The sequence below is a fragment of the Rhodococcus sp. 05-2254-6 genome (assembly GCF_002258565.1).
Lineage (GTDB): Bacteria > Actinomycetota > Actinomycetes > Mycobacteriales > Mycobacteriaceae > Rhodococcoides.
In genome coordinates, this window is record NZ_NOZF01000195.1 from 4,630 (window position 1) to 46,746 (window position 42,117).

The 42,117-nt window shown below is 65.6% G+C and carries 46 protein-coding genes and 2 riboswitches; of the genes, 17 read left to right on the plus strand and 29 right to left on the minus strand.

The window, feature by feature from the left end:
• The coding region (locus CH256_RS27305; RefSeq protein ID WP_179272256.1) for a hypothetical protein at window positions 1-202 on the plus strand (202 nt) is incomplete at its 5' end.
• 14 nt (window positions 203-216) lie between these two features.
• Here CH256_RS27305 and CH256_RS27310 read toward each other — a convergent pair.
• The gene (locus tag CH256_RS27310) at window positions 217-516 is read right to left on the minus strand and encodes an ANTAR domain-containing protein (protein WP_143536687.1); all 300 of its coding nucleotides are present in this window, start codon (window positions 514-516) and stop codon (window positions 217-219) included.
• Window positions 517-606: 90 nt separating this feature from the next.
• Window positions 607-1,191, minus strand: coding sequence for a helix-turn-helix domain-containing protein (locus CH256_RS27315; RefSeq protein WP_094671535.1), 585 nt, complete (start codon window positions 1,189-1,191; stop codon window positions 607-609).
• Between the two features lie 111 nt (window positions 1,192-1,302).
• On the opposite strand from CH256_RS27315, the gene CH256_RS27320 reads away from it, so the two are divergent.
• Window positions 1,303-2,430 (plus strand): hypothetical protein, encoded by a 1,128-nt coding sequence (locus CH256_RS27320; RefSeq protein ID WP_231893858.1) that lies wholly within the window; start codon window positions 1,303-1,305, stop codon window positions 2,428-2,430.
• On the opposite strand, the gene CH256_RS27325 is transcribed toward CH256_RS27320, so the two are convergent.
• From CH256_RS27325 to metE, 6 genes are all read right to left on the minus strand, one after another.
• Entirely contained in the window at window positions 2,357-3,274 is a 918-nt protein-coding gene (locus tag CH256_RS27325) for a pseudouridine synthase (RefSeq protein WP_094671537.1), read from the minus strand. The two genes, CH256_RS27320 and CH256_RS27325, sit on opposite strands and share 74 nt — an antisense overlap.
• Before the next feature lie 89 nt (window positions 3,275-3,363).
• On the minus strand, window positions 3,364-4,359 hold the full coding sequence (locus CH256_RS27330; RefSeq protein WP_068047916.1) for an NADP-dependent oxidoreductase: 996 nt from the start codon (window positions 4,357-4,359) through the stop codon (window positions 3,364-3,366).
• A 9-nt stretch (window positions 4,360-4,368) separates the two neighbouring features.
• On the minus strand, window positions 4,369-4,794 hold the full coding sequence (locus CH256_RS27335) for an organic hydroperoxide resistance protein (protein WP_027495882.1): 426 nt from the start codon (window positions 4,792-4,794) through the stop codon (window positions 4,369-4,371).
• Window positions 4,791-5,249, minus strand: coding sequence for a MarR family winged helix-turn-helix transcriptional regulator (locus tag CH256_RS27340; protein ID WP_068047913.1), 459 nt, complete (start codon window positions 5,247-5,249; stop codon window positions 4,791-4,793). Before CH256_RS27340 ends, CH256_RS27335 begins: the two co-directional genes overlap by 4 nt.
• Before the next feature lie 97 nt (window positions 5,250-5,346).
• The gene (locus CH256_RS27345) at window positions 5,347-6,390 is read right to left on the minus strand and encodes an ABC transporter substrate-binding protein (RefSeq protein ID WP_094639780.1); all 1,044 of its coding nucleotides are present in this window, start codon (window positions 6,388-6,390) and stop codon (window positions 5,347-5,349) included.
• Between the two features lie 106 nt (window positions 6,391-6,496).
• Window positions 6,497-8,752 (minus strand): 5-methyltetrahydropteroyltriglutamate--homocysteine S-methyltransferase, encoded by a 2,256-nt coding sequence (gene metE / locus CH256_RS27350; protein WP_094671539.1) that lies wholly within the window; start codon window positions 8,750-8,752, stop codon window positions 6,497-6,499.
• 130 nt (window positions 8,753-8,882) lie between these two features.
• A riboswitch (cobalamin riboswitch) is annotated at window positions 8,883-9,096 on the minus strand.
• A gap of 239 nt (window positions 9,097-9,335) precedes the next feature.
• On the opposite strand from metE, the gene CH256_RS27355 reads away from it, so the two are divergent.
• On the plus strand, window positions 9,336-10,418 hold the full coding sequence (locus tag CH256_RS27355; protein WP_094671560.1) for a 3-deoxy-7-phosphoheptulonate synthase: 1,083 nt from the start codon (window positions 9,336-9,338) through the stop codon (window positions 10,416-10,418).
• On the opposite strand, the gene CH256_RS27360 is transcribed toward CH256_RS27355, so the two are convergent.
• Window positions 10,415-11,035 carry an alpha-ketoglutarate-dependent dioxygenase AlkB gene (locus CH256_RS27360; protein WP_068047907.1) on the minus strand — a complete coding sequence of 207 codons (621 nt, stop codon included), beginning with the start codon at window positions 11,033-11,035 and terminating at the stop codon, window positions 10,415-10,417. The two genes, CH256_RS27355 and CH256_RS27360, sit on opposite strands and share 4 nt — an antisense overlap.
• Window positions 11,036-11,094: 59 nt before the next feature.
• Between CH256_RS27360 and CH256_RS27365 the strand changes: the two genes are divergently transcribed.
• Window positions 11,095-11,520, plus strand: coding sequence for a VOC family protein (locus tag CH256_RS27365; RefSeq protein ID WP_094671541.1), 426 nt, complete (start codon window positions 11,095-11,097; stop codon window positions 11,518-11,520).
• Here the strand turns inward: CH256_RS27365 and CH256_RS27370 are convergent.
• Both CH256_RS27370 and CH256_RS27375 read right to left on the minus strand, forming a co-directional pair.
• Window positions 11,513-12,538 carry an AraC family transcriptional regulator gene (locus tag CH256_RS27370; RefSeq protein ID WP_094639371.1) on the minus strand — a complete coding sequence of 342 codons (1,026 nt, stop codon included), beginning with the start codon at window positions 12,536-12,538 and terminating at the stop codon, window positions 11,513-11,515. The two genes, CH256_RS27365 and CH256_RS27370, sit on opposite strands and share 8 nt — an antisense overlap.
• Window positions 12,535-13,707 carry a pyridoxal phosphate-dependent aminotransferase gene (locus tag CH256_RS27375; RefSeq protein WP_094639781.1) on the minus strand — a complete coding sequence of 391 codons (1,173 nt, stop codon included), beginning with the start codon at window positions 13,705-13,707 and terminating at the stop codon, window positions 12,535-12,537. The genes CH256_RS27370 and CH256_RS27375 overlap by 4 nt, the downstream gene beginning before the upstream one ends.
• Window positions 13,708-13,769: 62 nt before the next feature.
• On the opposite strand from CH256_RS27375, the gene CH256_RS27380 reads away from it, so the two are divergent.
• Entirely contained in the window at window positions 13,770-14,756 is a 987-nt protein-coding gene (locus CH256_RS27380; protein ID WP_068047895.1) for an LLM class F420-dependent oxidoreductase, read from the plus strand.
• Window positions 14,757-14,772: 16 nt separating this feature from the next.
• Here the strand turns inward: CH256_RS27380 and CH256_RS27385 are convergent, their stop codons facing one another.
• The 3 genes from CH256_RS27385 to CH256_RS27395 all read right to left on the minus strand — a co-directional run bounded on the left by CH256_RS27385 (window position 14,773) and on the right by CH256_RS27395 (window position 19,516).
• Window positions 14,773-15,441 (minus strand): DUF3239 domain-containing protein, encoded by a 669-nt coding sequence (locus tag CH256_RS27385; protein ID WP_068047891.1) that lies wholly within the window; start codon window positions 15,439-15,441, stop codon window positions 14,773-14,775.
• Window positions 15,442-15,480: 39 nt separating this feature from the next.
• Entirely contained in the window at window positions 15,481-17,136 is a 1,656-nt protein-coding gene (locus tag CH256_RS27390) for a DNA repair helicase XPB (protein WP_094639782.1), read from the minus strand.
• Between the two features lie 88 nt (window positions 17,137-17,224).
• On the minus strand, window positions 17,225-19,516 hold the full coding sequence (locus CH256_RS27395; protein ID WP_094671543.1) for a helicase-associated domain-containing protein: 2,292 nt from the start codon (window positions 19,514-19,516) through the stop codon (window positions 17,225-17,227).
• 61 nt (window positions 19,517-19,577) lie between these two features.
• Here CH256_RS27395 and CH256_RS27400 point away from each other — a divergent pair, with 61 nt between their 5' ends.
• Window positions 19,578-19,766, plus strand: a complete 189-nt coding sequence (locus tag CH256_RS27400) for a hypothetical protein (RefSeq protein ID WP_008719333.1) — start codon at window positions 19,578-19,580, stop codon at window positions 19,764-19,766.
• An 80-nt stretch (window positions 19,767-19,846) separates the two neighbouring features.
• Here the strand turns inward: CH256_RS27400 and CH256_RS27405 are convergent, their stop codons facing one another.
• The 3 genes from CH256_RS27405 to CH256_RS27415 form a co-directional block, all read right to left on the minus strand.
• Window positions 19,847-20,458 carry a resuscitation-promoting factor Rpf1 domain-containing protein gene (locus CH256_RS27405; RefSeq protein WP_068047889.1) on the minus strand — a complete coding sequence of 204 codons (612 nt, stop codon included), beginning with the start codon at window positions 20,456-20,458 and terminating at the stop codon, window positions 19,847-19,849.
• Between the two features lie 8 nt (window positions 20,459-20,466).
• Window positions 20,467-20,668: riboswitch (cyclic di-AMP (ydaO/yuaA leader) on the minus strand.
• 276 nt (window positions 20,669-20,944) lie between these two features.
• On the minus strand, window positions 20,945-21,319 hold the full coding sequence (locus tag CH256_RS27410) for a YccF domain-containing protein (protein ID WP_037187421.1): 375 nt from the start codon (window positions 21,317-21,319) through the stop codon (window positions 20,945-20,947).
• A gap of 2 nt (window positions 21,320-21,321) precedes the next feature.
• The gene (locus CH256_RS27415) at window positions 21,322-21,540 is read right to left on the minus strand and encodes a hypothetical protein (protein ID WP_082898830.1); all 219 of its coding nucleotides are present in this window, start codon (window positions 21,538-21,540) and stop codon (window positions 21,322-21,324) included.
• A 197-nt stretch (window positions 21,541-21,737) separates the two neighbouring features.
• Between CH256_RS27415 and CH256_RS27420 the strand changes: the two genes are divergently transcribed.
• Window positions 21,738-22,154, plus strand: a complete 417-nt coding sequence (locus CH256_RS27420) for a cold-shock protein (protein WP_008719325.1) — start codon at window positions 21,738-21,740, stop codon at window positions 22,152-22,154.
• 13 nt (window positions 22,155-22,167) lie between these two features.
• Here CH256_RS27420 and CH256_RS27425 read toward each other — a convergent pair whose 3' ends face one another.
• The 3 genes from CH256_RS27425 to CH256_RS27435 all read right to left on the minus strand — a co-directional run bounded on the left by CH256_RS27425 (window position 22,168) and on the right by CH256_RS27435 (window position 25,311).
• Complete coding sequence (locus CH256_RS27425; RefSeq protein WP_068047880.1) at window positions 22,168-22,680, minus strand: DUF2771 domain-containing protein; 513 nt, start codon at window positions 22,678-22,680, stop codon at window positions 22,168-22,170.
• Window positions 22,677-24,278, minus strand: coding sequence for an MFS transporter (locus CH256_RS27430; protein WP_373454888.1), 1,602 nt, complete (start codon window positions 24,276-24,278; stop codon window positions 22,677-22,679). The genes CH256_RS27425 and CH256_RS27430 overlap by 4 nt, the downstream gene beginning before the upstream one ends.
• Before the next feature lie 202 nt (window positions 24,279-24,480).
• Window positions 24,481-25,311, minus strand: a complete 831-nt coding sequence (locus CH256_RS27435; protein WP_373454886.1) for a glutaminyl-peptide cyclotransferase — start codon at window positions 25,309-25,311, stop codon at window positions 24,481-24,483.
• A 41-nt stretch (window positions 25,312-25,352) separates the two neighbouring features.
• Between CH256_RS27435 and CH256_RS27440 the strand changes: the two genes are divergently transcribed.
• The 3 genes from CH256_RS27440 to CH256_RS27450 are packed head-to-tail and all read left to right on the plus strand — an operon-like array spanning window position 25,353 to window position 29,612.
• A complete protein-coding gene (locus tag CH256_RS27440) occupies window positions 25,353-26,345 on the plus strand; it encodes a DUF3027 domain-containing protein (RefSeq protein ID WP_094671547.1) in 993 nt (330 codons plus the stop codon).
• Window positions 26,342-29,071 (plus strand): sacsin N-terminal ATP-binding-like domain-containing protein, encoded by a 2,730-nt coding sequence (locus tag CH256_RS27445; protein WP_094671549.1) that lies wholly within the window; start codon window positions 26,342-26,344, stop codon window positions 29,069-29,071. The genes CH256_RS27440 and CH256_RS27445 overlap by 4 nt, the downstream gene beginning before the upstream one ends.
• A complete protein-coding gene (locus tag CH256_RS27450) occupies window positions 29,061-29,612 on the plus strand; it encodes a phosphatase PAP2 family protein (RefSeq protein ID WP_179272258.1) in 552 nt (183 codons plus the stop codon). The genes CH256_RS27445 and CH256_RS27450 overlap by 11 nt, the downstream gene beginning before the upstream one ends.
• On the opposite strand, the gene CH256_RS27875 is transcribed toward CH256_RS27450, so the two are convergent.
• Both CH256_RS27875 and CH256_RS27455 read right to left on the minus strand, forming a co-directional pair.
• Window positions 29,581-29,766: a hypothetical protein gene (locus tag CH256_RS27875; RefSeq protein ID WP_141215306.1), complete on the minus strand. Its 186-nt coding sequence runs from the start codon at window positions 29,764-29,766 to the stop codon at window positions 29,581-29,583. The two genes, CH256_RS27450 and CH256_RS27875, sit on opposite strands and share 32 nt — an antisense overlap.
• A 99-nt stretch (window positions 29,767-29,865) precedes the next feature.
• Window positions 29,866-30,105: a DUF2530 domain-containing protein gene (locus CH256_RS27455; protein WP_094639379.1), complete on the minus strand. Its 240-nt coding sequence runs from the start codon at window positions 30,103-30,105 to the stop codon at window positions 29,866-29,868.
• A gap of 84 nt (window positions 30,106-30,189) precedes the next feature.
• Between CH256_RS27455 and CH256_RS27460 the strand changes: the two genes are divergently transcribed.
• From CH256_RS27460 to CH256_RS27470, 3 genes are read left to right on the plus strand one after another with little or no spacing between them, the layout of a single operon-like run.
• On the plus strand, window positions 30,190-31,641 hold the full coding sequence (locus CH256_RS27460) for an NCS2 family permease (RefSeq protein WP_068047858.1): 1,452 nt from the start codon (window positions 30,190-30,192) through the stop codon (window positions 31,639-31,641).
• A gap of 52 nt (window positions 31,642-31,693) precedes the next feature.
• Window positions 31,694-32,122 (plus strand): MarR family winged helix-turn-helix transcriptional regulator, encoded by a 429-nt coding sequence (locus CH256_RS27465; protein ID WP_037188786.1) that lies wholly within the window; start codon window positions 31,694-31,696, stop codon window positions 32,120-32,122.
• 57 nt (window positions 32,123-32,179) lie between these two features.
• A complete protein-coding gene (locus CH256_RS27470; protein WP_068047854.1) occupies window positions 32,180-33,451 on the plus strand; it encodes an MFS transporter in 1,272 nt (423 codons plus the stop codon).
• A 7-nt stretch (window positions 33,452-33,458) separates the two neighbouring features.
• Here the strand turns inward: CH256_RS27470 and CH256_RS27475 are convergent, their stop codons facing one another.
• The 5 genes from CH256_RS27475 to CH256_RS27495 are packed head-to-tail and all read right to left on the minus strand — an operon-like array spanning window position 33,459 to window position 37,165.
• A complete protein-coding gene (locus CH256_RS27475) occupies window positions 33,459-34,064 on the minus strand; it encodes a response regulator transcription factor (RefSeq protein WP_068047851.1) in 606 nt (201 codons plus the stop codon).
• On the minus strand, window positions 34,061-35,197 hold the full coding sequence (locus CH256_RS27480; protein WP_094671551.1) for a sensor histidine kinase: 1,137 nt from the start codon (window positions 35,195-35,197) through the stop codon (window positions 34,061-34,063). The genes CH256_RS27475 and CH256_RS27480 overlap by 4 nt, the downstream gene beginning before the upstream one ends.
• 38 nt (window positions 35,198-35,235) lie before the next feature.
• Complete coding sequence (locus CH256_RS27485) at window positions 35,236-36,009, minus strand: ABC transporter permease (protein ID WP_094671553.1); 774 nt, start codon at window positions 36,007-36,009, stop codon at window positions 35,236-35,238.
• Window positions 36,006-36,941, minus strand: a complete 936-nt coding sequence (locus CH256_RS27490; protein WP_094671556.1) for an ABC transporter ATP-binding protein — start codon at window positions 36,939-36,941, stop codon at window positions 36,006-36,008. Before CH256_RS27490 ends, CH256_RS27485 begins: the two co-directional genes overlap by 4 nt.
• Entirely contained in the window at window positions 36,938-37,165 is a 228-nt protein-coding gene (locus CH256_RS27495) for a hypothetical protein (protein ID WP_179272259.1), read from the minus strand. The genes CH256_RS27490 and CH256_RS27495 overlap by 4 nt, the downstream gene beginning before the upstream one ends.
• Before the next feature lie 143 nt (window positions 37,166-37,308).
• On the opposite strand from CH256_RS27495, the gene CH256_RS27500 reads away from it, so the two are divergent.
• Complete coding sequence (locus tag CH256_RS27500; RefSeq protein ID WP_179272260.1) at window positions 37,309-38,616, plus strand: MFS transporter; 1,308 nt, start codon at window positions 37,309-37,311, stop codon at window positions 38,614-38,616.
• Between the two features lie 2 nt (window positions 38,617-38,618).
• On the opposite strand, the gene CH256_RS27505 is transcribed toward CH256_RS27500, so the two are convergent.
• Window positions 38,619-39,818 carry a GNAT family N-acetyltransferase gene (locus tag CH256_RS27505; protein ID WP_094639385.1) on the minus strand — a complete coding sequence of 400 codons (1,200 nt, stop codon included), beginning with the start codon at window positions 39,816-39,818 and terminating at the stop codon, window positions 38,619-38,621.
• Window positions 39,819-39,934: 116 nt separating this feature from the next.
• Here CH256_RS27505 and CH256_RS27510 point away from each other — a divergent pair, with 116 nt between their 5' ends.
• Together CH256_RS27510 and CH256_RS27515 are read left to right on the plus strand one after the other, a co-directional pair.
• Window positions 39,935-40,738, plus strand: coding sequence for a TrmH family RNA methyltransferase (locus CH256_RS27510; protein ID WP_094639386.1), 804 nt, complete (start codon window positions 39,935-39,937; stop codon window positions 40,736-40,738).
• Window positions 40,735-41,004: a DUF2537 domain-containing protein gene (locus tag CH256_RS27515; protein ID WP_068047820.1), complete on the plus strand. Its 270-nt coding sequence runs from the start codon at window positions 40,735-40,737 to the stop codon at window positions 41,002-41,004. The genes CH256_RS27510 and CH256_RS27515 overlap by 4 nt, the downstream gene beginning before the upstream one ends.
• Window positions 41,005-41,118: 114 nt before the next feature.
• Here the strand turns inward: CH256_RS27515 and CH256_RS27520 are convergent, their stop codons facing one another.
• Entirely contained in the window at window positions 41,119-41,916 is a 798-nt protein-coding gene (locus CH256_RS27520; RefSeq protein WP_373454887.1) for a DUF6928 family protein, read from the minus strand.
• On the opposite strand from CH256_RS27520, the gene CH256_RS27525 reads away from it, so the two are divergent.
• A partial coding sequence (locus tag CH256_RS27525) for a DUF6928 family protein (protein ID WP_441344183.1) occupies window positions 41,885-42,117 on the plus strand: 233 nt, incomplete at its 3' end. The two genes, CH256_RS27520 and CH256_RS27525, sit on opposite strands and share 32 nt — an antisense overlap.

The following is a 42,117-nucleotide window of genomic DNA, read 5'->3' on the forward strand; positions in this document are numbered from 1 at the left end:
CGTCTCGATGTGTTCGGCCTCCATCGAACTGGCGCAGTCCAAGGCATTTCGAGCTCGCGCGGATCGCGCCGAATCCCGTGCCCGAGCATTCGAGTCCGAGGCGTCGGCGCTCCGGACCGAGCTGTACGAAATGTACCGACACATCGATGCGATGACGGCGCGCTTTCCCGAGCTACGCAGCGATCCATCCGTTCGCGGCTGACGCCCCAGGGTCGATCAGACAGCTGCGGAATCGGTGACCATACCGAAGGTCGTCTCCGCGCCTCGACGGCCGAGTGCCGAGCCCCACACCTCGTACACCGCATCGGTTGCGGAGGATCGCTCGATGTCGCGGCCCTCCGCGACGGTGATGAGTGTGCGAGAGAGCTCGAACAGACTGACCCGGTGATTCCTCGCGGTCGTGAACAGCTCGTCGATGGCGTCGGCGACGGAGCCGCCGTGGATCCCGATGAGCACGCCGGTTGCGATGTCCACGTGAGTGCGAGATGCAGGCGATTCGGGCAGTCTGTCGGTCATCATTTTCCTCGAGATGGTGTGGTCGGTGCGGATGACCGAAGCGGTTCCTTGGGTCGAGCGGGCTTCACTGTCTCACACGGACATGACATTTCATACCGTCGGTTTCGCCCGCACGTGCATCCGCTCGCCCTGGGGTCCGAACAGGCTCAGAAGCTCGACCGGCCGGTTTCCGACGGCGCCGAACCAGTGCGGCACACGAGTGTCGAATTCTGCTGCCTCACCGGCCTTCATCGTCAGATCGTGCTCGCCGAGAATGAGGCGAAGGGTGCCGTCGAGGACGTAGAACCACTCGTACCCCTCGTGGGTTCGGGGGCGTGGCTCCGAGCTCTCCGGGCGGATCAGGAGCTTGTACGCCTGTAGGCCGCCGGGACGCAGCGTCAGGTGAAGGATCGTCACATGTTCGCGAACGGTGGCCGTGGTGCGCACCCGAGGGTCCGCCACGGGAGGCGCAGTCACCAGATCGTCGAGTTTCATCTGATGGGCGCGAGCGATGGGCCACAGCAATTCGAGGCTGGGCTTGCGGTCACCGGACTCGAGCCGTGACAGTGTGCTGATCGAAATTCCCGTGGTGTCCGACAGTGATGCCAGGGTGGTGTTCTTCTCCATCCTGATGCGCTTGAGGCGGGGACCGAGGCCTGCGATGACCTCGTCCAGACCCTTGTTCGTGTCGTCCATGACTCCATTGCAGTTTCGGCAACGAGGTTTGTCAACCCAGGAAACATCGAGGGGCGAAAACGGCCCGCGAAAACGGCCCGCGGGCGACGGCAGGCGGCACATAATCGATCGATGACGGGTCGTTCGGGGACCACATACCGCAGTGGCATGATTCGCGATGCCTACGGCAGCCCCGCATCCGAGGCATTCATGGTCGTGGCCATCGCGACCATTCTGATCACCAGGGCATACCTGGAGCTGACCCACTATCCCCAGGTAGGGGGAAAGTCGCTGCACATCGCTCATGCCCTGTACGGCGGAGCGGCGATGATGCTCGCGCTGCTGATCGGGTGGATGTTCATCGGGTTCGGCGTTCGGGTGTTCACGGTGCTGCTCGGTGGGATCGGATTCGGGTTGTTCCTCGACGAAGTCGGCAAATTCGTCACCAAGGACAACGACTATTTCTACGGACCCTCGTCGGAGATCATGTACGTCCTGGTGGTCCTGCTGTTGGTGTTCAGCAGGATCGTCCGGGAGTTCCGCCGGCCCTCGGTCGACGAATCTCTGGCCAATGCGGCTGCGATCGCCGCCGACGGCGTCGCGCACGGACTGCCCGAGCATCGGCGCGACTGGGCGTTACGGATGCTCGCGCGCGCCGAGGCAGAGGGGGCCGACGCGGACACCGTGGCCGGGATCAGACTGTTGCTCGGTCGCTGTCGTTCGTCGACGTCGCGGACTCACTCGCTGTGGAACTTCGTTCCCCGGCTGATCCCCGCCTTCTTCACCAGCCCTCGGTGGATTCCCGTCGTCGGCTGGGGACTGGTTCTGCTCTCCGGGGCCGGAGTGGTGTTCGGAATCGTCGAACTCGTGATCGGGGACCTGGACATCGATCGGCGCGATCTGTCGATCGACATCGACGGCATGGGAATTGCCAGCGGGATCCTGTTCGTCAGTGCCTGCCTCACCTTCGCCACGGCGCTGCCGGCGATGCTGCGGTTGCGCCCGGAAGGCCCGCTCTGGCCTTTGCGCATCCTCCGAGTGTCCGCGTTGATATTCACTTTGCTCAACGCTCTCGTGGACTTCGCTCAGGAAGGATTTGCCGCGCTGGTCAACGTTGCGATCGGATTGTTCGCGCTCGCAGTCATCTCGCATCGCATCACGGTGCGTACCGCCGAGATCGCCGACGTCACGGCCGAATCTGCTGCATCGCAGGTGGTTCGAGACTCCGATCGCTCTCGAACCGTCGAACCAGGCCGCTGAGCGGATCGACGAACTCGATCGAACGGGCCAACAGGCGGAGGGGGTCGGAGTAATCGTCGTCGGCGACATCGCGGAACGCCGGGTAGAAATTGTCGCCGACGATCGGAATTCCCAACGAGCACATGTGAACTCGAAGTTGGTGGGTCTTTCCGGTTCGAGGATGCAATCGGTACAGGCCGTGGGTTCCGAGCGTGTCGACGAGTTCTACGAAAGTGTCCGCGTTGGGCTCGCCGGGTACCTCACGAGCCTGAAGGACGCCGCGTTCCTTGATGATTCGGCTGCGTACGGTCAGCGGAAAGTCCATGTCCTGGGCGAGTGGGGCGATGGCGTCGTACTGCTTGGTGATCGCGCGTTGAGTGAACAACTCCTGGTACGGCCGCCGAGCCTGCTGCCTGACGGTGAACACCAGAACGCCGGCGGTGAGGCGGTCCAGGCGATGCGCCGGACTCAGCTCGGGCAGGTCGAACCGGCGTCGGAGCAGGACGAGGGCAGATCGCGCGACGTAGGCACCGCGTGGGGTGGTGGCCAGAAAGTGCGGCTTGTCGACGACGAGCAGGTTTTCGTCCTGGTGAAGGACGTCGAGGGAGAACGGCACCGTCGGCTCCACCGGCGGATCGCGGTAGAGATAGATGTCCGATCGCGGTTTCGCGACCGTCGTCGAATCGATGGGTACGCCTGCCGCGTCGACGATCTCGCCGCCGGCGACCTTCTCGGTCAGCCTGGCTGCGTCCTGGGGGAACCGGGCGCGTAGATGCTCGAGCACGGTCACCCCGGTTGCCTTGTCCGGCATTCGCACCCGGGTGGGGTCGAGACCGTCGCGCAACGGCAGGGGAGCGGCGGGCATGCATCGACTCTAACCGCTCGAGCATGGAAACACCCCGGTCGGAAATTCCGACCGGGGTGTGGACTGCGGTAGAACCTTTCGGGTCCGACTCAGATGGTGACGACCATCTTGCCGGTGTTCTCACCCTTCATCAGTCCGATGAACGCCGACGGAGCGTTCTCCAGACCGTCGACGACTGTCTCGTCGAATTCGATTGCGCCACTGTCCAACCACTGGGTCATCTTCGTGCGGAATTCCTCGGTGAGGTGCGCGTAGGAGCCGACGATGAAACCCTTGAGCGTCAGTTCCTTGCCGATGGCCAGCGCGAGATTGCGCGGCGCGGGCGTCGGCTCGGTGGAGTTGTACTGAGCGATGGCTCCGCACATGGCAATTCGGCCGTACTTGTTCATCGAACCGATGGCAGCTTCGAGATGCTCGCCGCCGACGTTGTCGAAGTACACATCGATGCCGTCGGGTGCCGCCTTGCGGAGCTGCTCGGCAACCGGGCCGTCGTGGTAATCGAATGCCGCGTCGAAACCGAGCTCGAGCAAGCGAGCCACCTTGGCGGGTGAGCCCGCACTGCCGATGACCCGAGATGCGCCGAGTGCCTTGGCGATCTGGCCGACGAGCGATCCGACGGCACCGGCTGCACCGGACACGAACACGACGTCGCCTTCCCTGAACGACGCGACGTCGGTCAGGCCTGCGTACGCCGTCGTGCCGGTCATTCCGAGTGCGCTGAGGTATGCCGAGGCCTTCGCGGCGTCGAGGTCGACCTTGCTTGCGCCCTTCGCCGGGACGACGGCGAGATCGCGCCACCCCTTGCCGTGCAGAACGGCGTCGCCGACAGCGAAGCCCTCGGCCTTGGACTCGACGACCTCGCCGACTGCGCCGCCGTCGAGCGGAGCGTCGAGCTGGAACGGTGGGACGTACGACTTGACGTCGTTCATCCGGCCGCGCATGTACGGATCGACCGACATCACGATGTTGCGGACGAGGATCTGCCCGTCGGCGAGCTCCGGGAGATCGACGACCTCCGCGCGAAAGTTGTCCTCCGTCGGCCAGCCTTGTGGGCGGGACGCGAGGTGAATTTCGTGTGCCTTCATGGTGTCTCCCTACTCGTCTTCGGTGACCGTGACGGTGACGTCGATGTTGCCGCGGGTGGCGTTGGAGTACGGGCACACCTGGTGGGCCTTGTCGGCCAATGCCTGTGCGTTCTCGCGGCTCAGGTTCGGCAGCGTCACCTCGAGGGTGACGGCGAGCTGGAAGCCGCCTGCGTCGTTGGGGCCGATGTCGACACGAGCGCCGACGGCCGAATCGGTGACGTCGGCCTTGTCCTGACGTGCCACCATCTGCAGTGCGGAGTGGAAGCATGCGGCGTAGCCGGCGGCGAAGAGCTGCTCGGGGTTGGTGCCGTTGCCGCTGCCGCCCATGGCCTCTGGGATGGCGAGATCGAGATCGAGGCGTCCGTCGGACGTGCGGGCGTGGCCGTTGCGGCCTTCACCGGTGGCCAGTGCCTCGGCGGTGTAGATGGTCTTCATGATGCTCCTTCTGTCTTGCCGGAATCGGTGTGATGCAGAGCGCTCGTCAATGCGTCGAGCGACTCCTTGAGCTTGACGAGATCGTCGACGTTCATGCCGGTCTTCTCGGCGAGCTTGCGTGGAATGTCGAGTGCCTTGGTGCGCATGGCACTTCCGGCCTCGGTGAGGTGGATCTCGACGCGGCGTTCGTCGGTGCTCAGGCGTCGGCGCTCGATGAATCCGAGACCTTCGAGCCGCTTGAGCATCGGGGACAGAGTGCCGGTGTCGAGATCGAGTTCGGCGCAGATGTCCTTGACGCCGCGGCCGTCCTTCTCCCACAGCACCAGCAGTACGAGGTACTGCGGGTACGTGACTCCGAGTTCGTCGAGCATCGGGCGGTACACCGCGGTGGTAGCCCGCGAAGCGGAATACAACGCGAAACACACCTGACGGTCGAGTGCGAGTTCGTTGGTCACTTCATGAACGGTAGTGCACGGTTGAGTTGTGCGCAACCTACCTGTCCGATGTGAGCGGAACCTCGTAGCCTGCTACGAGGTTCCGCGCACGTCGGGGTCAGTTCTGCAGCGCGTTCTTCAGGCCGTCGAGCACGATGGTTGCCGCCGTCGGGCCTGCGTTGAGGTACCACGGGTCGTCGTCGACTCGGACGATGTGGTTCTCGGTGGCCGCGCTCATTCCGGTCCACAGCGGGTTGGTGGTGTACGACGCGGCGCTCGAGTCGGCTTCGGCGTCCTGGCTGGAGACGAACACCCAGTCCGCGTTCGCCAGTTGGATTTCTTCCTCGCTGAAGTCCTGCGAGGTCTTGTCGAATTGCTGGCTTTCCGGTCGGGCCAGTCCGGCGTCCCAGGCGATGTAGCCCGCGAACGACGGGATGCCGAACACGCGTGCCCGGTCGGCGGTGAAGCGGACGAACGAGACCGTGGGTGCGCCACCGCTCGCGAACGAATCACCCAGTGCCGCAGCATCGGAGGCGAAGGTGTCGACGAAGCTCTGTGCTTGCTCGGTGCGGCCCAACGCGTCGGCGAGAAGCAGGAAGTCCTGTTTCCAGTTCACTCCGGTGCCCTCGGTGAGTACGGTCGGCGCGATGGTCGACAGCGTCGAGTAGATGTCCTCGGAGCCGGCCTCGTTCGCCAGGATGAGATCCGGTTCGATGGCGGCGATGGCCTCGATGTCGACCTCTTGCCGGTTGCCGACGTCGACGAACCGGTCCATCCGGTCCGCGTACTGCGGAAACGAGAAGCTGATGTAGTCCGGGACCAGAGCGGCACCGTCTCCGTAGGCGACTCCGGTGGGTACGACGCCCAGAGTGAGGGCTGCGTCGAGCTGACCGGTGGCGATGACGACGATCTTCTTCGGTTCGGCGGGAATCTCGGTGGAGCCGCCGAAGTGGCCGACCGTGCGGGGGAACACTCCGTCCGCGGCACCCGAACCCATGCCGTCGGGGATGCCGGTGGGGCCGGGAGCGTCCGAGGTGGCGTTGTCGGTTCCGGACGCAGCGCTGGTGGAGGGAGTGGCCGTCTGCTCGGCGGTGCCGCCGCAGGCAACGGTGGTCAGTGCGGTGACCGCGACGATCGTGGTGGCCAGGAGTAGACGTTTCACTTCGTTCTCTTTCACAGTCGGACGTAGGCAGGTAAGCCTAGCCTGTATCCGGCGACGCAGGTGAGCGGAACTTCGTAGCAGGGGTCGAGGTTCCGCTCACCCGGTGTCAGCGCAGCGCGGCCGCCGCCCGCACCATGTTCGTCAGTGACCGTTCCACCTCGGCCGGCCCGCGGGTCTTGAGCCCGCAGTCGGGATTGACCCAGAGTCGTTCGGCGGGAACCGCTTTCAGTGCCGCCTGCAGTGACTCGGTGATCTCTTCGCAACTGGGCACCCGCGGTGAGTGGATGTCGTACACGCCGGGGCCGACGCCGAGGTCGAAGCCGACGGAGTTCAGATCGTCGAGTACCTCCATGTGTGAGCGGGCCGCCTCGATCGACGTCACGTCCGCGTCCAGGGCGACGATCGCGTCGATGATCTCACCGAATTCCGAGTAGCACAGATGCGTGTGAATCTGCGTGTCGTCGGCGACACCGGAGGTCGAGATCTTGAACGACCGCACTGCCCATTCCAGGTACGCCGCTGTATCTTTCGCACGCAGCGGTAGCAGTTCGCGAAGGGCAGGTTCGTCCACCTGGACGATGCGTATGCCCGCTGCCTCCAGATCGATCGTCTCGTCCCGAATCGCCAGTGCGATCTGGGCTGCGGACTCTTCCAACGGTCGGTCGTCTCGGACGAACGACCACGCCAGAATCGTCACCGGGCCGGTCAGCATGCCTTTGACCGGCTTGTCGGTGAGGGACTGGGCATACTCCGACCACTGCACGGTCATGGGCTCGGGACGCGAGACGTCGCCGTACAGAATCGGCGGCCGAACGCATCGAGTTCCGTACGACTGGACCCAGCCGTTCGACGTCGCTGCGAAGCCGCTGAGTCGTTCGGCGAAATACTGCACCATGTCGTTTCGCTCGGGCTCGCCGTGCACCAGCACGTCGAGTCCGATCTTGTCCTGCAGTGCAACGACATCGGCGATCTCGGACCGCATCCGGGATGCGTACTCGGCATCGTCGATCGCGCCGGTTCGCAGCGCTGCCCGAGCACGTCGTATCTGCGTCGTCTGTGGATACGAGCCGATGGTGGTCGTCGGCAACGACGGCAGGTCCAGCCGCACGGCCTGTGCTCGACGACGTTCCTCGGCCGGGGTGCGGTCGACGGAGACACCCGCCTCCATGCGTGCTCGGATTTCCGAGTCGTGCAGGCGCGGGTCGGTACGACGGGTCTCGAGCGCATTGCGGGCCTGCTCGAGCTCGGACGACACCGATTCGGTCCCGTCTCGCAGCGCTCGGGCGAGGAGTGTCACCTCGGCGACTTTCTCGGCACCGAACGCCAACCAGGATCGGAGCGGATCGACGATGTCGGTCTCTGCGTCGAGGGTGTACGGAACATGCAGCAGCGAGCACGAACTCGACACCGCAAGCGAGCCTGCACTACCCAACAGGCTCGCCAACGTTGCCAGTGCCTTGTCGAGATCCGTCCGCCAGATGTTGCGCCCGTCCACGATGCCCGCGACTATGTGCTTGCCCGCCAGCGCAGGTACCACGGCAATCTGCTCGACGGTGCCCGGCACCGTCAGATCGATCGAGAATCCCTCGACTCCGGTCGATGCGAGCACGGGCAGCGCAGCGCCGAGGTCACCGAAGTACGACGCCAGCACTATGGCAGGCCTGGTCGACACTGCGCTCAGAAAGTCGTAGGCCTTCTTCGCGGACTCGATCTCGCTCTGGGTGCGATCGGCCACGAGCGCAGGTTCGTCGATCTGGACCCACTCGGCTCCGGCATCGGCGAGTGTCGTCAGCAGCTCCGCATACAGCGGCAGGATCTCGTCGAGGCGGTCCAGCAGAGGGGCGCTGCCGCCGACTGCCTTGGACAGGAGCAGGAACGTGATCGGTCCGATGATCACCGGTCGGGCCGAAATGCCGAGTGCTACAGCCTCCTTCACATCGTCCACTACCTTCTCCGAGTGCAGGGAGAAGGTGGTGTCGGGGGAGATCTCCGGGACGAGATAGTGGTAGTTGGTGTCGAACCACTTGGTCATCTCGAGCGGTGCGACGGTGTCGGTGCCGCGGGCTGCCGCGAAGTACCGGTCCAGCTCGGTGCCCAGTCCCGTCACTCGCGGTGGCAGCGCTCCGAGAAGCACAGCTGTGTCGAGCATGTGGTCGTAGTACGAAAAGGTGTTCACCGGAACGGAATCGACTCCGGCGGCAGCGAGTTCTCGCCAGGTGTTCTCGCGCAATGTCCGCGCGACGGCTTCGAGTCCGACGGCGTCGAGCCCTCCGGCCCAGTAGTTTTCGACGGCTTTCTTCAGTTCTCGGTTCGGTCCGATACGGGCCGAGCCGAGCACGGTGGCAGTGAATTCGATACTCACGGTTGGTCTCCAGGTGACTGCTGCATCGACGGTGCACCGCCTTCTCGGACGCGCACATCCCGGAGAGCCCCACGAGCAGCCGAACCAGGGTTACGCGCCCATTCCACGAGGCGGTGAACCGCTGCGCACGGCGTGCGCAGCACAGACGGCAGGTATTCGGACTCGCGGGCGCGTGGACGAGAAGCCCACTCCTACTGGCCGTCGCTTCCCGAAGAGGCTTCTTCAGTGCTTGTGGTGACGGCGGTCGTTCCTGCATACCGCTGCGGGACAGTCCCGGATTCTCACCGGGTTCCCTCTCACGATGCGCCGGAACTGCCGCGCATCGCTTCGACGCCGTGGTGAACTTCGGGGCTCCTCATGGACACCTGGCGAACCGACTGCAGGGACGAGCATAGATGCATCGACGGCGAATCTGCTACGGTGCTTTTCATGCAGCGCACGTATTTCTGGTTTAGCAGGCCGGCCCCGGGTGGGTCAGCCAGCGACGCCATGCGCTGACCCTCCACCCCACGAGCCGGATACAGACCGGCTCGAAGTGCGTGTGGAGCATGAGGAGCCGGCCTGGGAACAGGAACGACCCGTCATGACACTCTCTCTCGACACCCCACCTCTCGATGATCAGCGGACCATCAGCATCAGTCCGCTGGTTGCTCCGTCGGTGCTTCGCCGCGACCATGCAGTGGACGACGCCATCTCTGCCACCGTCAGAAGCGGCCGCGCCGGCGTGGTCGACGTGCTGGACGGCCGTGACGATCGACTGATCGTCGTCGTCGGCCCGTGCTCGGTGCACGACACCGATGCTGCCCTCGACTACGCCCGACGCCTCGCGGCCAAGGCGTCCGAACTGGGCGATCGACTGCACATCGTCATGCGGGTCTACGTCGAGAAGCCGAGGACGACGCTCGGGTGGAAGGGATTGATCAACGATCCGCACCTCGACGGCAGCTTCGACATCAATGCCGGCCTGCGCGTGGGACGTCAACTGCTGCTCGATATTTCCGCGCTCGGTCTGCCGGTCGGGTGCGAGTTCCTCGACCCGATCACCCCGCAGTACATCGCAGACCTGGTCAGCTACGGCGCCATCGGTGCGCGGACTGCGGCCAGTCAGGTGCATCGCCAGCTGTGCAGTGCGTTGTCGATGCCGGTGGGGATCAAGAACTCCACCGAGGGCGACATCCAGGTCGCGGTCGACGGCACCCGTGCTGCCGCCGCGAGCCACGTCTTCCCCGGCACCGACCTCGACGGCCAGGCGGCTCTGATCCGCACCGTAGGAAACCCGGACTGTCACGTCATTCTGCGCGGCGGCGTCGACGGGCCGAACTACGATGCCGAATCGGTCGCCGATACCGTTGCACGCCTGCGTAAGTCGGGTCTGCCGGAGCGAGTCGTCATCGACGCCAGCCACGGCAACAGCCGCAAGGACCACAACAAGCAGGTCGACGTGGTCACCGACGTGGCAGCACGGGTCGCGGCAGGCGAACACGGCATCGTCGGTCTGATGCTCGAGAGCTTCCTGGTCGCGGGGCGTCAGGATCTCGAGCTGGGCCACCGTGACGATCTGCTGTACGGGCAGTCGATCACCGACGCGTGCCTCGACTGGGCCACCACGGCAACGCAATTGGACACACTTGCGGCCGCGGTGGAGAAGCGCCGGGCCTCGCGCTAGCGGACCCCGCGCGGTCGGAACTGCACGCTGATGCGTGGGCCGGTCGCGCGGGTGGACTTGGGGACGGCATGTTCCCAGGTTCGTTGACACGAGCCACCCATCACCACCAGGTCGCCGTGACCGAGCGTGAACTTCAACGACGTTCCACCGCCGCGCGGTCGGAGCATGAGTTGCCGTGAGGCACCGAGGGATACGATCGCAACCATGGTGTCCTCGGTAGCGCTGCGACCGATGTTGTCCCCGTGCCAGGCGACGCTGTCGGATCCGTCGCGGTAGTAGCACAGTCCGGCGGTGGTGAACGATTCTCCGAGTTCGGCGCGGTAGTGCTCGTCGAGGGCATCGCGTGCGTCGTAGAGTGCGGCGTCGGGCCACCGCTCGCGCTCGGCGTAGAACCGAACCAGGCGCGGGACATCGACCACGCGGTCGTACATCTGCCTGCGCTCGGCCCGCCAATCGACGGAGTCCACCAGTGAATCGAACAGGTGGGTATCGGACAACCAGCCCGGCCGAACGTCCACCCACGCCCCGAGTGTGAGTTCGCGACGGGTGACGGACTCGAGCGACCCGACGCCACCGTCGGCGTCACCGAACAACGAGCCCTGCATGGCGAGCGACATGACCGTCACTGTATCGAACGTGTGTTCCCATTTCCAGCGAACGGCGGTAGCGTGCCGTCATGGGATATCGATTTCAGGTAGTCGTCGACAGTGCGAACCCGCATGCGCTGGCGAAGTGGTGGGCGCAGACGCTGGGTTGGCAGTCCGAACCCAGCAACGAGGACTTCATTCGGGAGATGGTCGCCGCGGGGCATGCGCGCGAGGAGGACACAACCACGTTCGAGGGTGTTCTCGTGTGGCAGGCGGGCGCGGGAATCACCGATCCCGAGTCGCCCGGCAGCCCGCGGGTGCTGTTCCAGTCGGTGGCCGAGCCGAAATCGGTGAAGAATCGGCTGCACCTCGACATTCGCGTCGGCGACGAGCGTGAATCGGTGGTCACACAACTGGAAGCACGGGGCGCGTCGGTACTGCATCGAGGACATCAGGGCCCCAGTGCCTGGATCACCATGATCGATCCCGAGGGCAACGAGTTCTGCGTCAGCTGAGACGGTACGAGCCGGGGGTCTGGCCGGTCCATCGCTTGAAGGCTCGGCGGAAGGCGCTGGGCTCGGAGAACCCCAACCTGGTCGAGATGTCGTCGACGCTGTCTCCGCGGCTCAGTCCGGAGATGGCTGCATCGCGCAGCACTTCTTCGCGCAGTTGGTTGATGGAGGTGCCCTCCTGCCGAAGAATTCGGCGCAGGTGTGGCGGGCTGATGTTCAGCATCGCCGCGATTTCGTCGGTTCCCGGTGCGCCACCTTTGAATCCGGTTTCCAGGGCGCGGCGAACCTGGCTCGACGCAGTGCTGTCGTAATCTCGGGACGAGAACAGCAGATTGGGCGACTCCGCGAGATACTCCGCCAGAGTCGCCTCGGTCTGCACGATCGGTGCCCGCATCACCGCGCTGTCGAATTCCAGTGTGGCGAGCTCGGTTCCGAACTCCACGTGGGTTCCGAAGATGGCGTCGTACATCTTTCCCGCCTCGGGGCCCGGCAGCGCGTAGGGCAGTTGCACCGACAGAAGCTTGACCCGGTTGCCGATGAGCCACGCCGCGAATCGGTGCAGCAGGATCAGCAGGAAGTCGGTCAGCAGTCGCTCGGCGAGTTCGTTGCCTTCCGGGCTCAGGTGGGTGGTGGGTGTGACGTGCACCGTCAGGACCGTGGATTCTTCGGTTCGATCGATCGTCATGGGGCGTACCGGTATCAGTACCCGCATGGTCTCGGACATTCGAATCAGTGCGGCCTGCAGGTTCTCGGTGTGTATGAGGGTCTGGCACACCACGCGAAAGCTGCCGCGCCGCACCGGTACTGCAGCGAGACCGAACAGTTCGTCGCCGGTCATCGTCCAGACCGCCTGGGTGAATGCGGTGACCTGCCGGGTGGTCAGACGCTCGGCCGGATTGTCGAGGATGGTGGATCCGATGCCGGCCATCGACAGCGGGTAGGTCAGGTCGACCCCGCTCCTCGTCGCGAGGTCGACGGCCTGCCTGACGAAGTAGGCCGGGATCGTCGGTTGCGCAGTCACAACTTCCGTAGCCTCTCGGCCGCGTCGGCGAGAACCTTGTCCTGCTTGCAGAAAGCGAAGCGCACCAACGACTTCCATGGAGTCGGCTCGTCGACGAACGCCGTGACCGGAACCGCCGCGACGCCCACCAGATCCGGCAGGGAGCGGCAGAACTCGTAGGCGTCACCGCGTCCGATCGGTGCGATGTCGGCACAGACGAAATACGTTCCTGCGCTGTACTTCACATCGGCACCTGTCGCTGCCAGAGCGGCCGAGAGTGTGTCTCGCTTGCGTTGCAGGCCGTCGCGCATCTGCGCTATCCACGCCTGCTCGTGCTCGAGCGCGTAGGCGACGGCCGGTTGGAAGGGAGTGCCGCCGACGAAGGTCATGAACTGTTTGGCCGCGCGGACGGCGTCGATCAATTCGGCAGGCCCCAGCGCCCAGCCCGTCTTCCATCCGGTGGCGTTGAAGGTTTTGGCGGCACTCGACACCGTGACGGTGCGCTCGAACATCCCGGGCAGTGTCGCGATCGGCGTGTGCACCGTGCCGTCGAAGGTGAGGTGCTCGTAGACCTCGTCGGTGAGGACCAGCAGATCGTGGGTGACCGCGATGTCGGCGATGCGGATCATGGTGTCCCGGTCGAAGACCGTGCCGGTGGGGTTGTGCGGGGAATTGACGATCAGCATGCGGGTGCGGGGCCCGATGGCGCGTTCGAGGGCGTCGGTGTCGACGGTCCATCCGTTGCCGTCGGACACCAGTGGCACGGCGGTTCGAGTGGCACCGGCGAGTGCGATGGCGGCCGCGTAGGAGTCGTAGAACGGTTCGATCAGCAGGACGTCGTCACCTGACTCGATCAGGCCGAGAAGTGTCGCCGAGATCGCCTCGGTGGCACCGACGGTGACGAGTATCTGCGAATCGGGGTCGTAGCGCAGACCGAATCGGGCGGCCCTGTCGTCGGCGATGGCCGCGCGAAGCACCGGCATGCCGGGGCCGGGGGAGTACTGGTTGAGGCCGCTCGCGATGGCCTCACGCGCGGTCTCGAGCATGGCTGGTGGGCCGTCGGTGTCGGGGAAGCCCTGCCCGAGGTTGACGGCCTTCTTCTCCACGGCGAGTGCGGTCATCTCAGCGAAGATCGTCGACGCGAACGGGCGCAACCGTGCCACTGTGCGCGAGGGGAACAACTCGGACATTCCTGCAGCGTAGTTCACAGACCGCAACCGGTCTTTCGCCCTGCGTCTGTACTGTGCCTGTCATGCGATTCGGATTGTTCGTGCCACAGGGGTGGCGTCTCGATCTCGTCGGCATCGACCCTGCCCAGCACTGGAGTGCGATGCGCGATCACGCGCTCGCTGCCGAGGCCGGTCCGTGGGAATCCTTGTGGGTCTACGACCACTTCCACACCGTTCCCACCGCAACCGACGAGGCGACGCACGAGGCCTGGTCGCTGATGTCCGCTCTGGCCGCGACCACGTCGCGAATCCGGCTCGGCCAGATGTGCACCGCGATGTCGTACCGTAACCCGGCATACCTCGCCAAAGTTGCTGCCACAGTCGACATCATCTCCGGAGGACGCGTCGAGATGGGCATCGGAGGCGGCTGGCACGAGCACGAGTTCCGCGCCTACGGCTACGGGTTCCCCTCTGCCGGAGAGCGATTGGGCAGGCTCGACGAGGGCGTGCAGATCTTCAAGCAGGCATGGACGGCCGGAGAAGTGTTCCTGGACGGAAAGTACTACGAGATCGACGGTGCCGTGGTGCGGCCCCTGCCGTTGCAGGAGGGAGGCATCCCGCTGTGGATCGCGGGCGGCGGGGAGAAGGTGACTCTGAAGATCGCCGCGAAGTACGCGAACTACACCAACTTCGACGGAACCCCCGCCGGTTTCGCCGCCAAATCCGCTCTGCTGCGCGAGCATTGCGCAGCAGTGGGTACCGACTTCGATGCCATCGTCCGCTCGGCGAACTACAACGTCGTCGTCGCGGCGACCGAGGCCGAGGTGGAAGACAAGCTGCGCGCCCTCGAGGCTCGTCTGACCGAGTACGTGGGTGCGGAGAAGGCCCACAGCGCACTCGCCGCGTACCGCGGCATGCCCGCAGTGGGAACTCCTGAGCAGATCGTGGAGAACCTGACGGCACTGCAGGAACAAGGGATGACGTACGGCATCTTCTATTTCCCCGAAGCGGCCTACGAACGCTCCGGTATCGAACTCTTCGAGCGGGACGTGATCGCCGCACTGGCCTAGTGGGTCGCTGCAGGCTCTAGCGCAGGTCGTCGGGAAGATCCGCCGGGTCGATGAGCAACTGCTGGTTCTTGGCCGTGCGGACCTTCTCCGACAGGCCGATGTTGGCGTGCAACAACGCCCACTCGCCCTCGGTGATCTCCCGGGTGGCGCGTGCGATGACCGCCGGATCGGTGGTTCCCCAGGCGATGGGCATCACCGAGGCCAACTGCCACGCTCGCCCGCCGGTGTTTCGGCCACGGTCCGCGAGAACCGACACCGCGGGAACCTGTGCGCCCCGCTCGACGGCGTGTCCGGGCAGGGCCCGTACGACGCGGGTGATCAGCACATAATGCGGCTCGTCCACCCCGGGCTTCGCGATGTCGACCAGGGCCAGTAGCGTCGCTCCACCCGGTAACTTCTCGGCCACCACCGCCGGCACCAGATCGCCTGCGCCATATTGTGATTCGATGGAACCCATCTTTCGGGGTGCCCACAGCATCACCCAGAGCGAGGTGGCCGCCGCGATCAGGAACACCGCGCCGAGGATGTACGACCACGGGGCGGCGATCCAGATGAACCACGCTCCCAGTGCGATGAGGAACACGGCGGTGAGCGCTGCGGATGCCCGCAACCGGCGAAGCTCGGTGAACGTCTCGTTGACCGACTTCGCGTGGGCTACGTCTACAGGGAACTCGAACTTGCGCACACAGGTATTCCTAGCACGGCACCGAGCCGACCCGAAGTCTCAGATCGCCGGACCGAGCAGATCGTCCGCGTCGGTGATGCGGTACGCGTAGCCCTGTTCGGCGAGGAAGCGCTGACGGTGGGCTGCGTACTCGGCGTCGAGGGTGTCGCGGGAGACCACCGAGTAGAAGTGCGCCTGACCACCGTCGTGCTTCGGCCGGAGCAGTCGGCCCAGGCGCTGAGCCTCTTCCTGCCTGGAGCCGAACGTTCCCGAAACCTGGACTGCCACAGAGGCTTCCGGAAGGTCGATCGAGAAGTTCGCCACCTTGCTCACCACGAGCGTCTGGATCTCGCCCTTGCGGAACGCGTCGAACAGCACTTCACGTTCCTTGTTCTTGGTCGAGCCCTGAATGACCGGAGCGTTCAGCGCTTCACCGAGCTCGTTCAACTGGTCGAGGTAGGCGCCGATGACCAGCGTCGGAGCATCTTGGTGTTTGGCGAGGATCGATTTCACGACGGCGATCTTCGTGTGCGCCGTCGAGCACAGCTTGTAGCGCTCCTCGGGCTCGGCCACGGCGTACGACATGCGCTCGGCATCGGTGAGGGTGACGCGAACCTCGATGCACTCGGCCGGCGCGATCCAGCCCTGTGCCTCGATGTCCTTCCACGGTGCGTCGTAGCGCTTGGGCCCGATCAGCGAGAAGACGTCGCCCTCGCGGCCGTCCTCGCGGACGAGCGTCGCGGTGAGGCCGAGGCGTCGACGCGACTGCAGATCGGCTGTCATGCGGAACACCGGCGCGGGGAGCAGATGCACCTCGTCGTAGATCACCAATCCCCAGTCGCGGGAATCGAAGAGTTCGAGGTGCTTGTACTCACCCTTGGTACGACGCGTGATCACCTGGTACGTGGCGATTGTCACAGGGCGAATCTCCTTGCGCTCGCCCGAATACTCGCCGATCTCCTCCTCGGTGAGCGAGGTGCGTGCAATGAGTTCGCGCTTCCACTGCCGACCGGCGACGGTGTTGGTGACCAGAATCAGCGTGGTGGCCTTGGCTCTGGCCATAGCGGCCGCGCCGACCATCGTCTTGCCTGCGCCGCAGGGCAGTACGACGACTCCCGAGCCGCCGGCCCAGAAGGAATCTGCTGCCATCTCCTGGTAGTCGCGCAGCGTCCAGTTGCCGCCCTCGGTGTCGAGCTCGATGGGGTGAGCTTCGCCGTCGACGTAGCCGGCGAGGTCCTCGGCGGGCCAGCCGATCTTGAGCAACATCTGCTTCACGTGGCCGCGTTCGCTCGGATGCACGATCACCGTGTCCTCGTCGACCATCGCGCCGAGCATGGGCGCAATCTTCTTGTGGCGCATCACCTCTGTGAGCACCGCGCGGTCCAGGCTGATCAGCACCAGGCCGTGCACCGGGCTCTTGACCAACTGCAACCGGCCGTAGCGTGCCATCGTGTCGACGATGTCGACCAGCAGCGGCTGCGGCACTGCGTAACGCGAGAAATTCACCAGCGCGTCGACCACCTGTTCGGCGTCGTGGCCGGCGGCACGGGCGTTCCACAGTGCCAGCGGGGTGATGCGATAGGTGTGCACGTGCTCGGGGGCACGTTCGAGCTCCGCGAACGGTGCGATGGCCGCCCGCGCTGCACCCGCGAGTTCGTGATCGACCTCGAGCAACAGCGTTTTGTCGGACTGGACGATCAGCGGGCCGTCGGTCACGGTTCCTCCTAGAGACATCTGCTGCGCCCGAAAGAGCGCAACTTCTCCATTGTCCACAGGTAGGGGCGTGCGTGCACGTGAGCCCGGTCTACTCGACCAATGCGACCGAGGTGATCCGGTGCAGGGTGAAGCGCCGAACCCCACCGGTGGCGGGGTCGAACGCGTCGAGTTGGCCACCGCCGATGCTGATCGGATCGACGATGCGATGGGTCGCCACGCCCTGGGCGTCGACGTAGCCGATGCTCACGCTCCGTTTGACCTTCGCCGCGGTCTGCAGGAGCGTCATCGTCGCGGTGCTGCTGGCCCGAGACCCGTCGGCGCGCACCACGGCGCCGCCGTTGCCTGCCGCTCTGTCGGCAGCGCGCATCCCGCGCACCAACGAACCCAGCTGTTCCTCGGTGGGGACGGCCGGAGTGCGGAACGCCTGGCGTGGCCGCCGCGCCGACACCCTCGACCCGCGGGCACGCAGATCGACGATGGTGCCGGACGAGTCCTCGCCCGCAGGCGCGAATCCTGCTCCGCTCAGGACCGTCAGTACTTCGGCGAGCGGGGCCTGTGAGATCGCGACGGTCGGAGCCAGCGCTCGCAGGGCCAACGATTCGGCTGCCGGGGATGCCATCACCTCGGCCAGCAGTGCCGGGTCCTCGCACCTGACGAACGACGCGGCGACGCCTGCGCGCAGGCGGCCGTGCCGACGAGCCACGTCGTCGATCAGGTAGGTCAGAGCCTGCGGCACCGGCGTTCTCGAGTGGGTGGCGAACAACGCGTGCAGCTCGGAGGCGGTCAGTCCCACATCGAGAGCGCGGCGCAGGCTGGTGTCGCTGATCCGGTACATCGTGGCTGCGCCCGCGGATTCCACGTCGGCGACCAGTTCGATTCGATCCTGCAGGTCCGGCTCGAGCGGGCCGGGCGCCACCAACGTGAGGTCGGCTTGCACCAGGACGTAGTCGATGGGCTCGGGCAGGGCAGCACGCATGTCTGCCTCGGCATTGCCGTCGTGCAGCAGGGAGCGGCCCGGGGTCGAGATCGCCCCGCGAGCGACGATGCCGAGAGCGGTCGCTTCGGCGAGAACATGTCCGACGGGTGTGACGCCGAAGCGCCCGGACCACCGGGGTCGACGCCAGGCCAGGGTGCGCGCGAAGTCGGCGGGCTGCGCTGCGTGTCCACTGCCGAGTTCTGCGAGCAATTCCAGGATCATGCGTCGATCCCGCGGTGCGGCCGGAGAGCGGACTTCCTCGGACAGGGCGGCGATGGGTTTGTCGTTGGGGTCACGCATTCCGATGACCCAGGGTGCCCGCGGAACTTCGAGCCAGGCCGAGGCCAGGGTGTGCCAGCGCGCTGCCGGGGCGGCGGTGAGCCAGGCCTCGACCGCCGGTGTCGGGGCCCAGTAGTCGTCGCCGTTGTCGGACGCAGGAACCGGGTCCGGTGTTCCGCTCGAGATGAGGTGGGCGGCGGCCAGCAACTCGACGAGAACGCTCACTCGATCGTCGTCGAGGCCGGTGGCCTTGGTGATCTTGCGGAGCTCGCGCACTCCCAGTCCGCCCGCCTTGAGGGCGGGTGCAGGCGAAGCGGACAGTGCCTCGATCACCGCGACGCAGTGCCGACCCAGCTCCAGTGCCTCTCCTGCGGCAGCGGCGTCGACGTCGGCGAGCGAATACGAGCTGGTGTCGAGTTTGGGTTCGGCGAGCGAGCGCGGGTCCGACATCGGTTCGCCGCGCAGGATCTGGCCCACTTGGACGGGCAGCTCGACGGTTTGTTCGTCCAACCAGATCAGCAGACCTGCGGCGAGCAGCTTCTGGACGGGTCGGTCCGGCGGCGTGCCCGGTGCGGCGTCGCGGGTGCGGCCGGTGGGGGACGATCTGGCGAGGGTATCGAGAAGGCCGCGTTCGCCGTCACCGAGTTCGGCCAGGGCCGCGGTGATGTGGGCCTCGGTGAGGTTGTCCACCGGGTCGAGTGCGCGACCGATGCGCCACGGCACCGCGTCCGCCGCTGCGGCGCTGATGCGGAAGCCTGCTGCATCGCCCCACACCAGCAGGCGTTCGCGCAGCTGGGACAGTGCCTTGTCCACGCTCTTGGCCGGTGCGCGTTTGGCGACCACGGCCAGCAGCGCGGCGCGGGTGACGGGCCGCTCGTACGCCTCTTCGATGGCGAGGATCTCGAGGACCGTCAGAGCGAGGGTGTCGAGGGTGTCCGCGGTGTGCAGGATCGATCGGCGCTGCTCGGCCCGTCCGGCCAGTACGGCAAGGGATGCGGGCGGCGGCGCGGTCAGATCCGGACGCAGCGACATGGCCCTGATCAGCTCGGCGTCGCTGCGAGCTGCGATCCATCGAGGCAGATCCGGGGGCGTATCGGTGTGTCGGTGCGCAGTCGTGTCGGTCATCGTCTATCAGATTAGAGACCTGGGCTGGTGCTTGCCGCAGGGCAGGTGTCAAAATAGGCGCATGGTGAACAAGTCGAAGAAGCCCTATGTCGATCCAGGCTGGCCGGAAACCGCTCGCGGTGACCACGCGGTGACCGAACTCTCGTCCGCTCGCTCGGGTGGCTTGTCACCCTTCGGCGAGGACACCGAGTTCCCGCTGCCCGTCGAAGACCTTCCGTACGCCCATCCGGTGACCGTGGTCAATCGCTAGCCGCGGCCCTCGAGCACGAAAGAAGCCCCCGACAATCCGTCGGGGGCTTCTTTCGTACGAGCTGAACCGTCTCCGGGCGCTTACTGGGGCAGGAATGCCTTGTTTGCCTGGTAGAAGTTGACGATCTGAGGATCGAGCTGGATGCCCTGAGCCGCGTTCTGCACGAACGAGGCGATCTGCGGATCGTTGGTGAGGTTCTGGACGGCGGTGACGATGCCCTCGACGACCTCGGCCGAGTTGTCGACTGCCGGGATGGACGTCAGATCGGGCAACGCGGGAGCTTCCGGTGCCTTGGGGGTGACCGGAACACTGCGCTCGGTGGGCGCGCTGTTCAGGCCGAGGCTCGAGGAGCAGGACGGCCATGCGCCCCAGCCCTGCGAGTCGAGGACCTTCTCTGCGACTGCGATCTGCTCTTCACGGCTGGCCTGGTTGGCCGTGGCCGCGTACTGCTGGCCGCCGTGCGCGTTCCAGGTGCTGGGGGAGAACTGCAACCCACCCTGGTAGCCGTTGCCGGTGTTGATGCCCCAGTTGCCGCCGGCTTCACACTGTGCGAGGCGGTCCCAGTCGGAATCCGGTGCCGCGTTCGCGGTGCCGGTGAAGGCGATGCTTGCGGTGCCCATGATGGCTCCGGTGACTGCGACCTTTGCGACGGTCTTGCCAGTGGTGCTCGGCTTGCGATGACGTCCGCTCATACGAGTTGAAATCCTCTCCACACGCGCCTGCGAGGTCAGCTGTCGGGTTCGGGCTGAGAGGTAGCCCGGCCGTCTCACACACTCCTGCGAGTGGGCAATTGGGCTTCACCCCAAGGGAAGTCGGCGCGACTTCGTGAGTCGCTACAACTTCCCGGTTGTCCGTGGAGGGACGTGGGTCCCCCGTCCTCGTCCCCTGGGTGATCGTCGAGGGTGTTCCGGTTCCCGCGGGACGAGGTTTGGCGCTGCGGGCCGGAATTCGGCCGAACTTTCCGGCCGCTGCTGACCGTACTGAAATTCCCGCCTTACGTCACTATTTGGTAACTGTCGATTTCGGAGCGTCGCCGAGAGCACATTTTGTACCTCTTTCAGGTCGCTCGAGTCGGCCCAGCTAGTGGACGTGCCGGGCATTGAACCCCTGTCCGTTGCCTGTCCGTTACCGGAGCGTGATGTGATGGAAGTCACATCGACGGCAACCGGTTCCGGAGGTCACCGAACGGCAACGATGTCCTTGCCGAGGGGCATCAGGGATACGGGGATCATCTTCAGGTTCGCGATCGCCAACGGGATGCCGATGATGGTGATCGCCATCGCGACGGCGGTGACCACGTGAGTCAGGGCCAGCCACCAACCGGCCAGAATCAGCCACAGCACGTTTCCGACGAGCGCACCGGATCCGGACCCCGGCTTGTCGACGATCGTCGATCCGAACGGCCACAGCGCGTAGACGCCGATGCGGAACGACGCGATGCCGAACGGAATGGTCACGATCAGGATGCACAGCAGCAGTCCGGCGAGGAAGTAGCCCAGTGCCAGCCACAGGCCGCCGAAGACCAGCCAGATGACGTTCAGTATCAACCGCATGGTCAGCGCGCCCTTCGTCCGGATGCCAGCGCGTAGCCCAGCGCCAGCACGAAGCCGGTCGGCGCGGAGAACATGGCCGTCAGATAGAGCCCGAGTGGGGGCTTCGCGTCGGAGAAGATCGGAAACATCAGGATCGCGACGATGGCGACGAGGCCGATCGCGAACAGGGCCAGCGCGATGCGCAGCAGAGCGGTGCTGCTCTTACGGGTCGTTGTGTCCACATCGACCACGGTAGTGCGAATCGCGACGCTGTGAAGAGCGCCGTGCGGTGAACAACTCGAATGCTCTATCCGGGCTCACCGCGCTAGACTGGTGTATTCGCGTCCTACGTCCTCGTGGGGCGCGAAACTTGTGCGGGTCGAACATCGGTCCCACGGACAACGCAACTGTCACAGCAACAGATGAACGGGTGAGCTCAGTGCCGACCGGCAAGGTGAAGTGGTACGACGTCGACAAGGGATTCGGATTCCTCTCGCAGGAGGAAGGCGAGGACGTCTACGTGCGTTCCTCGGCGCTGCCCGAGGGCGTCGAGGGCCTCAAAGCCGGTCAGCGAGTCGAGTTCGGGATGGCCGCAGGCCGTCGCGGACCGCAGGCGTTGAGCCTGAAGGTGCTCGAGCCGGCACCGTCGGTGCGTCAGAACACCGGCAGCACCCGCCGCGAACCCGTCGAGCGCAAGCACACTCCCGACGAGCTGCACGGCATGGTCGAGGACATGATCACGCTGCTCGAAGCGACGGTGCAGCCCGAGCTCCGCAAGGGCAAGTACCCGGACCGCAAGATCGCGCAACGCATCTCCGAGGTGGTCCGGGCCGTCGCCCGCGAGCTCGACAGCTGATCTCGGGAACGACCTACGGCAGCGTGCCGATCGACCAGATGGCGTGGCTGACGAAGCCCTCCTGATTGGTGTCGGTGTCGATGATGCCGGTGGGCAGACGCACTTCGATCCCGAGCAGGGTTCGGCCACTGTCGTCCGTGGTGGGCACCGTGACGCTGAGCCTGGTTCCCGGTTCGTTGAACGCGCTGTCCTCCACGACGTTTCCGCTGTCGTCGCCGTAGACCAGGGCGAGCACCCACGGAGCCGAGTAGACGGCCTCGGGAAGCGAGAGCTGCACCGTCGGAGCCTTGCCGACCTGGATTTCGGTGGTTTCTCCGACATTGGTGCACAGTGGGTCGCTGACGGCGCAGTACAGGTACGGCTCCACGTCGACGGCTCGGCCGTTGGCGTAGGCGGAGACGGTCGGTTCCTTCTCCGGCGCGTTCCCAATCAGCAGCGCGAGTACCGCGACGAAGGCAACGGCGACGACGAGTAGACCTGCGGCGACCAGGGCCGCGATCTTCTTGGTGCGGGGAGCGAGATTCACTTGGTCACGTTTTCGCCGAAGGAACCGTCGGACACTTCTTGTTCGACGTGGTCGGGGCGGTTGCCGCCGAAGCCGGGCAGAAGTGATCTGCCGCGGTAGGTGAGGAATGTCTGCACGAGCCCGATCGTAAGCAACACCGAGACCACGGTGAAACCGAGCCAGTACTCGGTGGGGAGCAGCACGCCGAGCGTGCCGCCCAGGACCCAGCACAGCTGCATGACGGTTTCCGATCGGCCGAATCCCGACGCGATCGATTCCGGCGGCAGATCGGCCTGCAGGGACGCGTCGAGGGAGACCTTGGCGAGTGCACTGGCGCTCGACGCGACGAGCGCTGCCACCGCTGCGGTGAGCAGGCTGTCGGTGACCGCGGCGACGACGGCCACGACTGTGACTGCGAGGGTGCAGCGAAGAACCACCAGGGACGGCCGGCCGAGCTTGATCCTGGCTCCGAGCGCGTTGCCGGAGAAGTTGCCGAGACCGGCGGCGGCTCCGACGAGTCCGAGCATCGCGGCCTGCTGAAGCGGCTCGTGTTCGGTACGGGATTTGGCGACGAACGCGATGTAGAGCGTCAGGAAGCCGGTGAGAATCCGGATGGTGCCGTTGCCCCAGAGCCCGACGATGACCGCCCGGCCCAAGGGTTGTCTGCGGTTCTTGGTGGTGCCCGACGCCGGGGGCGACGGGGGCGTGCGGCGGATGTTCTCGGTGGGAGCCCCGCTTCCGGCGTAATCGCGATCACCGTGCTGATCGGCGTGGTAACTCAAGGTTGCGGGCACTTCACCCTCGGTGATCTCCACCCAGGACGGAATGCGCATGCTCAGGTAGGCACCGAGCACGGTGATCGCGGCGACGAACCACAGGGCGCCCGGCGAACCCGCGACGAACGCGATGCCGCCGGCGACCGCCCCGGCCGCGATGGTGCCGCCGAGCAGACCGAACACCGTCAGACGTGAGTTGACGCGGACCAGGTCGATCTCCGGCGGCAGTACCCGCGGCGTCACCGCGCTCTTGAGCACCGCGAACGACTTGCTCAGGACGAGCATGCCGAGCGCGGCCGGATACAACACCCAGCTGTCGAAGTTGAACACCAGCACCACCGCCAACACGGTGCGCAACCCGAAGGACGTGGCGAGTGCGATGCGTCGGCCCTGCTGCAATCGGTCCAGCAGCGGACCGATGAGCGGGGCGATCAACGCGAACGGCGCGATGGTGATGACGAGATACAGCGCGACCTTGGTCTTGTCCTCACCGGTGGCGGCAGAGAAGAAGAGTGTGTTGGCCAGGGCGATCGCCAAGGCGGCATCCGATGCGAAGTTCGCCATGGTCGCGTAGGTGAGTGCCGTCAGACCGGACTTGTCGGCACCGTCGGCCTTCGCGGCTCGCTGGAACGATGCGATTCCCTTGCCGGTCAGCTCGCGTCCACGCATGGCGGCGACGCGGGTGACGGTCAGCTTCTTGGGCATCGGCGGCGGCTTGCGTGCGCCGGCCTTGCCGCGTGCCGCGGTGATCTGTTCGGTACGCGGCGGGTGCAACGGCGGCAACGGCTCGCGGCGGCTGGGAACATGGGGGGTCACAGGAGTTGCGGCCGGGTAGTTGGCCAGACCGGGGTGCTCGAGTGGGGCAGGAGCGGAGCCTGCGGAGTGACCGTTCGAGTCAGGAGCGGAGCCTGCGGAGTGACCGTTCGAGTCAGGAGCGGAGCCTGCGGAGTGACCGTTCGAGTCAGGAGCGGAGCCTGCGGGGTGAACCTTTTCGGGGTCGTCCGCACCCGGTGGGGTGTGGGGGAGACGTGGATCGTTCACGGTGTCAATTCTGTCCTACCGGCGCGGTATCGGTGAATTGCACCTCGAAGATCGTGGGCCAGTATTTGCCGGTCACGAGAAACCGGTCGGTGCCGGGGATCTGTGCGATGCCGTTGAACACGTCGGCACCCCCTCGTTGGGAGGCCGACATCGAATCCCACAGTGGGGTGCCGTCGATGACGGCCGTCACCGCGCCGGTCTCGGGGTCGATGCGCATGATGTCGAACGTCTGCCACACGTTGGCGTACACCGATCCGTCGTCGGCGCATTCGAGTTCGTTGAGGCGCTCCACCGGATTGCCGTCGAGTGTGACGTTCACGGTGCCCTCGGCCTCGAACGACGTGGGGTCGCGGAAGGTGAGGGTGGACGAGCCGTCGCTCATGACGAGGCGGTTGTCCGGCGTCTGCGTGCACAGCCCCCAGCCTTCGCCCTCGTAGTTGACTCGGCGTCGTTCTGTCAGAGTGTCCTGGTCTCGGGCGATCGCGACACCGTCCTGCCAGGTGATCTGCCACAGCGTGTCGCCGTCGACGGTGATGCCTTCGCCGAACAGGTCGGACGGCAGATCCACGCGATCGAGTTCGGTCATGGTCTCGAGCGACGTCCGCCTGACGAACGAGGAGCCTTCCAATCCGGTGCCCTCGTAGAGCACGTCGCCGTCGATCTCGAAGCCCTGAGTGAATGCGTCGTTGCCACGGTCGTATTCGCGCAGGATCTCGGTGGTCAGTGCCGGAACCGAGTCGGACGTCACCGGGGTCGGCTGCGTCGTCGACGAACAGGCGGACACGGCCAGCAGCGAGGCCACGAGGGCAGCGTGGGTGCGAGCACGGACGGTCATTGCACCCATGATGGCAGCCCGAACTGGGCGTCACCGAGTCGATGCGGCAAACTGAATGTGTGAGTTTCGTATCTTCTCCAGAGCTCGATTCCATCCGCCCCGTCTTGGCCGATGCCGTGGACCTCGCGCGGCAGGCTCTGCTCGACCTGGGAGAGGGCGGTATCGGCGAGTACCTCGGGGTCACCGCCGAAGACGCCAGCGCGGCCACGCACCGGTTCGCCAGCGATCTCGAGGGGTACCGCGGATGGCAGTGGGCCGTCGTGGTCGCCGCCCCGGAGGACGCGGATCACGCCACGGTCAGTGAGCTGGTTCTGCTCCCGGGCCCCGACGCTCTCGTGGCACCGACCTGGGTGCCCTGGGACGAGCGCATCCGTCCCGGCGACCTGGGACCCGGCGATCTGCTGTCTCCGCGCCAGGACGATCCCCGGCTCGTACCCGGGTACGTCGAATCCGGCGACCCCGCCATCGACGAGGTGGCGGGCGAGATCGGCCTCGGCCGAAGCAAGGTCATCAGCCTCGAAGGACGCCTCGACGCCGCCCAGCGTTGGCACGACGGCGACTTCGGGCCCGATACCGAGATGGCCAAGGCTGCGCCGTCGACCTGCGGGCTGTGTGGCTTCTACCTCCCCATCGCCGGGTCCATGTCCGCCGCATTCGGGGTGTGCGGCAACGAATTCGCGGCCGACGGACACGTGGTGCACGCCGAGTACGGCTGCGGAGCGCATTCGGACACCGAACTTCCCACCGGAGCCGGATCGCCGCAATTCGAGCCGTACGACGACGCGGCACTCGACGTCATCGCGTCGCCGGTCGCTCCGGTCGAGCCTGCTGCTGTTGCCGAGACGACCGACGGCGTCGAGACGGCCGACACGGACGAGGCTGCCCCGGAGGCGTCGGTGACTCCACAAGAGACAGCCTCCGAAGAGCCGGCTGACGAGGTCGTTGCGGTCGACGAGGCCGAACCCGTCGCCGACGATGCGTTGACTACCACCGATCGTGCTGCGCAGGAAGAAGCTTCGGCATCTCCGAGCTGATCGATCCGTTCGACACCGAGTCGCTGCGGGAGTCGATTCTCGCGGCGTGGGGCTCTTCTCCCACCAGGCTACGGGAGGATTCGGCGTCCGAGTCCGATCTGGTGCGCGGGGGTTACCGCGATCGTCTGTTGACCGAGCTGGCGCAGAACGCGGCGGACGCCGCGCAGCGCGCCGGCGTGCCGGGTCGGCTGGCCGTGTGGACCGATGAGTTCGGTGCTCTGCATGTCGCCAATACCGGTGCAGCGCTCGATGTCTCGGGTGTGCATGCACTCACGGCGTTGCGGGCCTCGGCCAAGGGCTCGACGGACCCTGGCGTCGGACAGTTCGGGGTCGGGTTCACCGCCGTGCGTTCGGTGTCCGACGAGATCGAGGTGCGCTCCCGTAACGGCGGCGTGGCGTTCAGCGCACGGCGCACGCTCGAGGCGATGACCGAGCGAGGCATGCCCTTGCCTGACACCGGCGCGCCGGTGCTGCGGCTCGCATGGCCGGTCGCAGATTCGCCGGCCGACGGCTTCGACACCGAGATCGTGTTGACATTGCGAGCCGATGTGGCGGCGGATTATTTCGCGGCAGGATTTGTGGACGAGGCCGTCGACCTGCTGCTCGAACTGGAGGCGTTGAACTCCATCGAGATCGACGGCGTCGTGATCGACTGCAGCAGAACCGAATTGGACGACCATTCCTCCGAGGTCACGATCGGCGCGCGAACCTGGCGGCAGTTCACCACCTCGGCCGCCCGCTGGCTCGCTCCGGTCGTCGACGGTCTGCCCGTTCCCGCGGCGCCCGATGTGTTGCGCGCTCCGACGCGCTCGGACGAGCTGATCTCGTTGCCCGCGTTGGTCATTGCCGATGTACCGATGCAACCCGATCGGCGACGCGTGTTGCCGGGTGTCTCGTTCGACGCGGTAGCGCACGGGTACGTGGACTTCGTGGCCTCGCTGCCTGCCGCATCCAGGGTGTCGTTCGTGCCCGAGGTCGGATTCGCTCGCAGCGAGGTCGACGTTGCGCTGCGTGAACTCGTGTTTCGTCGATTGTCCTGCGCACCATGGCTTCCCGGTGTCGACGGACGCGATCTGGTGCCCGAGCGGGCGAACGTCGTCGCCGACGCCACCGAGGAACTCACCGAGGTACTGACAGGTGTCGTACCCGATCTGGTCGACGCATCACTGTCGGGTGCACGGCATGCGTCTGCGCTCGCGGCAGTGGGTGTGCACCGGATCGGGTTGGCGAGGCTGGCGGAGATGGTCGGTGGGCTCGATCGCGAGCCGAGTTGGTGGCGGCGACTGTTCGACGCGTTGACCCCACTTGTTGTCGACGGTGTGGCTGCGGAAGAGCTTGCGGCGCTGCCTGTTCCGCTCGCGGACGGTCGCACGGTGACCGGTCCGCGGACGACGGTGATCGGCTCCGACGCCTCGGCTGCGGTCACCTGGGTCAGGTTGGTGCACCCGGAAGCGGTGAGTCCGCTGCTGTCGCGTCTGGGTGCCCGCGAGTCGACTGCGACCGAGCTGCTCACCGACCCGGCGCTCGAGGCTGCGCTGGACGATCTCGACTGGGACGAGAGCGAGGAGGTCGACGGTCTGGTCTCGGCCGTGCTCGCGCTGGCGGCAGAGGCGAGCGAACTACCCGGTTGGCTCGGCGGTCTGCCCCTCGAAGACGACGAGGGTGAATTGCGCAGCGCCGACGAATTGTTGCTTCCCGGAGCGCCGTTGGCGGATCTGCTGATACGGGATTCGCCGTTCGGTGTGCTCGCGCCTGCGGTGGTGGCCAGGTTCGGTGAGCGGGCGCTGCGAGCAGTGGGCGTCGGGTGGGGGTTCTCGGTGGTGCGTGACGAACTGCCGACCGGGCCGGATCACGATCTCGACGACGAGTCGGCATGGTGGTCGGGGCTGTCCGAGGAGCCGGAAACACTCTTGGCGGTTCGCGATCTCGACCTCGTTCGATCGGATGGCTGGTCCGAGGCTCTGACCGTACTGTTGGACGACCCGAGCACCCGTGCGGCACTGGCCGATCGGGACGGCTACACCGCGTGGTGGATCGGACGCCATGCGCGAGTGCATGGTTCGCGTCCGATTGCGTTTCGGGCACCGTCGGACGAGACGTTCGCCGGGTTGCTCGATCCGCTGGATCATCCGCGTGCCGACGAACTGCAGGCGGTGCTCAGCGCGTCGATCTGCGACAGCGCCGATACTGCTCGCGTGCTGCTGGCAGCGCTGTCGGATCCACAGCGGAGTCCGACCCCTGCGGTGATCGCGCGAACCCACACGCTCATCGCCACCGCTGTGGTGGAGCGGCGCATCGAGGTCTCGGACATCGATCCCCCGGATCGTGTCCGCACGCTCGGCGGCGCAGTCGTGGACGCGTCGGATGCGCTGGTGATCGACGCCCCGTGGCTGGCGAGCGTGGTACCACCGGAGGTCGCCGTGCTCTCGGACATGGCTACCGCTGCGGCACTGGCCGACGTTCTCGACATCAGGTCGGCGTCGGAGGCGATCAGCGGAGAAGTGCTGGGAGTGGGACGGGTCAGCTCCTGGGATCGTGAACCCGGAGCCGTATCGGCCTGTGCGGTCATGGGATTGCCGCTGCCGTCCGGCGGGGTGGTGGTGCATCGCGAACTCGTGGTGCGGCTGTCCGGTGACGTGAGCGGCGAGCGGACACTCCCGTGGTGGGTGACCGCCGACGGAACGGTCCATTGCACGGAGAGTTGGGAGCGACCTCGTGGGGTTTGACGGTGTGATCCTGGACTGGATGGTCGGGCATCGAGTCGGGTGGGTCACGACGATGTTCTGGATCATCACCACGCTCGGCAACACGGTGTCGATGTTTCTGCTGTCCGCGGTGGGCGTCGTTGCATTGCTCCGCGTCGGACGCAGATCGGATGCCGTCGTGATCGCAGGCGCGATGCTGACCGGATGGGGTCTGATGAATGCGCTGAAGTTCGCGTTCGCGCGGGAGCGTCCACCGCTTCCGGAGCGGCTGGTCGACATTGCGAGCCATTCGTTTCCGTCGGGCCACGCGATGATGTCGATGGTGCTTGCCACGGTGGCGATCGCGGTGATGCTGCGATCGTCCACTCCGTGGCTGCATCGGCCGGTACTGCTCGTGTTTCCCGTGCTCGCGTCCCTGCTGATCGGATTCTCTCGGATCTACTTAGGTGCGCACTGGACCACGGACGTGCTGGCCGGCTGGGTGTTCGGTGCCCTGTGGGGGCTGGGTTGGATCTATGCCGTCAGGCTGATCAGCGCGAGAAATCCGAGCGCTGTGCGATGACGAGCAGCTCGTCGCGCATGGCCGGGCTGGAGACAGCGTTGGCGCGTGCGTAGAGGGCGCGGAGCGAGCGGACGTGGTTGCGGCGAGTGCGGTACTGAGAGACGAGCTTCATGGCCTGGCTTTCGTGGATCAAGAGGTTGTTTTTTTCTGACATAACCCATGGTCCACGTTAACTTTGTGTTACTCAACCGGTCGAGGGGTTAGTTTGCCCACGTCAGAGGCCTGTGGTGACCGGGCTAACGTGATTCTGATCTCAATCGAGGCCGCGTTGGGCGGTTTTGCTCCCGCGACGTGACGCCGCTCTCTGCATCAGGAAGATTCCGAACCCTACGGCACCGACTGCGATGCCGCACCAACACGTGGCCAGTGCGTCGCCGCCCCCACCTCCGATGGCGGTGAACACCACCAGCGCGAGGATCCAGCCGAGGATGCCGATCGCCAACACAGGTACCGGATCGGTGAGGCTGCGCGGAATCTGGGGGAGGTCGGCCACGAAATTCAAGTTACGCCACTGCCGCGTGTCTCGGCTGCGCCGTTGCGGTTACCCAAGTGCTTCGGTGTGCTTTATCGTTCGCTCATGCAACTGTCGTCGCGGCTACTCGACAACTACTTCAAGATCACCGAACGAGGCTCGACGGTCGGATCCGAGGTCCGAGGAGGAGTGGTCACCTTCGTGGCCATGGCCTACATCGTGGTCCTCAATCCGCTGATCCTGGGCAGCTTCTCCGCCGACGACGCGGCCGCCAAGACCGACGTGCTCGGCAACATCCTGCCGGTCGCCCAGGTCGCCGCCGTGACAGCGCTGGTGGCCGGATTCATGAGCATCGCGTTCGGCATCATCGCCAACTATCCCTTCGGCATCGCAGCAGGCCTGGGTATCAACACACTGCTCGCCGTGACGATCGCACCGCAGGTGACGTGGCCCGAGGCGATGGGGCTGGTCGTGATCGACGGCATCATCATCGTGCTCCTGGCCGTCACCGGATTCCGCACCGCGGTGTTCAATGCGATCCCGGCCGAGCTCAAGGCAGCGATCGCCGCAGGCATCGGCGCGTTCATCGCCTTCATCGGACTGGTCGACTCCGGCTTCGTGCGCCGCATCCCCGACGCCGCGGGCACGACGGTTCCCGTCGGGCTCGGCATCGACGGGTCCATCGCGTCGTGGCCGACGGTGATCTTCGTGTTCGGGTTGTTGCTGATGGGTGTGCTGGTGGTGCGCAAGGTGCGCGGCGGTCTGCTGATCGGCATCGTTGTGACGACGGTGCTGGCGGCGATCGTCGAGGCCGTCACCGACGTGGGTCCGTCGAACGGCGTCGACCCCAAGGGCTGGAACCTGTCGGTTCCGCAGCTGCCCACCGAGTTGATTCAGTCTCCCGATCTGTCGTTGGTGGGCAACGTCGATCTGTTCGGAGCGTTCACGCGCATCGGCGTGCTCGCCGCCAGCCTGCTGGTGTTCACGCTGGTGCTCGCGAACTTCTTCGACGCGATGGGCACGATGACCGGTTTGGGCAAGGAAGCGAAACTGGACAAGGACGGGAAATTGCCGAACATCGGCAAGGCCCTGGTCGTCGAGGGGGCCGGAGCCATCGTCGGTGGCGGTGCGTCGGCGTCGTCGAACACCGTGTTCGTCGAATCGGCTTCCGGAATCGCCGAGGGCGCGCGTACCGGACTGGCCAACGTCGTCACCGGATTGCTCTTTCTGTTGGCCATGTTCTTCACCCCTCTCACGGCCGTCGTTCCGATCGAAGCGGCCGCTCCGGCACTGGTCGTGGTGGGTGCGCTGATGATCGGACAGGTCCTCGACATCGACTTCCGGCGCTTCGATTACGCGTTGCCCGCCTTCCTGACCATCGTGGTGATGCCCTTCACCTACTCCATCGCCAACGGGATCGGCGTCGGTTTCATCACCTGGGTGATACTCGCGGTCGGCTCCGGTCGGGCGAAGTCGGTCCATCCCCTGTTGTGGATCGTGGCGTTGCTGTTCGTCGCATATTTCGCCGTCGGACCCATCACCGAGGCGGTTACATGATGCGAGGTCGGTACCAGGGCGTATTCTCTGCGCTGTGACGTCGGGAAATGTTGTGAAGGACAATCGGGAATTGGCAAGCGACCTGTCGCTTGCGGTGGTGAGGCTGACTCGCCACCTTCGGGGTAGGCGAGTGGACTCGCAAGTCTCGCTCACTCAGCTGTCGGCTCTGGCCACGCTGAGTCGGGAGGGTGACATGACGCCGGGTGCATTGGCCGCGCGAGAGAAGGTACAGCCGCCGTCGATGACGCGGGTGATCGCATCGTTGGCCGAACTCGGCCTGGTGGCGCGCACCCCACACCCCACCGACGGGCGGCAGGTGATCGTCTCGCTGTCACCGGCCGGGCGAGAGCTGATCGCCGACGAGGCCAGCGCCCGCGAAGCGTGGATGACCGCGCAGCTCGCAGGCCTCGGACCAGAGCAGCTCGACACACTCCGTGACGCGGTGACGATCATCGGGGCCCTCGTGAGCGACTCCGAGTAGTTACCTAGGTTTATTATTTGAACGGTGGCCCCTGTTTCCCGTTCCTCCGGCTCGACGATGTTCGCCGCCCTGAAGACTCACAACTACCGATTGTGGGCGTCGGGGCAGATCGTCTCGCTGGTCGGCACGTGGATGCAGCGGGTTGCCCAGGACTGGCTCGTTCTGACGCTGTCCGGCGGCAACGGCTTCGCCGTCGGCATCGTCATGGCCCTGCAGTTCGGGCCGACACTGTTCCTCTCGGTCTGGGGTGGGGTCCTGGCAGACCGATACGACAAGCGCAAGCTCCTGATGATCACCCAGGTGTTCGCCGCGGTCTGCGGTCTGGTGCTCGGTGTGCTCGACGTCGGGGGGATGGTCGAGCTGTGGCACGTGTACGTCATCGCGTTCATCCTCGGCTGCTCGTCCGCCATCGACGCTCCTGTGCGGCAATCCTTCACCATCGAGATGGTCGGCAAAGAGACCCTCGCCAATGCGATCGCGTTGAACTCGATGACGTTCAACATGGCGCGCATCGTCGGGCCTGCCGTGTCCGGAGTGCTCATCACCCTCGTCGGCACCGGCTGGGTGTTCCTCATCAATGCCGTGTCGTTCGCGGCGGTGTTCGGTGCCCTCGTGGCGATGAACGTCGGTCAACTCTTCCGCGTCGAACCTGCCCCACGCGCCAAAGGGCAGGTGCGGGAGGGATTTCGCTACGTCTGGGGGCGCGGTGACCTACGAGTACTGCTGGCCACGGTCTTCATGGTCTCGACGTTCGGCCTCAACTTCCCGCTGAGTCTGTCGGTGTTGGCGCGCAACACGTTCGGTAGCGGAGCGGACGCCTACGGTCTGCTCTCGACGACGCTGGCGGTCGGCACGTTGGCCGGAGCGACTCTGGCTGCACGGCGGGCGAGCGCACCGCGCCTGCGTCTTTTCATCGGTGCCGTCATCGCATTCGGAGCTTTCGAGTTGATCGTCGGGTTGATGCCCAACTACTTGCTCGTCGCGCTTCTGCTGATACCCACCGGCGCCCTGACTTTGACGTTCACGACGTCGGCGATGAACATTCTGCAGATGTCGGTGCCGTCCGACATGCGCGGACGCGTGATGGGCATCTACATGCTGTGTTTCCTCGGCGGTACTCCGCTGGGCAGTCCGGTTCTCGGTTGGCTCGCCGACGCCTTGGATCCGCGGGCACCGTTGCTGTTCGGCGGGGCCATCTCTCTGGCGACCGGCCTCTTCGCGGCGGTGTATCTACTGCGGCACAACAATTTGCGGATCACCGTGGTACGGCCCGCGGACGGTCATCGGCTCCCCACCCTCGATACTGTCGCCGTGAGCACGAAAGTGTGACGGTCGGTCAGATCCAGCCGTGGCGTCTAGCGAGAGCGCAGGCCTCGTGCCGGTTCGCTGCCCCCAGTTTCGCAGCGGCAGCGGACAGGTAGTTGCGGGTGGTGCCGGGCGAAAGATGAGCCCGCCGTGCGATCTCCGCGATCGACGCGCCGTCCGCGGCGAACTCGAGCACATCGGCCTCGCGTGGTGTGAGCGGAGAGTCTCCGGCTCCGATGGCTTCCGCGGCCAGCGTGGGGTCGACGTAGCGACCGCCGCCGTGGACGGTGCGCACCACCTCGGCCAGCGTGGCAGCCGACGTGGTCTTGGGGAGGAACCCGCGTACGCCCGCTTCGAGCGCCTTCTTCAGGTAGCCCGGCCGACCGTGACTGGTGACGATGATCGACGCACAGGAGGGCAGCGTCTCGGCGATCTTCTGGGCCGTCTCGATGCCGTCGATCCCGCCCATCTGCAGGTCGAGCACGGCCACATCGGGGGCGAGAGAGGCTGCGACGGTCAACGCCTTCTCGCCGGAGTCGGCCTGCCCGACGATTTCGATGTCGTCCTCCAGATCGAGCATGGTCGCCAGAGCGGTTCGGATCAGATTCTCGTCGTCGGCCAGTAGTACTCGAATCATGGTGTGGTCCTCGGCTTCTGGGGCGATGTCGGTAACGTCGCAGTGAGGGTGAATTCCTCGCTCGTCTTCTCCGTGTTCAGCGCTCCTCCGACGGCGACCAATCGTTCGCGCAACCCGCTCAGGCCGGTGCCGTCGTCGCGCTCGGACGATGCACCGGGACGATCGTTGATCAAACGAATGCTGTTGTCGGTCAGCTCGATTCGACAATAAGTGGCGGACGAGTGGCGCAGAATGTTCGTCACGCCCTCACGGACCACCCAGGCGGCCGCCTCGGCCGCGCGCTCGGACAGAACCGAGGTCTCACCGACCAGTTCGGTGGAAATACCTGCGGCCGACAGCAGGGATCGAGCCCCGTCGAGTTCCGACGCCACATCGACCGATCGGTAGCCGCGAACCAGCTTTCGAGCGTCGGCCATGGATTCCTGGGCCAGGATGCGAACCTCGTCCATCTGGCCCGCCGCTCGATCGTCACCCCGGCGAGCCAGCGTTGCGGCGAGTTCGCTCTTGACCGCTATTGCGGAGAGCGCACGTCCGACAACGTCGTGCAGATCTCGAGAGAAGCGCAGACGCTCCTCGGCAACCGAGAGCGCGGCAGCAGCGTCGCGAGTGGCATCGAGTTCGGTGACGATGCGCAGCAGCCATGCCGACAGTTGCACCGTGAAGGCCATGAAGGCGATGAAGATGCCGAGGATCACGGTGTCCACCGCCGGTGTTCCCAGAGCCGCCGCGAGCAGAGCAGCGGCCACAGCCGCCGCGAGGGACCAACGCAACGGAATCAGGGTCGCGACCGCTGTGGTGACGAGTACGGCGGCCCAGATTGCGTTGCTCGTGGTCCCTCCGGCTACCAGCACCACGGCGGCGACCGCCGCGATTGCCAACGGGATTCGTGGGTCGGCCGTCGACTCGCCGCCGAGTGCGGGGGTGCGCTGCACAACCAAGAAGGTGGCGGCCGCACACACGGCTGCTGCCGCCATCGACCGATAGTCGTCGTACTGCAGAGATGTCAGCATCGCACCGACGGCGACACCGACGGAGATCAGCAGGAACGACTGGCGGGTGTAGACGCGCACCTTGTCCACTGCACTGCTGTCGTTCCAGCCGTGCAGTGGATTGAGGTACTGGTGCAGCTTCATGATCCCCAGCCTTGCAGACGGTCGACGAATGACGCGATCTAGGACCGCGGTTCCCAACGGAAGTGCGTGCGGGCGATCAGGAGACTGCCGACGATCCAGGCGAGCATCACCAGCAGCGGCATTCCGGCTTCGGTGAAGGTGGCGGCGAACCCGGCCGACGCGTCGCCCGGGCTTGTGGTGCCGAACCAGCCGAGGTTCAACAGGTCCGAGACTGCGGCCATGGGAGTCAGGTCGATGACGGTGCTCAGCGAATCCGGCAGAACGCCGCGCAGCAGTGACGACCCGGCCATCGCGATCAGGATGACCGGCAGGCTGGTGATCTGCGCCGCCTCCGCATTGCGGGTGAAGGCGGACGTGATCAACGCCAGTGCGGCGAACAGAGCCGCTCCACCGAGGAGGGCGACGGCGACGAGCAGGGGATTGGTAGGAACCGGGCCACCGAAGGCCAGAACCACTGCTCCGACGATCAGGCCCAGTGCCACGGTGAGGATGAACGAGGGTACCGCTGGCCCCAGCAGAATCTGTAGGTCCGAGCTCTCTCCGGTGCGAAGTCGCTTGAGCACCAGCTCGTCTCGACGTGTGGCGTAGATCGAGAGCATGTTGTAGTAGACCATGAACACCAGCAGGAACAGTACGAACATCTCGAGCGCCGCTCCGACGCCCACGTCGGTCAGCCCGTCGTCGCCCCGACTGCCGACGATCAGCAGCACGATCGGCAGCACGAGGGGTATGACGGTCGCGTTGAACAGTAGTACTCGATTGCGTCCGAGCAGTGTGAACTCTGCTCGCGACAGGGCGGTCATCGTGCTCATGCGCTCATCACTTTCGTGTGTGTCGATTCGGAATTGTCGAATTCGTCTGCGATGGAGAGGAATACGGTCTCGAGCGATGCGGCCCGGGCGTCGAGTCCGTGCAGGGTCACCCCGTTGGTGCGGGCCCACACCAACAAGTCGGTGAGCGTGTCCTGTACCGAGGACGTCCGGATCGAGACGGTGTCTCCCGAGACGTCCATGTCGGTACCCGGCAGTGACGGCAACGCCGTGCCCGGGGCCTTCAGTTCGATCTTCGCCGGATGGTCGGCGACCACCTCGTCGACCGTTCCGCTGCGAACGACTGCGCCGCGGTGCATGATCGCCAGCCGGTCGCACAGCGACTCGGCCTCGTCCAGGTAGTGCGTCGTCAGCATGATCGTCACGCCGGAGTTTTTCAGCTCCTGGATCAGATGCCATGTGTTGCGGCGACTTTCGGGATCGAGTCCGGTGGTCGGTTCGTCCAGGAACAGCACTCGTGGGCGGCTGATGATGGCGCACGCCAGATCCAGCCTGCGCTGCTCTCCGCCGGAGAGAAACTTGACCCGGGTATCGGCGCGGTCGGCCAGGTCGACGCGCCCCAGCACCTCGTCCGTCGGCAGCGGATTGCTGCACGTGCCCGCCCACATGCGCAGGCTCTCCGCGGTGGTCAGATCCTGGGGCAGGCCGCCCTTCTGCAGCATGATGCCCAGCGACGGTCGGACCTTGCGGCGGTCGGACACCGGATCCATTCCCAGAATCCGCACAGTGCCCTCGCTCGGCCGTGAAAGTCCCTGAATCACTTCGAGAGTGGACGTCTTGCCGGCACCGTTGGTACCAAGTAGGCCGAACAGTTCGCCCTCTGCGACCTTCAGATCGAGCGCCTTCACGGCCTCGAAAGCGTTCTTGCCCGAACCGTAGCGGCGAGTCATGCCACTGACTTCGATGATGGTCATGATTGCTTCTCCCAGTGGCGGAGTCCGATGACGAACCGCACGCCCATGAAGGCGACGATGACGCCGAGAGCGACGAACGCCGGGAGCGACGTACCGACGATTGCGAACAGCACCGCGACAATCGCGATGCTGATGACGATGACGACGATCTCACGTGCCATCGTCGGAGCCGGCCCGAGCTCCATCAGATCGGTGTACAGGTTTCCTTCGTCTGGTTGCTTCATGACTACGAGTCTGCTGGGCCGTGATCACCGAAAACAGTGCAGCGCATCATCATCTGCAGTGACACCGTCACGGTCCGGCCATGACAAAAGTCATGTGCTCTCGACAGCGCCCGGTATGCCGGGAGTTCGGGTATTTTCAGCACGTGAATCGCACCGAGCCGGTGAGCCCCGACCGTCGTACGCAGGTTCGCGTCATTCTGGCTGGTTCGGTACCGAACCTGGTGCAGTGGTTCAACCTGTACCTCTATGCGACGTTCGCGCCGTACTTTCGGACCGAGTTCTTCGATCCGGCTTCGACCAATTCACTCGTGTACGTCTACGGACTCTTCGCATTGACCTTCGTCGTGCGCCCGCTCGGTTCGTGGCTGTTCGGCAGGCTCGCGGACGTGCGAGGCCGACAGTTCGCGCTCGTCGCTGCGGTCACGCTCATGTCGGCCGGATCGGTCGCTCTGGCACTGACTCCCACCGTCCACGCGATCGGGGCCTGGGCCGCGGTGATCCTCGCCGTCGTGAGCATCGTCCAGGGCATCGCAACCGGCGGCGAATATGCCGCGGCGACGGTGCTGCTCTCCGAATCGGGCACGCGAGGGCATCGCGGGTTCTTCGCCTCCTTCCAGGCCGCGACCATCGTCGGCGGCCTCGTGCTCGCGCAGGCATGTCTGCTCGTACTCCTCGCGAGCACGGACCGCGCGGCGATCTCCGAATGGGGCTTTCGACTCGCCTTCGCCGCGGGAGGCGCGGCAGGCGTCGCCTCGTTGTGGTGGGCTCGCGGACTCGATCGTGTGCCTCGTGAACCGGGAGCACCACGAGCGGACCGAGACGCCACGATGAAGGCGCTGTTCCGCGATCACTGGCGTCCGCTCGTCTGGGTGTTCTTGTTGACCGCAGGCGGGAGTGCCGCGTTCTACACCTACACCGTCACGGTCCCCTCGGTCGTTCGCGAGACGTTCTTCGCTGCCGACGGAGCCAGGGGAGAGCTCGTTGCGACCGGTCTCGTGTTCGCTGCTTTCGTGGTGTTGATGGTGCTGCAGCCGGTCGGCGGCGCACTGAGCGACCGCATCGGAAGAAAGCCGCTGCTCGTCGCATTCGGAGCACTGGGGATACCGGCGACCGGAGCGCTGGTGCTGGCCACCACCCGGGTGGCGTCCCCGCCGGCGGTCTTCGTCATCCTGGTGTGCGCGTTTTTCGTCCTCACGTGCTACCTGTCGGTGAACGGCATCGCCAAGGCCGAAGTGTTCCCTGCGCACATTCGTGCGCTGGGCGTCGGCTTCGGTTACGCCGTGGCGAACTCCCTCTTCGGAGGTACGGCACCGCTGATCTATCACGCCACCAGCGGTGGCGGCAGTGTCGAGTTCATCGCCTACGTGACGGTGCTGCTTTCGGTGACCCTGGGCGCGGCGCTCTGGATGCACGGCGGCTCGGCCACCGCACTCGATGCGCCGAACAGGTAGGTCTAGAAACCCCAACCCATGACGGCCGGGCGCGCGGTTCCGAACGTCAGGTCCAATGCGTGCAGTGACGCGTCGTTGCGTGCGGTGAGGCGGTTGGCCGCGGCGAACAAGCGGGCGCGATGGGTGCCGAAGTAGATGCTCGCGAGCACATCGATGTCGAGTTCGATGTCCGGTTCGGATTCCACCCGGGTGCAGGTGGCTCGGCCGTCGGTCACGGTGAGCGAATAGGTACCGCCCGCATCGAGGAAGGGATCTCGCACAGCGATGATCAACGAGGTGTCGAGAGCGTAGGTGCGTGCCTCGAGCGCTGCCTCGACGTGCATGATGCGGCCCCACAGTGCGTCGTGGTGTCCGGTGACCTTCGGCAGTCGGTTGTTGGTCAGCAGGAACGGCAGGGCTTCGTCTCGTGACTGTTGCACCTCGATGGTGTCGACCAGGTCGACCCCGACGAGGATCTGCCACAGCGCGGCGTAGGCGGCATCGGTCACCGCGATGAATTCCTGTACCACCACCCGGCTGGGGTTGCGTCCGCGTCGGTAGGCGACGTAACCGTCGGGATGGACGATGAAGAACAGAGCCGTCAGTCCGCCGCGTCGGTTCTCTCGGTCGGCGAAGAACCGCTCCCAGCGGATCGGCGGCTTGGGCTGCGCGCCTGCGGTCTGCTGCTGCCAGCGGTGGTAGATGTCGGGGAGCAGTTCGGTGGCCTCGGCCGATTCGATCAGCCGCACACCGGTCGCCGGGGGAGCATCCTTGCGGAACTGCGCGAATCGACGGTCGATCGAGACGCTGATCTCCTCGGTTATCGGCCCGTAGCCGAAGCGTCCGTAGATCGTCGCCTCGCTGGCCGTGAGCAGGGACAGCGGTGCGCCGGCGTCGTTCAGAGCGCGGTGCTGCTGGGTGAACATCGATCGCAGGATGCCGCGTCGACGGTGCGTCGGCGCGACAGACACCCAGGAGACTCCGGACGCCTCGACCTGCGCACCACCGGGAACGGTGACCGACATCGGGAAGTGCATGGCCACACCCACCGGGGTCTCGCCGTCCCACGCCAGGTACACGTGCTCGGACTGGGTCAGGATCTGCGTCTCGGCCAGGTCCTCGGCGTTCTGGTGCTCGCCGAAGGCGTGGGCGTCGAGCAGCGCGACGGCATCCCAGTCGTCGTCGGTGGCGGTGCGGATGGTGATCGATTCGTCGGTAGTCATCGTTCTTTACTTTTCCATACAGGAGTGGAGCCCGCGGAACGACCCGAAAAAACTGCCATACAGAACCAGGCCTTCGCCGACGGACCGTCAGAAATGCCGGGTGACAAGATGAGCGGGTGGTTCATGTAATCGATGTCGACGACCCCTCCGACCCCCGGCTGGACGATTTTCGCGATCTCAACTCGTCGGATCGGCGGCCCGACCTGCCCGAGGGCAAAGGATTGGTGATCGCGGAGGGTGTGTTGGTTGCGCAGCGACTGCTGACCTCGCGCTTCCCGATGATCAGCCTGCTGGGCGTGGATCGACGGCTCGACGCGTTGCGCGACGATCTGGCGGATTCCGACGTCCCGTTCTATCGGACGTCCGCGGAGGTGATGGCCGAGGTCGTCGGATTCCATCTCAATCGTGGTGTGCTGGCGGCGGCGAACAGGCCGCCTGCCCTCGATCTCGACGAGGTGTTGGCCGACGCGAAGACGGTGGCGATTCTCGAGGGCGTCAACGATCACGAGAATCTTGGGTCGATGTTCCGTAACGCGGCCGGCCTGGGCGTGGATGCCGTGTTGTTCGGGGCCGCCTGCGCGGATCCGCTCTATCGACGGTCGGTGCGGGTATCGATGGGGCATGTGCTGCGGGTGCCGTTCGCCAAGGTGCCCGAGTGGCCGCGCGGCCTCGATCGCGTTCGCGCGCATGGCTTTCAGCTGATTTCGCTCACGCCCAATCCGACTGCGGTGTCGCTGGCGGCGGCGATGACGGGGGAGAAGGTGGCGTTGTTGCTCGGCGCGGAGGGGCCGGGTCTGACCGAACATGCCATGCGCGCCACGGACATTCGCGCGCGCATTCCGATGGCTCCCGGCACCGACTCACTCAATGTTGCGACGGCCGCTGCGATGGGGTTCTACGAACGTGTGCGCCTGACGTGACCGACCACGACCCGGACGTCCGCTGGACCGGAATCCCGATCGCCGTGATCTCGGCGGCGCTCGTCGGGGTGGCACTGACGACGTTCGGTCTGGAGCTCGCCAGAATTCATCCGCTGCTCGCGATCGGTCTGAACATCATCGTCGTCGCGGGTGCGGCACCGACGGTCATGCGATGGCTCGCCATACCGGTGTGGCGCTGGGCCGTGTACGGAGCCGGTATCGGTTCCATGCTGAGCTTCGTGGCACTGGCGGCGCTGGCGTTCTAGCAGTCGTTTGCTCAGTCGGTCTCCGACAGCGGGCACAGTTGCGCACTACCGGCGACAATCGGCGAAATCCCGTCGATCAGCGGTGATTGCGTGCAACGGTGCCCACCCGGGCCACTATTTGCGCGAGAACCAACGCTTCTTCGGTCGCGGTGCCTGCTCGTCGGGGGCGTCGGGCATCGGTTCCTGTGCGCCGCGGCCGTTGGAGCTTCGGTTCTGCTGGTTCGGTGGCGGTGGTTCCTGCCCCGGGACGTACATCGTGAAGCCGCAGACCGGCAGGGTGTTCGGATCGAATTCGTCCGCGTGTGGTGCGCCGGTGTAGCGGAACCCGAGCCACTCGGCGTTGGCTGCCTCGGCGAATTCCTGAGGGTGGAACGGCAGCGACTGCGGATCCGGCATCACTCCGGGCGGATAGATCAGCGGATGCTCACCGGCCCAGAACGATCGCTCCCACACCAATGGCAGGCCTGCGTCCTCGTAGATGTACACCGGAGTGGCACTGAAGGATCGGCGGAATTCACCGCGTTCCCAGTACGCGAACGCACCCCAGGCGTGTTGGGGATCCGAGGCGACGAGGTAGGTGTGCTCGGACGCCAGCGGGCGAGTGAATGATTCGGGAAGTGTCGACGGTGTGGGCACCGCGAGATTGGATCCGCACACCACGGTGACGCCGGGGTAGCAACCGATGAAGACGTGATCGTCGTCCACGCCTGCCGAGGTCGATATCGGGCCCTGTCCGAGGGGCACTGCCGTCGTGGGAGGACGTCCTGCTCGGCGTTCGCAGCAGCGGTCACAACTGAGTTCTGCTGTGACCGATGTGCCGCGCGGTGACGAACCGCCGACGCTCACACCGTAGGCTTCCCAGGAAGTAACGGAGAGAGAGGTGCCGGTAGTGGGGGCCAAAGCATCAACCATCTGGTACGTGGACGCACCGGATCCGATTTCTGTACTCCGAGAGGCCACCACCTCGGATTGGAACGCTGCGACCGCACTCGTCGGACGTCTGTACCCCCACCTGACGGCAGTGCCCCTCGGACAGGGCCCGATATCGACCTCGGCAGGCGTGGACGACGATCACGTCTTCATCGGTTGCTACCCCGGCGTCACCGTGGTGTG

What these genes read in the sequence shown, in the direction of transcription:
- CH256_RS27310 (WP_143536687.1), bottom strand. Translation starts at nt 516, where the DNA reads ATGACCGACAGACTGCCCGAATCGCCTGCATCTCGCACTCACGTGGAC.
- CH256_RS27315 (WP_094671535.1), bottom strand. Translation starts at nt 1,191, where the DNA reads ATGGACGACACGAACAAGGGTCTGGACGAGGTCATCGCAGGCCTCGGT.
- CH256_RS27320 (WP_231893858.1), top strand. Translation starts at nt 1,303, where the DNA reads ATGACGGGTCGTTCGGGGACCACATACCGCAGTGGCATGATTCGCGAT.
- CH256_RS27325 (WP_094671537.1), bottom strand. Translation starts at nt 3,274, where the DNA reads ATGCCCGCCGCTCCCCTGCCGTTGCGCGACGGTCTCGACCCCACCCGG.
- CH256_RS27330 (WP_068047916.1), bottom strand. Translation starts at nt 4,359, where the DNA reads ATGAAGGCACACGAAATTCACCTCGCGTCCCGCCCACAAGGCTGGCCG.
- CH256_RS27335 (WP_027495882.1), bottom strand. Translation starts at nt 4,794, where the DNA reads ATGAAGACCATCTACACCGCCGAGGCACTGGCCACCGGTGAAGGCCGC.
- CH256_RS27355 (WP_094671560.1), top strand. Translation starts at nt 9,336, where the DNA reads ATGACACTCTCTCTCGACACCCCACCTCTCGATGATCAGCGGACCATC.
- CH256_RS27360 (WP_068047907.1), bottom strand. Translation starts at nt 11,035, where the DNA reads ATGTCGCTCGCCATGCAGGGCTCGTTGTTCGGTGACGCCGACGGTGGC.
- CH256_RS27365 (WP_094671541.1), top strand. Translation starts at nt 11,095, where the DNA reads ATGGGATATCGATTTCAGGTAGTCGTCGACAGTGCGAACCCGCATGCG.
- CH256_RS27375 (WP_094639781.1), bottom strand. Translation starts at nt 13,707, where the DNA reads ATGTCCGAGTTGTTCCCCTCGCGCACAGTGGCACGGTTGCGCCCGTTC.
- CH256_RS27380 (WP_068047895.1), top strand. Translation starts at nt 13,770, where the DNA reads ATGCGATTCGGATTGTTCGTGCCACAGGGGTGGCGTCTCGATCTCGTC.
- CH256_RS27395 (WP_094671543.1), bottom strand. Translation starts at nt 19,516, where the DNA reads ATGACCGACACGACTGCGCACCGACACACCGATACGCCCCCGGATCTG.
- CH256_RS27400 (WP_008719333.1), top strand. Translation starts at nt 19,578, where the DNA reads ATGGTGAACAAGTCGAAGAAGCCCTATGTCGATCCAGGCTGGCCGGAA.
- CH256_RS27405 (WP_068047889.1), bottom strand. Translation starts at nt 20,458, where the DNA reads ATGAGCGGACGTCATCGCAAGCCGAGCACCACTGGCAAGACCGTCGCA.
- CH256_RS27410 (WP_037187421.1), bottom strand. Translation starts at nt 21,319, where the DNA reads ATGCGGTTGATACTGAACGTCATCTGGCTGGTCTTCGGCGGCCTGTGG.
- CH256_RS27435 (WP_373454886.1), bottom strand. Translation starts at nt 25,311, where the DNA reads ATGACCGTCCGTGCTCGCACCCACGCTGCCCTCGTGGCCTCGCTGCTG.
- CH256_RS27440 (WP_094671547.1), top strand. Translation starts at nt 25,353, where the DNA reads ATGCGGCAAACTGAATGTGTGAGTTTCGTATCTTCTCCAGAGCTCGAT.
- CH256_RS27875 (WP_141215306.1), bottom strand. Translation starts at nt 29,766, where the DNA reads ATGTCAGAAAAAAACAACCTCTTGATCCACGAAAGCCAGGCCATGAAG.
- CH256_RS27460 (WP_068047858.1), top strand. Translation starts at nt 30,190, where the DNA reads ATGCAACTGTCGTCGCGGCTACTCGACAACTACTTCAAGATCACCGAA.
- CH256_RS27470 (WP_068047854.1), top strand. Translation starts at nt 32,180, where the DNA reads ATGTTCGCCGCCCTGAAGACTCACAACTACCGATTGTGGGCGTCGGGG.
- CH256_RS27475 (WP_068047851.1), bottom strand. Translation starts at nt 34,064, where the DNA reads ATGATTCGAGTACTACTGGCCGACGACGAGAATCTGATCCGAACCGCT.
- CH256_RS27480 (WP_094671551.1), bottom strand. Translation starts at nt 35,197, where the DNA reads ATGAAGCTGCACCAGTACCTCAATCCACTGCACGGCTGGAACGACAGC.
- CH256_RS27485 (WP_094671553.1), bottom strand. Translation starts at nt 36,009, where the DNA reads ATGAGCACGATGACCGCCCTGTCGCGAGCAGAGTTCACACTGCTCGGA.
- CH256_RS27490 (WP_094671556.1), bottom strand. Translation starts at nt 36,941, where the DNA reads ATGACCATCATCGAAGTCAGTGGCATGACTCGCCGCTACGGTTCGGGC.
- CH256_RS27495 (WP_179272259.1), bottom strand. Translation starts at nt 37,165, where the DNA reads ATGAAGCAACCAGACGAAGGAAACCTGTACACCGATCTGATGGAGCTC.
- CH256_RS27505 (WP_094639385.1), bottom strand. Translation starts at nt 39,818, where the DNA reads ATGACTACCGACGAATCGATCACCATCCGCACCGCCACCGACGACGAC.
- CH256_RS27520 (WP_373454887.1), bottom strand. Translation starts at nt 41,916, where the DNA reads ATGGTTGATGCTTTGGCCCCCACTACCGGCACCTCTCTCTCCGTTACT.